The organism is Mesorhizobium sp. CNPSo 4684 (assembly GCF_057784315.1).
On sequence record NZ_JBWLUX010000039.1, the window covers coordinates 1 to 55,522 of the forward strand.

54 protein-coding genes and 1 tRNA gene (1 of these 55 cut by a window edge) are annotated in these 55,522 nt (G+C 63.0%); 20 read left to right on the plus strand and 35 right to left on the minus strand.

Going from position 1 to position 55,522, the window contains the following annotated elements:
- Positions 1-282: 282 nt before the first annotated feature.
- Positions 283-1,695, minus strand: a complete 1,413-nt coding sequence (locus AC04SG_RS27990; RefSeq protein ID WP_488553692.1) for an aminotransferase — start codon at positions 1,693-1,695, stop codon at positions 283-285.
- Positions 1,696-2,009: 314 nt separating this feature from the next.
- On the opposite strand from AC04SG_RS27990, the gene AC04SG_RS27995 reads away from it, so the two are divergent.
- From AC04SG_RS27995 to AC04SG_RS28005, 3 genes are read left to right on the plus strand one after another with little or no spacing between them, the layout of a single operon-like run.
- Positions 2,010-2,927, plus strand: a complete 918-nt coding sequence (locus AC04SG_RS27995; protein ID WP_488553693.1) for an ABC transporter permease — start codon at positions 2,010-2,012, stop codon at positions 2,925-2,927.
- Positions 2,924-3,748, plus strand: a complete 825-nt coding sequence (locus tag AC04SG_RS28000; protein WP_488553694.1) for an ABC transporter permease — start codon at positions 2,924-2,926, stop codon at positions 3,746-3,748. Before AC04SG_RS27995 ends, AC04SG_RS28000 begins: the two co-directional genes overlap by 4 nt.
- Positions 3,749-3,800: 52 nt before the next feature.
- The gene (locus AC04SG_RS28005; RefSeq protein WP_488553695.1) at positions 3,801-4,874 is read left to right on the plus strand and encodes an ABC transporter ATP-binding protein; all 1,074 of its coding nucleotides are present in this window, start codon (positions 3,801-3,803) and stop codon (positions 4,872-4,874) included.
- On the opposite strand, the gene AC04SG_RS28010 is transcribed toward AC04SG_RS28005, so the two are convergent.
- The 5 genes from AC04SG_RS28010 to AC04SG_RS28030 form a co-directional block, all read right to left on the minus strand.
- Positions 4,838-6,148, minus strand: coding sequence for a flavin monoamine oxidase family protein (locus tag AC04SG_RS28010; RefSeq protein WP_488553696.1), 1,311 nt, complete (start codon positions 6,146-6,148; stop codon positions 4,838-4,840). The genes AC04SG_RS28005 and AC04SG_RS28010 overlap by 37 nt on opposite strands.
- Complete coding sequence (locus AC04SG_RS28015) at positions 6,145-7,221, minus strand: extracellular solute-binding protein (protein ID WP_488553697.1); 1,077 nt, start codon at positions 7,219-7,221, stop codon at positions 6,145-6,147. Before AC04SG_RS28015 ends, AC04SG_RS28010 begins: the two co-directional genes overlap by 4 nt.
- A 330-nt stretch (positions 7,222-7,551) precedes the next feature.
- On the minus strand, positions 7,552-8,634 hold the full coding sequence (locus tag AC04SG_RS28020; RefSeq protein ID WP_488553698.1) for an ABC transporter substrate-binding protein: 1,083 nt from the start codon (positions 8,632-8,634) through the stop codon (positions 7,552-7,554).
- A gap of 55 nt (positions 8,635-8,689) precedes the next feature.
- Positions 8,690-9,355, minus strand: a complete 666-nt coding sequence (betI, locus tag AC04SG_RS28025) for a transcriptional regulator BetI (RefSeq protein WP_112559488.1) — start codon at positions 9,353-9,355, stop codon at positions 8,690-8,692.
- Between the two features lie 27 nt (positions 9,356-9,382).
- Entirely contained in the window at positions 9,383-10,183 is an 801-nt protein-coding gene (locus AC04SG_RS28030; protein WP_488553699.1) for a class I SAM-dependent methyltransferase, read from the minus strand.
- Between the two features lie 254 nt (positions 10,184-10,437).
- Here AC04SG_RS28030 and AC04SG_RS28035 point away from each other — a divergent pair, with 254 nt between their 5' ends.
- From AC04SG_RS28035 to AC04SG_RS28050, 4 genes are read left to right on the plus strand one after another with little or no spacing between them, the layout of a single operon-like run.
- On the plus strand, positions 10,438-12,057 hold the full coding sequence (locus AC04SG_RS28035) for a phytoene desaturase family protein (protein WP_488553700.1): 1,620 nt from the start codon (positions 10,438-10,440) through the stop codon (positions 12,055-12,057).
- Positions 12,044-13,609: a phytoene desaturase family protein gene (locus tag AC04SG_RS28040; RefSeq protein WP_488553701.1), complete on the plus strand. Its 1,566-nt coding sequence runs from the start codon at positions 12,044-12,046 to the stop codon at positions 13,607-13,609. Before AC04SG_RS28035 ends, AC04SG_RS28040 begins: the two co-directional genes overlap by 14 nt.
- Positions 13,610-13,661: 52 nt before the next feature.
- Complete coding sequence (locus AC04SG_RS28045) at positions 13,662-14,897, plus strand: aminomethyl transferase family protein (protein ID WP_488553702.1); 1,236 nt, start codon at positions 13,662-13,664, stop codon at positions 14,895-14,897.
- A gap of 2 nt (positions 14,898-14,899) precedes the next feature.
- Positions 14,900-15,148, plus strand: coding sequence for a hypothetical protein (locus tag AC04SG_RS28050; protein WP_488553703.1), 249 nt, complete (start codon positions 14,900-14,902; stop codon positions 15,146-15,148).
- Here the strand turns inward: AC04SG_RS28050 and AC04SG_RS28055 are convergent.
- From AC04SG_RS28055 to AC04SG_RS28070, 4 genes are all read right to left on the minus strand, one after another.
- Positions 15,145-16,203, minus strand: coding sequence for a dipeptidase (locus AC04SG_RS28055; protein ID WP_488553704.1), 1,059 nt, complete (start codon positions 16,201-16,203; stop codon positions 15,145-15,147). The genes AC04SG_RS28050 and AC04SG_RS28055 overlap by 4 nt on opposite strands.
- A 279-nt stretch (positions 16,204-16,482) precedes the next feature.
- Positions 16,483-16,782 carry a GNAT family N-acetyltransferase gene (locus AC04SG_RS28060; protein ID WP_192259367.1) on the minus strand — a complete coding sequence of 100 codons (300 nt, stop codon included), beginning with the start codon at positions 16,780-16,782 and terminating at the stop codon, positions 16,483-16,485.
- Positions 16,775-17,407, minus strand: a complete 633-nt coding sequence (locus AC04SG_RS28065) for an alpha/beta hydrolase (RefSeq protein WP_488553705.1) — start codon at positions 17,405-17,407, stop codon at positions 16,775-16,777. The genes AC04SG_RS28060 and AC04SG_RS28065 overlap by 8 nt, the downstream gene beginning before the upstream one ends.
- Before the next feature lie 4 nt (positions 17,408-17,411).
- Complete coding sequence (locus AC04SG_RS28070) at positions 17,412-18,344, minus strand: VOC family protein (protein ID WP_488553706.1); 933 nt, start codon at positions 18,342-18,344, stop codon at positions 17,412-17,414.
- Positions 18,345-18,564: 220 nt separating this feature from the next.
- Here AC04SG_RS28070 and AC04SG_RS28075 point away from each other — a divergent pair, with 220 nt between their 5' ends.
- Positions 18,565-20,118, plus strand: a complete 1,554-nt coding sequence (locus AC04SG_RS28075; RefSeq protein ID WP_488553707.1) for an alkaline phosphatase family protein — start codon at positions 18,565-18,567, stop codon at positions 20,116-20,118.
- Between the two features lie 116 nt (positions 20,119-20,234).
- Here the strand turns inward: AC04SG_RS28075 and AC04SG_RS28080 are convergent, their stop codons facing one another.
- The gene (locus AC04SG_RS28080) at positions 20,235-21,539 is read right to left on the minus strand and encodes a PRC-barrel domain-containing protein (RefSeq protein WP_488553708.1); all 1,305 of its coding nucleotides are present in this window, start codon (positions 21,537-21,539) and stop codon (positions 20,235-20,237) included.
- Positions 21,540-21,793: 254 nt separating this feature from the next.
- On the opposite strand from AC04SG_RS28080, the gene AC04SG_RS28085 reads away from it, so the two are divergent.
- Positions 21,794-22,714, plus strand: a complete 921-nt coding sequence (locus AC04SG_RS28085) for a diacylglycerol/lipid kinase family protein (RefSeq protein ID WP_488553709.1) — start codon at positions 21,794-21,796, stop codon at positions 22,712-22,714.
- Between the two features lie 26 nt (positions 22,715-22,740).
- Here the strand turns inward: AC04SG_RS28085 and AC04SG_RS28090 are convergent, their stop codons facing one another.
- Positions 22,741-22,935 carry a hypothetical protein gene (locus AC04SG_RS28090; RefSeq protein WP_192259361.1) on the minus strand — a complete coding sequence of 65 codons (195 nt, stop codon included), beginning with the start codon at positions 22,933-22,935 and terminating at the stop codon, positions 22,741-22,743.
- Positions 22,936-23,092: 157 nt separating this feature from the next.
- Here AC04SG_RS28090 and AC04SG_RS28095 point away from each other — a divergent pair, with 157 nt between their 5' ends.
- Entirely contained in the window at positions 23,093-24,619 is a 1,527-nt protein-coding gene (locus AC04SG_RS28095; RefSeq protein WP_488553710.1) for a sensor histidine kinase, read from the plus strand.
- A gap of 20 nt (positions 24,620-24,639) precedes the next feature.
- Here the strand turns inward: AC04SG_RS28095 and AC04SG_RS28100 are convergent, their stop codons facing one another.
- The 3 genes from AC04SG_RS28100 to AC04SG_RS28110 all read right to left on the minus strand — a co-directional run bounded on the left by AC04SG_RS28100 (position 24,640) and on the right by AC04SG_RS28110 (position 26,339).
- The gene (locus AC04SG_RS28100; RefSeq protein ID WP_488553711.1) at positions 24,640-25,101 is read right to left on the minus strand and encodes a hypothetical protein; all 462 of its coding nucleotides are present in this window, start codon (positions 25,099-25,101) and stop codon (positions 24,640-24,642) included.
- Positions 25,102-25,113: 12 nt separating this feature from the next.
- Positions 25,114-25,440, minus strand: coding sequence for an ElaB/YgaM/YqjD family protein (locus AC04SG_RS28105; RefSeq protein WP_488553712.1), 327 nt, complete (start codon positions 25,438-25,440; stop codon positions 25,114-25,116).
- A gap of 137 nt (positions 25,441-25,577) precedes the next feature.
- Positions 25,578-26,339 (minus strand): Crp/Fnr family transcriptional regulator, encoded by a 762-nt coding sequence (locus tag AC04SG_RS28110; protein WP_488553713.1) that lies wholly within the window; start codon positions 26,337-26,339, stop codon positions 25,578-25,580.
- Positions 26,340-26,610: 271 nt separating this feature from the next.
- On the opposite strand from AC04SG_RS28110, the gene AC04SG_RS28115 reads away from it, so the two are divergent.
- A complete protein-coding gene (locus AC04SG_RS28115) occupies positions 26,611-26,988 on the plus strand; it encodes a response regulator (protein ID WP_352557729.1) in 378 nt (125 codons plus the stop codon).
- Positions 26,989-27,040: 52 nt separating this feature from the next.
- Here AC04SG_RS28115 and AC04SG_RS28120 read toward each other — a convergent pair whose 3' ends face one another.
- Both AC04SG_RS28120 and AC04SG_RS28125 read right to left on the minus strand, forming a co-directional pair.
- Positions 27,041-27,592: a sigma-70 family RNA polymerase sigma factor gene (locus tag AC04SG_RS28120; protein ID WP_023670095.1), complete on the minus strand. Its 552-nt coding sequence runs from the start codon at positions 27,590-27,592 to the stop codon at positions 27,041-27,043.
- 3 nt (positions 27,593-27,595) lie between these two features.
- A complete protein-coding gene (locus AC04SG_RS28125; RefSeq protein WP_192259356.1) occupies positions 27,596-27,790 on the minus strand; it encodes a NepR family anti-sigma factor in 195 nt (64 codons plus the stop codon).
- A gap of 220 nt (positions 27,791-28,010) precedes the next feature.
- Between AC04SG_RS28125 and AC04SG_RS28130 the strand changes: the two genes are divergently transcribed.
- The 6 genes from AC04SG_RS28130 to AC04SG_RS28155 all read left to right on the plus strand — a co-directional run bounded on the left by AC04SG_RS28130 (position 28,011) and on the right by AC04SG_RS28155 (position 31,673).
- A complete protein-coding gene (locus AC04SG_RS28130; RefSeq protein ID WP_192259355.1) occupies positions 28,011-28,805 on the plus strand; it encodes a response regulator in 795 nt (264 codons plus the stop codon).
- 322 nt (positions 28,806-29,127) lie between these two features.
- Positions 29,128-29,295 carry a DUF1328 domain-containing protein gene (locus AC04SG_RS28135; protein ID WP_023670098.1) on the plus strand — a complete coding sequence of 56 codons (168 nt, stop codon included), beginning with the start codon at positions 29,128-29,130 and terminating at the stop codon, positions 29,293-29,295.
- Positions 29,296-29,461: 166 nt separating this feature from the next.
- Positions 29,462-30,502 carry a sensor histidine kinase gene (locus tag AC04SG_RS28140; protein WP_488553714.1) on the plus strand — a complete coding sequence of 347 codons (1,041 nt, stop codon included), beginning with the start codon at positions 29,462-29,464 and terminating at the stop codon, positions 30,500-30,502.
- Positions 30,503-30,684: 182 nt separating this feature from the next.
- Positions 30,685-30,867 (plus strand): hypothetical protein, encoded by a 183-nt coding sequence (locus tag AC04SG_RS28145; protein WP_488553715.1) that lies wholly within the window; start codon positions 30,685-30,687, stop codon positions 30,865-30,867.
- Between the two features lie 153 nt (positions 30,868-31,020).
- Positions 31,021-31,323, plus strand: coding sequence for a hypothetical protein (locus AC04SG_RS28150; RefSeq protein ID WP_488553716.1), 303 nt, complete (start codon positions 31,021-31,023; stop codon positions 31,321-31,323).
- Between the two features lie 107 nt (positions 31,324-31,430).
- Positions 31,431-31,673, plus strand: coding sequence for a YMGG-like glycine zipper-containing protein (locus AC04SG_RS28155; protein WP_112559509.1), 243 nt, complete (start codon positions 31,431-31,433; stop codon positions 31,671-31,673).
- A 38-nt stretch (positions 31,674-31,711) separates the two neighbouring features.
- Here AC04SG_RS28155 and AC04SG_RS28160 read toward each other — a convergent pair whose 3' ends face one another.
- The 4 genes from AC04SG_RS28160 to xylF form a co-directional block, all read right to left on the minus strand.
- Entirely contained in the window at positions 31,712-33,358 is a 1,647-nt protein-coding gene (locus AC04SG_RS28160) for a CHASE domain-containing protein (protein WP_488553717.1), read from the minus strand.
- Between the two features lie 166 nt (positions 33,359-33,524).
- Complete coding sequence (locus tag AC04SG_RS28165; protein WP_352557734.1) at positions 33,525-34,322, minus strand: ATP-binding cassette domain-containing protein; 798 nt, start codon at positions 34,320-34,322, stop codon at positions 33,525-33,527.
- A 13-nt stretch (positions 34,323-34,335) separates the two neighbouring features.
- Positions 34,336-35,667 (minus strand): sugar ABC transporter permease, encoded by a 1,332-nt coding sequence (locus AC04SG_RS28170; protein ID WP_488553718.1) that lies wholly within the window; start codon positions 35,665-35,667, stop codon positions 34,336-34,338.
- A gap of 148 nt (positions 35,668-35,815) precedes the next feature.
- A complete protein-coding gene (gene xylF, locus AC04SG_RS28175; protein ID WP_112559512.1) occupies positions 35,816-36,856 on the minus strand; it encodes a D-xylose ABC transporter substrate-binding protein in 1,041 nt (346 codons plus the stop codon).
- Between the two features lie 269 nt (positions 36,857-37,125).
- Between xylF and AC04SG_RS28180 the strand changes: the two genes are divergently transcribed.
- Positions 37,126-38,361 carry an ROK family protein gene (locus AC04SG_RS28180; RefSeq protein WP_488553719.1) on the plus strand — a complete coding sequence of 412 codons (1,236 nt, stop codon included), beginning with the start codon at positions 37,126-37,128 and terminating at the stop codon, positions 38,359-38,361.
- A 24-nt stretch (positions 38,362-38,385) separates the two neighbouring features.
- Here the strand turns inward: AC04SG_RS28180 and phoB are convergent, their stop codons facing one another.
- The 7 genes from phoB to AC04SG_RS28215 all read right to left on the minus strand — a co-directional run bounded on the left by phoB (position 38,386) and on the right by AC04SG_RS28215 (position 49,596).
- On the minus strand, positions 38,386-39,075 hold the full coding sequence (gene phoB / locus AC04SG_RS28185; RefSeq protein ID WP_010911896.1) for a phosphate regulon transcriptional regulator PhoB: 690 nt from the start codon (positions 39,073-39,075) through the stop codon (positions 38,386-38,388).
- A gap of 16 nt (positions 39,076-39,091) precedes the next feature.
- Entirely contained in the window at positions 39,092-39,796 is a 705-nt protein-coding gene (phoU, locus tag AC04SG_RS28190) for a phosphate signaling complex protein PhoU (RefSeq protein ID WP_192259346.1), read from the minus strand.
- A 41-nt stretch (positions 39,797-39,837) separates the two neighbouring features.
- Complete coding sequence (gene pstB, locus AC04SG_RS28195) at positions 39,838-40,662, minus strand: phosphate ABC transporter ATP-binding protein PstB (protein ID WP_488553720.1); 825 nt, start codon at positions 40,660-40,662, stop codon at positions 39,838-39,840.
- A gap of 17 nt (positions 40,663-40,679) precedes the next feature.
- Positions 40,680-41,996, minus strand: a complete 1,317-nt coding sequence (pstA, locus tag AC04SG_RS28200) for a phosphate ABC transporter permease PstA (protein WP_488553721.1) — start codon at positions 41,994-41,996, stop codon at positions 40,680-40,682.
- A complete protein-coding gene (pstC, locus tag AC04SG_RS28205; protein WP_488553722.1) occupies positions 41,993-43,453 on the minus strand; it encodes a phosphate ABC transporter permease subunit PstC in 1,461 nt (486 codons plus the stop codon). Before pstC ends, pstA begins: the two co-directional genes overlap by 4 nt.
- Before the next feature lie 95 nt (positions 43,454-43,548).
- Positions 43,549-44,577 carry a substrate-binding domain-containing protein gene (locus AC04SG_RS28210; protein ID WP_436261680.1) on the minus strand — a complete coding sequence of 343 codons (1,029 nt, stop codon included), beginning with the start codon at positions 44,575-44,577 and terminating at the stop codon, positions 43,549-43,551.
- 495 nt (positions 44,578-45,072) lie between these two features.
- Entirely contained in the window at positions 45,073-49,596 is a 4,524-nt protein-coding gene (locus AC04SG_RS28215; protein WP_488553731.1) for a PAS domain-containing hybrid sensor histidine kinase/response regulator, read from the minus strand.
- 417 nt (positions 49,597-50,013) lie between these two features.
- Here AC04SG_RS28215 and AC04SG_RS28220 point away from each other — a divergent pair, with 417 nt between their 5' ends.
- Positions 50,014-50,367: a hypothetical protein gene (locus tag AC04SG_RS28220; protein ID WP_488553723.1), complete on the plus strand. Its 354-nt coding sequence runs from the start codon at positions 50,014-50,016 to the stop codon at positions 50,365-50,367.
- Positions 50,368-50,448: 81 nt separating this feature from the next.
- Here AC04SG_RS28220 and AC04SG_RS28225 read toward each other — a convergent pair whose 3' ends face one another.
- Complete coding sequence (locus tag AC04SG_RS28225) at positions 50,449-51,354, minus strand: DUF2865 domain-containing protein (protein WP_488553724.1); 906 nt, start codon at positions 51,352-51,354, stop codon at positions 50,449-50,451.
- A gap of 293 nt (positions 51,355-51,647) precedes the next feature.
- On the opposite strand from AC04SG_RS28225, the gene AC04SG_RS28230 reads away from it, so the two are divergent.
- Positions 51,648-51,863: a hypothetical protein gene (locus AC04SG_RS28230; protein WP_112559520.1), complete on the plus strand. Its 216-nt coding sequence runs from the start codon at positions 51,648-51,650 to the stop codon at positions 51,861-51,863.
- A gap of 134 nt (positions 51,864-51,997) precedes the next feature.
- Here the strand turns inward: AC04SG_RS28230 and AC04SG_RS28235 are convergent, their stop codons facing one another.
- From AC04SG_RS28235 to AC04SG_RS28260, 6 genes are all read right to left on the minus strand, one after another.
- Positions 51,998-52,366 carry a hypothetical protein gene (locus AC04SG_RS28235; protein WP_488553725.1) on the minus strand — a complete coding sequence of 123 codons (369 nt, stop codon included), beginning with the start codon at positions 52,364-52,366 and terminating at the stop codon, positions 51,998-52,000.
- A gap of 233 nt (positions 52,367-52,599) precedes the next feature.
- On the minus strand, positions 52,600-53,484 hold the full coding sequence (locus AC04SG_RS28240; protein WP_488553726.1) for a glutathione S-transferase family protein: 885 nt from the start codon (positions 53,482-53,484) through the stop codon (positions 52,600-52,602).
- 25 nt (positions 53,485-53,509) lie between these two features.
- The gene (locus tag AC04SG_RS28245; RefSeq protein ID WP_488553727.1) at positions 53,510-54,091 is read right to left on the minus strand and encodes a VOC family protein; all 582 of its coding nucleotides are present in this window, start codon (positions 54,089-54,091) and stop codon (positions 53,510-53,512) included.
- A 670-nt stretch (positions 54,092-54,761) separates the two neighbouring features.
- Positions 54,762-54,836, minus strand: a tRNA-Glu gene (locus AC04SG_RS28250).
- Between the two features lie 92 nt (positions 54,837-54,928).
- Complete coding sequence (locus tag AC04SG_RS28255) at positions 54,929-55,336, minus strand: VOC family protein (RefSeq protein WP_488553728.1); 408 nt, start codon at positions 55,334-55,336, stop codon at positions 54,929-54,931.
- 10 nt (positions 55,337-55,346) lie between these two features.
- Positions 55,347-55,522, minus strand: the 3' portion of a protein-coding gene (locus AC04SG_RS28260) for a fimbrial protein (RefSeq protein ID WP_436261691.1). It continues 205 nt past the right edge of the window; 176 of the gene's 381 nt are visible here — the last part of the coding sequence; its start codon lies beyond the right edge, outside the window; the stop codon is at positions 55,347-55,349.

The following is a 55,522-nucleotide window of genomic DNA, read 5'->3' on the forward strand; positions in this document are numbered from 1 at the left end:
TGTCATCCGAAGGCTCGCGCAAAACATCTTGGCTGCCCATCCGCTCGACAAACCTATCGCCAGCAAGATGCGAAGGGCAAACTGGAGCAAAGACTTCTTCTATGACCTCTTTACTCATATGCGATAGCCCTGCCCTCGAGGGGGAGATGGCCGGCAGGCCAGAGGGGGTCGCCGCGCGTGGAGCGCTAACCTCCTTCTGCCGCAGCAGGCCGAGCCCGGTCGAACCGACCCCCTCTGTCGCCTTCGGCGACATCTCCCCCTCAAGGAGGGAGATTAGCTCCTTCACCCCTGCCAGACCCCTTCTTTCCTCAGATCATCCATGGTCCGCGAAATGCCTTCGCGCAGGATCGCCACCATGTCGTCGATCTGCGCGCGCGTAATGATCAGCGGCGGCGACATCACGCACATATTGATCAGCGGCCGCACCAAAAGGCCGAGTTCATGGCAGTGCGCGTCGATGCGTTTGCCGACATCCTTGTCGAGCTGCAGCGGGTCCTTGCTTTCGCGGTCGGCGACGCATTCGACGCAGCCCATCAGCCCCATGCCGCGGACTTCGCCGACCAGCGGCAGTTCCTCGAGCGTCTTCAGCCGCGCCTGGAAATAGGGCGCGACCTCGCGCGTGTGGGCAAGCACGCTGTCTTCGAGGATATCGAGGTTCTTCAGCGCCACCGCGCAGCCGATCGGATGGCTTGTGTAGGTCAGGCCATGGCCGAACAGCGCGTCGGGATGGTTGGAGCGGCGCATTTCCTGAAGCAGCCGCTCCGAGATGATGACGCCGCCGAGCGGGAAGTAGCCTGAGGTGACGCCCTTGGCGAAGGTGATCATGTCGGGGTCGATGCCGAACGCATCGCCGGAGGCAAAGACATGGCCAAGCCGGCCGAAGCCGGTCACCACCTCGTCGGAGATATAGAGGATGTCATTGTCCCCACAGATCTCGCGGATGCGCTTGAGATAGCCATCCGGCGGCACGACGACGCCACCCGATGCCTGGACCGGCTCGCCGACGAAAGCGCCGATCTTCTCAGGCCCGACGCGGGCGACCGTGTCGCGGAACTGATCGACCAGGAAGTCGGTGAAGGCGGCGATATCAATGCCTTTCGGCCGCCGGAACGGGTCGGGCGAGGACAGTTTGACCACCAGATCGTCGGCGCCGTCCATCCAGTCGCGGTCGCGCGGCCGGCCATTGAGCGAGGCCGACAGATAGGTCGAGCCGTGATAGGCGCCGCCGCGGCTGAGGATCAGCTTCTTTTCCGGCCGTCCGCGCACATTGTTGTAGAACTGCATGAAACGCAGCGCCGTCTCCACAGCCGACGAACCGCCGGTGGTGAAGAAGGTATGGCTGAGATCGCCCGGCGCATGATCGGCAATGCGCTTGGCGAGTTCGGCCGAGGGCGCATTCATCGTGTACCAGGGCGTGTTGTAGGACAGCATCATCGCCTGGTCGTACATCACCTTGGCCAGTTCCTCGCGGCGGTGGCCGACATTGATGCACCACATGCCGGCCGGTCCGTCGATCAGCCGCTTGCCTGTCACATCGGTGATGTAGATGCCGTCGCCTTCGCCGATCAGCGCACGTGCTTCATTGCCGACCGAGCCGGCATAAGGCCAGGGCTGGACAAGATGGCGCTTGGCGAGCTCTACCGCATCGTCGTCACCAGCCATCTCCATCGCTCTTAGGTCTCTTGCAGCCGCCATCATTGCCTCGCAGGTCTGGAGCGTAATTTTCGCCGGACACGAAACGAAGCGCCAAGCGTTGAAAAGTGGGCTTTCTTCACTTCATTTTGAATGTCCGTTCAATCAATATTGCAGAAATAGCGCTTGATTTCAATCCACGGATGCGCTCATGATGAAAGAAAGCCGGCAAGCTTGGAGCGCGGCCAGCAAAAGCGGTCATAGGCTTTGGTTCGATCGCGCTCCGCAAAAATTGGGGAACAGGCAGCCGGCCCGGTCAATGGGAGCATCATGGCGGGACACAAGCCGGCAACCGAGATCACGCCCGGAGCGCTGCAATGACAGCGGCTGCCGAGGGGTCGCCCGTATTCGGCATGACGCGGGCCAGGCGAAACGCCCTTCTGCAGTCCGAATCCGTCCAGGGCTTTGCCCTGATCAGCCCGACCTTCGTCTACGCTTTGATCCTGCTTGTGCTGCCGATCCTGGTGGTGCTCGCCCATTCGTTCTGGACGCAACACTACCTCACCATCGACCACACTTTCACGCTGGAAAACTACCGCATCGCGCTGACCGAGCCGATCTATCGCGATCTCCTCTGGCGCTCGCTCTACATCTCGCTGACGGTAAGCTTCTTCACCGTCATCCTCGCCTATCCCATCGCCTATTTCATCTCGTTCCATGGCGGCCGCCACAAGAGCCTGTGGCTGTTCCTGATCACCATCCCGTTCTGGACCAGCTATCTGCTGCGCGTGATGTCGTGGAAGGTGATCCTCGGCTATAATGGCGTGCTCAATTCCGGCCTGATGGGCCTCGGCATCATCGACGAGCCGTCGACAGCACTGCTCTACAATTCCAGCGCCGTCATCATCACGCTGACTCATGCCTGGGCGGCCTTCGCCATCCTGCCGATCTTCGTCTCGCTGGAGAAGGTCGACCGCACGCTGGTCGAGGCAGCCACCGATCTCGGCGACGACCCGCTGCGCTCCTTCCTGCGGGTGACGCTGCCGCTGTCGGCGCCGGGCGTCATTTCGGCGGCACTCATCGTCATGATCCCGACGGTCGGCGATTACGTCACGCCGAAGCTGGTCGGCGGCAAGGACGGCGTGATGATCGCCAATGCCATCCAGGCGCAGTTCGGCAAGGCCGCCAACTGGCCGCTCGGCGCGGCACTTTCGGTCACCACCATGCTGGTCGTGTCGATGATGGCGGGCGCCACGGTGCTCATCATCCGCGCCATTCAGAGGCTGGCGCGATGACGGCGATGCGGCGCCTCCTTGCCGGCGGCTGGCTGACCGCCTACGCCTTCCTCTACATCGTCTTTCTCTATCTGCCCGTGATCTTCCTCCCGATCTTCTCGATCAACACCGCGCCGACGCCGAAGTTTCCCCTCACCGGCTATACGCTGAAATGGTACGAAGACCTGCCCAAGACGCCGGCACTGCTTGATGCCGCCTGGAACAGCCTGATCGTCGGTGTCTCGGCATCGGTGCTGGCGACGCTGCTCGGTATCCTCGCCGCTCGTTCCATCACCCGCTACCGCTATCCCGGCCGCCGCACCATCAACGGCCTGATCATGGCGCCGCTGGTGCTGCCGGAAATCATCCTCGCCATCTCCATGCTGCTGGTCATGCTGCAACTGGGCCTCAGCCTGTCGCTGTTCACCGTCGTGCTCGGCCATGTCCTGATCTGTATTCCCTATTCGATGACGGTGCTGACCGCAGGCTTCGAGGGCTTCGACCGCAGCCTTGAAGAGGCCTCCGCCGATCTCGGCGAAAGCGCCTTCGGCACCTTCCGTCGGGTGACGCTGCCGATGGTGGCGCCGGCGATCATTTCCAGCCTGCTCGTCTGCTTCACCATCTCGCTCGACGAGTTCGTCATTGCCTTCTTCCTGACCGGAACCGAGACGACGCTGCCGATCTATATCTGGGGCCAGTTGCGCTTCGCCGCCAAGCTGCCGGGCGTTCTGGCGCTGGGCACGCTGCTCTTGGTTGCCTCCTTTGTCTTGATGACCGTTGCAGAAGTCCTGCGCCACCGTGCGGCCAGGCGCACCCAGAACGAGGGAGGCCTCTATGCCTGAGCCAATCCAGGCCGAACGGCCCCAAAAGGATCGAACAAAGTCCGAGCGTGCTATGATCGATATCCGCAGCGTCACCCGCAGCTACGGCGCCTTCAAGGCGCTCGACGACGCGACACTGACCATCCGGGAAGGCGAGTTCTTTTCGTTGCTCGGCCCCTCCGGCTGCGGCAAGACAACGCTGCTGCGCATGATTGCCGGTTTCGACAACCCGACCAGCGGTTCGATCTCGGTCGGCGGCCAGTCGATGGAAGGCATCCCGGCCAACCGCCGGCCGACCAACATGGTGTTCCAGAGCTATGCCATCTTCCCGCATCTCAATGTCGAGCAGAACGTCGCCTATGGGCTGAAACGGCTGAAGCTGGGTGCGGTTGAGGAAAAGCGCCGCGTGGAGGAGGCGCTGGCGCAGGTGTCGCTGACTGGACTCGGCAAGCGCCTCGCCACCGAGCTTTCCGGCGGCCAGCGTCAGCGCGTGGCGCTCGCCCGCGCGCTGGTGATGCGGCCCAAGGTGCTGCTGCTCGACGAGCCGCTGTCGGCGCTGGACAAGAAGCTGCGCGAGCAGATGCAGGTCGAGCTGCGCCGGCTGCAGCAGGCGGTCGGCATCACCTTCGTGCTCGTCACCCACGACCAGTATGAGGCGCTCGCAATGTCCGACCGCATCGCGGTGATGTTCGGGGGCAAGATCGCCCAGGTCGCCTCGCCCAAGGAAATCTACCAGCGGCCGGTCAACCGCCAGGTCGCCGACTTCCTCGGCGGGATGAATTTCGTCAAGGCTGAGATTGTCGAGGAGAACGCCGCCTCGCTGGTCGTCGACACGCTGGGCTTCGGTCGCGTCAGGACCGACAAGCCGAAGGCCTTCGTGCGCAATGGCGGCCGCGCCACGCTCGGCATCAGGCCGGAGCGCCTGCGTGTGCTGTGGGACAATGCGACCGCCAAATTCGAGGTCGCCGGCAAGGTGGTCGAGCGCCATTATTTTGGCGAGATCACCCATCTGATCGTCGAGATACCCGGATTGGAAAAGCCGCTGTCGGTGACCGAGACCAATGATTTCGGTGCCGATGATATCCCGGTCGGCACCTCAATCCGCCTTGCTTACGATCCCGAGGCTTTGGTGGCTATGGCGGACTGAAGCTCGGTTGCGATCTCTTTGGCAGCGATGCGCCCCATCACGATCGCACCTTCGACATAGCCCGGAAAGGACGGCGACAGTTCCGACGATGCGAAATGGACAGGAGCCGCGCCGGCAAGGATCGTGCGCTCGGCATCCCGTGCCGTCACATCGACAATGAGGTCGCTGTAGGCGCCGCCGCTCCAGCGGTCTTGGATCCAGTCGCGCTGGCTGAAATCGATAATGTCGGCCGCGTCCGGACCAAGGGCGCTCACCAGCCTTGCCGTTACTTCCGCGCGCATCGCAGCATCGTCGAGTGGGCGCCAGCGCAGTGCCAACGGGCCGCCGACGAAGACGACGAGCGCGGCGTGGTCGATATCCTTGCTGGCGTCACAGGCGAACAAGCCCGGCAAATCTCGCCACATCACCATGCCGCACAGATCGCGATCCCGCCAGAACGGCTTGGGATAGCGCACCAGGATCTTGATCACCGCGCCGCTTTCCCAGACGCCAAGCGCCTTCTCGATGACCGACGGCAAGGCCGGCGCGAAATCGAGCTTCGCGGCCGTTGCCGGCGGAAGCGCGACCAGCACTTTTCGCGCCTCCATGACGCTACCGGCCGAGACGACACGAACGCCATGCGGCGCGTGCTCGATGCGCGTGACCGGTTCGTTCAACCGCACCCGGCCACCGAGATCGCCGGCCAGATCCTCGGCCAGCGACTGCATGGTATCGAGCAGCGAATATTGCAATTCCGGCACCTCGTTGGTGATGCGGCGGTCATTGTCGATCAGGTGCCACAGCGGCACTCTGTCCATCGCCAGGCACCACAGGCCTTCGATCATCGACCGGAAAGCCGTCTTGGCGTCAGTGGGATCAGGCTGATGTTCAAGCCAGGTGGCAACGCTCATGCCGGCGATCGCAGGGTCGTCCGGCTCGATCGCATTCATGCGCTCGCGGATCGCCATCGCGCCGTAATAGGTCCGCTCGGCCTGTTCGACCGACAGTGACGGATGAGTGATGAAATCGCCATCCACATAGGTCTCGACGAAGGCCTTGCCGCGGGCCGCCGCCAGCGCCGTCACCTCCGGCATGTCTTCGCAGAAAAACTGACCGCCGCTGTCGATCCGTTCGCCAAGCCCGTTGCGAACCGCTTCGACCCTGCCGCCGACACGGTCGCGCGCTTCGAGCAGCACGACATCGATGCCGGCTTGCTTCAGCACAAGCGCGGCCGACAGCCCGGTGAAACCGGCGCCGACGATGACGACGTCGGTTCTTTCGGTCTTGTCGCTCAATAGCCGGCCTTGATCTTCTCGAATTCCGTGACCATGCGCTGCTTGAGCTCGGGCGGCACCGGTTGCTGGAACAGCGTCTTGTCGAGGAACTTGTCGAGATTGTCGAAGCCGCGGTCGGTCAGCACCTGATGGTCGATCGCCGCCATGCCAGCGCTGTTGCCGTGACCGTAACCGAAGGTCTTGACCAGATAGTCGGACACGGCATGCGCGTTGACCGCGCTCAGGAAATCATAGGCCTGGTCGAGCTTGCCCGGCGCATCCTTCATCAGCACATAGCCGCACACCCAGGTCGAGATGCCTTCCTTGGTGTCGCGGTTCATGGCGATCGGCATGCCTTGGCCCTTGAGCGTCACGAAGGTCTCGTTCCAGCCCCAGACGAGGTCGACCTCGTTGCCCGTAAAGGCCTGGTTGAGATCGGTATCGTCGGTCCAGTAGAAGCGGACATTCTTGTGCACGTCGCGCAGGAAGGCGGACGCCTCCTGGAACTGCGCGTCGGTCATCTTGGTCCAGTCCTTGAGGCCGACGACCAGGCTCGCCAGCGCATAGGCATCGTCGACATTGTCGCCGATGGTGACGCGGCCCTTGAATTTAGGATCGGCAAAAATCCTCAGTGATTGCGCCTCCTCAGCCGTCACCTTGTCGGTGCGATAGAGCAGCGAGGTGTTGCCCCAGTCGAACGGCATGAACCAGGCCTTGCCGTCGGCGGTGACGGCAAGATCCTTCATCGCCATGATGCCGGGATTGAGGTCCTTCCAGCCGGTGATCCTGGAGGTGTCGAGCGGCTGTAGAATGCCGGCCGCGCTCCATTTGGCCACGCTTTGCGAGCAGGGGTGGGCGATGTCGGCCTTGAAGCCGGCCCGCATCTTCTCGAAGGCTTCGTCCTCGTCGCCGAAGAAAGCGAAGGTCGGCTCGGCGCCGTATTTGGCGGTGTAGTCGGGATGCAGCAGCGGATCCTCATAGCCCGACCAGTCGAACACGACGAGGTCGCCACCACCCTCGGCATAAGCCAGCACGGTGCCGGCGCCCACTGTTAGGACAGCGGCAAGGGCAAGGCGGCGAAGCATGGAATTCATGGTGCGAAACTCCCCCGTCGCAAGGATCTCAGGCGAGGTTAGGAGAATTCCCCGGTTTTGGCGAGCCTGCAAAAGCCGGCGCCGCCCCTCATTGTCCTGCCGGACATTTCTCCCCGTATAGCGACGGGGAGAAAGGGCTGGCCGCATCCTCGGCACTATTTCTTGCAACGCTGGAGATTGGCGAAATCATCGATGACAGCACCCCTCTCCCCGTCACTATACGGGGAGAGGATGCCGGCAGGCAGGTGAGGGGCAGCACAAACGCTCGGAAAAGAAAACGAGCATTCAATATCTGGCCTAACGCACCTGCATCAAACGCACCAGCCCAGCTCAATACCCCGCTTTGATCTTCTCGAATTCGGCGATCATCTTGAGCTTGAGGTCGGACGGCAGGGGCGACTGGAACAGCGTCTTGTCGACGAATTTCTGCACGTCGTCATAGCCCTTTTCCTTCAGGATCGCCTGGTCGACACCGGCCATGCCCTTGGCGTTGGCCTGGCCATAGCCCCAGTCCTTGACCAGCACCTTGGCCGTCTCCGGATCGTTGACGGCGTTCAGATAGTCATAGGCTTTGTCGATGTTGTCGGGCGCGTCCTTGAACAGCACATAGCCACAGACCCAGGTCGAAATGCCTTCATCCGTGTCCTTGCTGGACTTGATCGGCACGCCGGCCGCCACGGACTGGACCGTCGCGTCGTTCCACGCCCAGGCCAGGTCAACCTCGCCGCCGGAGAGGAGCTGCACGATATCGGTGGTGTCGGCCCAATAGGAACGGACATTCTTGTGCACCTGCCGCAGGAAGTCGGAAGCCTGCTTGAACTGGTCATCCGTCATCTTGGTCCAGTCTTTCAGCCCGATGGCAAGGCTGGCCAGCGCATAGGCGTCGTCGACATTGTCGCCGATCGAGACCCGGCCCTTGAACTTGGGATCGGCGAAGGCCTTTAGCGATTGCACATCCTTCGCGTCGATCTTGTCGGAGTTGTAGGTGAGCTGGGTGTTACCCCAGTCCCAGGGCATGAACCAAGCCTTGCCATCCGATGTGGTGGCCAGATTCTTCATCGCCATGATGCCGGGATTGAGGTCCTTCCAGCCGGCAATCTTCGACGTGTCGAGCGGCTGCAACAGGCCTGCCTCACGCCACTTTGTCACGCTCTGCGAACAGGGATGGCCAAGATCGGCCTTGAAGCCGGAGCGCACCTTCTCGAAAGCTTCGTCCTCATCGCCGAAAAAAGCGAAGGTCGGCGAGTCGCCGTTCTTCTCGACATATTTCGGGTGGAAGCTCGGATCCTCATAGCCGGACCAGTCGAACACGATCAGGTCCTTGTCGGCGGCAACCGCGAGCGCTGCGGCCGAAGCCGCAAGCGTTGCCGTCAGCGCCAATGTCAGCGTCAGACGTCTGGTTAGTCTTTTCATTGCTGTTCCATCCTCTCTTGTCGTTGCGTCGCCGGCTCGACTGGCCGGCTTCTGGTTATCCGTAGTGCTTGGGGAAGGCCGCCGCGAGGAACGCGTTCGCGGCTTGCAGCGCAGTCTCGCGCGTGGTGTCTTCGGTTCCCATCATCAGCCGCAGCCACAAGCCTTCCAGCATGGCCGACAGCGCCAGCGCCATCACCTGCGGCTCATAGCCATAGCCGCCGCTCTCTTTGAGCGTCGCACAGAGATCGATGAAGACCTGCTGGTAATACGCGTCGCGGGAACTGCTCAGCGCCTGATAGACCGGCCGCGACTTGGCCTCGCCCCAGAAGGCGAGCCAGGCGGCGAGCTTGCGCTTGTTGCAGATCGAGCGGTCGAAGTCGGCCCAAACCAGCACCTGCAATTGGCGGGCGGGATCATCACCGGCTTTCTGCAGGGCAGCACGCCAATGTGCCGAATACTCGTCATACATATACTGCAGCGTGGCGATCAGCAGCTTTTCCTTGCTCTCGAAATGAAAGTTGACGATGCCGCGCGACAGGCCGGCGCCATCGGCGACATCGGCCATTGTTGTCTCCGCATAGCCGCGCTTGGCCAGCGAATCGATGGTCGCCTCGATTAGTTGCTGCTGCCTGACCTCCTTCGACGCCTTGCGGCCGCGTTTTTCCGGTTCGGTTTTTCCAGACGTGTCGGAGGATCGCTCTTCGCGCGCTGCAGCTTTCATCGGTGCCGTCATGCTCCACATTGCCGGCTATCCCACCATAGCCGGCTTCCACCCGCGAAGATGAGTGGGACGGTGCTCGCCACTGTCAAGCACCTTCTGCATGGCTTCCCAGGTCCGTATGTTCTTGTCGACATAGGCGGCCCCAACCGCGGCCGCCACGATCACGTAGAGCGGGCCTTTCAGCCTTTCCAGCTCGCCTTGCGCGACCTCGCGATACCAGGGATTGCGGTCCTTAACGACCACATCGGCAAAGCCGGCGCGCTGCATCGCCTGCGCATAGCGCGCCGGCGACGCCATGGCGAAGGACAGGCCCTCAGCCGCGACATAGGCCTTCATGTCAGGTGACGGTTCGCCGTCATGGCCGATCAACCAGTCGGAGGCGGCAAAGACGCCGCCCTGTTTCAGGACGCGGAAAATCTCGGCAAACAGCGCGTCCTTGTCGGGCACATGCAACAGCGCATCCTTGGAGAAGACGACATCGAACGAAGCGTCGGCAAAAGGCAGCGGCCCCGGCGGCGCCTGAATGAAGCTTGCGCGGTCTGAGAGCTCGCGCGCCGCGGCGCGCTTCCTGGCCGCCTCGATCACCGGGCGCTCGATGTCGAAGCCGGTGGCATGGGCAGCGCCGTGGCGCTCGACCAGATGCAACGCGATGCCGCCTGAGCCGCAGCCAATATCGAGGATGGTCTTGCCGCTCAGCGACAGCCCCTCGACGACTCGGTCGACCTCATCAGGTCCGCCCGGCGACAGATAACCCTCGCCCCACAGCGCCTCGAGGAAGCGGATGGCGGTATCGTCATATTCCGGCTCGGCATCTGCCGCTTCGATCATCGAACCTCGGTCCCGTCAGCCGAATTCAACACGTTCGATTGCCGGCAAAACGTAGCGCATACCAGAGAAAACGCAAGACCATTTGTTGAACATTCATTCAGTATGGCTGGACAAAATACCGGCTGCCATGCCAAATTCCGCGCATTCGGGAACAGACCACGCAAAAATGAACAGCGGATCGCCTACGCAATTCCAAGAAAAGTGTGAGCGGTTTTCCGTCCGGAATTGCGAAAAAGAGAGAAGACTGAGGCAGAATGAAAGCTTGGGATGCGATCATCATCGGCGGCGGACACAATGGCCTGGTCAACGCCTGCTACCTGCAGCGCGCTGGGCTCGACGTGCTGGTGGTGGAGAAGAACGACTGGGTCGGCGGCGCCGCCACCAGCCGCGAGCTGACGCCGGGTTTCCTCTACTCCAACTGCTCCTATGTCTGCTCGCTGTTTCGTCCCGAGATCATGCGCGACCTCGAACTGCCGCGCTTCGGCCTGCAGGTCATCTCCTACGAAGGCGGCGCCGTATTCACCCGCGACGGCGACTACCTCGCCAACTACCGCGACCATGATGCCCACCGGCGCGAATTCGCCCGCTTCTCCAAGCGCGACGCCGAAGCCTACGATCGCTATTCGCGCGACGTGACGCGGCAGTGCCGCTTCATCCAGCCGCTGCTGATGCGCACCGCCCCTGACCCGACCAGTTTTCGGCCACGCGACCTCGGCGAACTTCTCTATCTCGGCAAGAAATTCGCCGGCCTGTCGGCCGAGGAAATGGCGCTGACGCTGCGCTTCTGGACCATGTCGATCTCGGAATTCCTCGATGAATATTTCGAGACCGACGTCATCAAGGCGAACTTCGCTCTGTCCGGCATCATCGGCACCGCGCTCGGGCCGATGTCACCCGGCACGGCCTATGTGCTGCTGCACCACTATATGGGCGAGGTCGACGGTTCGGTCGGCGCCTGGGGCTATGCACGCGGCGGCATGGGCGCCGTCACCAAGGCGCTCGCCGCCTCGTTCAAGGCGAGCGGCGGCACCATCCGCACCGGCGCCGAGGTCGACCATGTGCTGGTCGGCAGGGGCAAGGCGAAGGGCGTGGTGCTGGCTGGCGGCGAGGAGATTTACGGCAAGCTCGTCGTCTCCAACGCCGACGTCAAACGCACCTTCCTGAAACTGGTCGAGGAAAAGGAACTGCCCGACATCTTCCTGCGCCGGGTCAGGAATTTCAAGATCCGCGGCTCGTCCGGCAAGGTCAACATTGCGCTGGATTCGCTGCCCGAATTCCCGGCGCTGCCGAAGGATTCGCCGGTCTATCGCGGCGACATGCATTTCACCGATTCGATGGAACGCATGGAACGCGCCTATGACGACTGGAAGGCCGGGCGCTGGTCGGCCGACCCGTTCCTCGACATGGTCATCCCGACGACGCTCGACCCGACGATGGCGCCGCCTGGCAAGCACTTCATGAGTTGCTTCGTGCAATATGCGCCGCCCAAGGTGAACGGTCGTGACTGGACCGATGCCGACCGCGACGGTTTCGCTGAAAGCGTGATTGCGCAGATCGCCGAATACTCGCCGGGTTTCCGCGACCGCATCGTCCACATGGAGGTGCGCACGCCGCGCGAGATCGAGGCCGAGGTCGGCCTCACCGAAGGCAACATCTTTCAGGGCGAACTGACCTTCGACCAGTTGCTGTTCAACCGTCCGGTGCCGGGCTACGCACAATACCGCTCGCCGGTCGGCGGGCTCTATATGTGCGGCTCCTCGACCCATCCCGGCGGCGGCGTCATGGGCGCACCCGGCCGCAATGCGGCAGCCGAGATCCTTCGCGACCTCGCCAAATCGACCTCGCATATGAGCCCGGCCCATGACGTCATTTGATGCAATCGTCATTGGCGGCGGCCATAACGGCCTTGTCGCTGCCGCCACGCTGGCGAAGGCCGGCCGCAAGGTATTAGTGCTGGAAGCCGCCGTCGATGTCGGCGGCGCGGCACGCACCGAAGACTTCGCGCCGGGCTTCCGCGTCTCCTCGATCGCCCATGTGCTCAACCGCCTGCACCCCGATGTGGTGAAGACACTGGAGTTGGAAAAGCACGGGCTGCAAATCGCGCGCGGCGACTTCATGCCGTCCGTTGCCTTGTCGAAGGATCGCCCACCGCTGGTCTTGCATGGCGCCTATGGCGAAGTGCTGAGCGGCTCCACTCCGTCCGAGCAATCCGCCTGGAAGGAATTGCGCGCGCAGTTGCTCCGCTATGCCGGCATATTGAAACCATTCCTCTCCCGCCGCCCGCCCGATCTCGCCGGCATGTCGCTCAAGGAGACCGCGGCGCTCGGCCAGACCGCTCTGGCGTTGAAAAAACTCGGCAAGGAAGACATGCGCGACTTCCTGCGTGTTCTCCTGATGAACGTCGCCGACCTGCTCGATGAGCAGCTTGCCGACACCAGGCTGAAGGGCCTGCTTGCCTTCGACGCCACGCTGGGCAGCCATCTCGGCCCGCGATCGCCGACCTCGCTGCTCGGCCTCTACTATAGGCTGGCCGGCGAGACCGGCGGTGCGGCCGGCGCGCAGATGTTGCCAAAAGGCGGCATGGGCACGGTCGTCACCGCCATAAGGTCTGCGGCGGAGAAAGCCGGCGTCACCATCCGCACGGCGGCACCCGTGGCCAGGATCATCGTCGAGAAAGGTCGCGCCGTCGGCGTCGCGCTGGACAGCGGCGAGATGCTGCACGCCAGAACCATCGTCTCCGCCATCAATCCCGCCACCACCATGCTCGACCTCGTCGGGCCGCGCGAGATCGACACCGGCTTCGTGCGCAAGGTAAAAAACATCCGCATGAAGGGCGATGCGGCGAAGCTCCATCTGGCGCTCGACCGGCCGCCGCAGTTTTCAGGCGTCGACGCCGCTGGCCACAAGGGCCGGCTGGTCATCGCGCCTTCGCCCGACCATGTCGAACGCGCCTTCAACCCGTCGAAATACGGCGAATCCTCTGCCGAACCGGTGATGGAAATCACTTTGCCCTCGCTCTCCGATCCATCGCTCGCACCTGCCGGCGCCTGCGTGCTCTCGGCGGTGGTGCAATACGCGCCTTACGCGCTGAAAGAGGGCTGGGACGCCGGTAAGCCGAAATTCCTGAAGGCGATCATGACGCAGCTTGAGACCTACGCGCCAGGCATCGGCAAATCTGTGCTGCACGCCGAGCTTTTGACACCGGCCGATATCGAAGCCCATTGCCGCATGCCGGGCGGCCATTGGCACCACGGCGAATTGCAGGCCGATCAGATGCTGATGTCGCGACCGGTCTCCGGCTGGTCGGGCTACGACACGCCGGTCGAAGGGCTGTTCTTGGCCGGCGCCGGCTCGCATCCGGGTGGCGGTGTTTCAGGTGCGCCGGGCTTGAACGCCGCGAAGCGCATCATCGCGATGAAGGGGTGAGCATGATTTTGCAAATCACAAACGGCGCGCTCTACGGCGAAGGATCGCCGTCATGAACCATCAACCCACCATCAAACCGTCAAAAGCCCGCACCGCCGCGCAGGGTCATTTCCGGACCCTGCGTCTCGGCACGCCGTTCCAGCCACGCATCGATGCACTGGCCAGGACACAGGACTGGTACAACTGGGCCGGCTACCGCGCCCCGCATTCGCTGTGGGACGAAGAGCTCGAATATTTCGCCATTCGCAGCCAGGCAGCTTTGTTCGACATTTCGCCGATGACGAAATACCGCGTCGAGGGCCCGGATGCCGAAGCCTTTCTCGATCGCGTCACGCTGCGCGATGTGACGATGCTGAAGCCCGGCCGCGTCCACTACACCGCCTGGTGCGATGACGAGGGTTTCGTGCTCGACGACGGCACGCTGTTCAGGCTGTCGCCCACGCGTTTCCGCCTGTGCTCGCAGGAGCGGCATTTGCCCTGGCTGCTCGACAGCGCCATTGGCTTCGATGTGGCGGTCAAGGAAGAGACCGAAAGCGTTGCCGGTCTCGCCCTGCAAGGACCAACCGCCTTCGCCGTGCTGCGCGATGCCGGCTTTGCCGGCGTCGAAAAGCTTAAGATATTCGACCTCGCCGAGTTCCCGTATGATGGCGGCGCGGTAACGATCTCGCGTACCGGCTTCACCGGCGATCTCGGCTACGAACTGTTCGTACCGGCTGAAAATGCGCTGAGTCTGTGGGACCGGCTGATGACCGCAGGCGAACTGCGAGGCATCCGCGCCATCGGCTATACCGCGCTCAACCGCGCCCGCCTCGAGGCAGGGCTGATCGTCGCCAATGCCGATTTCACCACCGCCGAACATGCCATTCGCGCCGACCGTTTGCGCATGCCGGATGAGATCGGCCTCGGCTTCATGGTCGATCTGGAAAAGGGTCATTTCAACGGCCGCCGCGCCATCCTCGAAGCCCGCGCCAGACGCAAGCTGCGCCATGTGCTGGTCGGGCTGGAGATCGAAGGCAACATCCCGGCCGAACACGCCATCGTCTATCACAAGAAAAGCCAGGAGGTAGGCCTGGTCAGCGCCGCCATGTGGTCGCCGATGGCCAAGCGCAACATCGCCATCGCTTCGCTTACGCGGCCCTACGGTGATACGATGGTGGAAGACCTCTGGGTCGAGATCTACGCCATGCGCGAACTGCAGTACCAGAAGCTGATGAAGCGGGCCAAGGTGGTGGCGCGTCCCTTCATAAAACTCGACCGCCGCACCGCCAATCCGCCGGCGGATTTCTGACCATGGTCGACGAACCTGATGATGAGGCGGAAGCCGCCGAACAGTGGCAACTGGTCAACACGCCGCTCGGCGAAAAATGGTCGGGCCGCACGCGCTACGCCGCCGCCATGTACTTCTACAAGCGCGGCGAAATGAGCGCCGAGACGCTCGAGGTCTACCGCATCTGCGCGCGGCTGGATTCGGAGAACCCGCTGCCCATCATCAGGGATCGCGGCACCGGCCAGGACTGGCTGAAGCGCATGGGCGCCTAGCCGATCGTCCTTTCCAGCACGCTCAACCAATTGCGATAGGCAATCTTCTCGATCAGCGTCCGGCCGAAACCGCGCGCGGCCAGCGCATCGATCAGCTTCGGCAAGCCGGCGACGTCGCCGATGACCGCCGGGATCATGGCGCCATCAAAATCCGAGCCGAGACCGACGCCGTCCTCGCCCAGCGCCTGCAGCAGCGAATCGACATGGCGCACCATGATGTCGAGGCTGGTGTCCGAGTTCATCCGGCCGTCTTCGCGCAGGAAGCCGGTGGCGAAGTTGAGCCCGACCATGCCGCCGGTCTCGCGGATGGCGCCGAGCTGCCAGTCGGTCAAATTGCGCGAATGGGTGCAGAGCGCATGCACATTCGAATGGGTGGCGACCAGCGGCGCGTCGCTGAGCGCGGCGACATCGCGAAAGCCTTTTTCGTTGAGATGCGACAGGTCGATCATGATCTTCAGCTGATTGCAGGCCTTGACCAGCGCCTTGCCGGCATCGGTCAGTCCCGGTCCGGTGTCGGGCGATGAGGGAAAGCGGAACGGCACGCCATGGCCGAAGGCGTTGGGACGGCTCCAGACGATGCCGAGCGAGCGCAGGCCGGCTTCATAGAGCACGTCGAGCAGCGTGAGCTCGGGGTCTATCGCCTCGACGCCTTCGATGTGGAACACCGCCGCGATCGAATCTTTCGCCATCGCCGCGCTAATGTCACTGGCGCTGCGGCAGACGGTCAGCGCTCCCGCCCGCTCCAGCCGAAACAGGATCGAAGCCATGCCAATGGTGGACGTCAGCGCGTCAGCGCGCGGCAATTCCGGCGGCAGCGGCTCGTTGTCGCTCGGCGCCGGCGGCACCGCAGAGCGTTTGCTTTTCTCAACCGGTGGCGGGAAGATCGCGAACATGCCGCCTGCAAAGCCGCCCTTCCTGGCGCGCGGCAAGTCGATGTGACCGCCCTGCGTTCCCTCGACGAACAGCTTTTCGACGTCGGTGTCCTTCGACTGGTAAAGTCTCAGCAGCGTGTCGTTGTGGCCGTCGAAGACGGGGACGAGATCGGATTCGGTCATCAGGAAGCCATTCGGTCAGTTGGCAGGAGCGGACGAACCGCAGCGAACTGTGTACTTAGGCAAGAAGGCCGACCTGCGCAAATGCCAGAGACGTGTTCGCTCTTGTGGCTGAGCGGCTGGGTTACCCTTCTCCCCTGTGGGAGAAGGTGGCCGAGCGAAGCTCGGTCGGATGAGGGGTGCTCCAGCTTGGCATTGACGGCGATCCGTCCAACACCCCTCAACCGTCTCGGCGCTGCGCGCCGATCCACCTTCTCCCACAGGGGGAGAAGGGGAAGAGGTCTATTGCTTCAGCACATCGGCCCATTCCGGATGGCGGCGGAACTGGGCATTGGCGAAGGGGCAAAGCGGGATGATTTTCTTGCCCGCTGCGCGCGCATCCTCGACGGCGCGGGTGACGAGCCGAAGCCCGGCGCCCTGGCCGCGAAACACGTCCGGCACTTCGGTGTGGTCGATGATGATCTGGTGCTCGCCGACCTTGGTGAAGGTCATCTCCGCCTCGGCGCCGCCCGGCCCACGCAGGACATAACGGCCCTTCGAGCCGCGGTCCTCCAGTTCGATTTCAGGCAATTGGTCAGGCATTGCTTGCTCCTTCAACCGGCGCGCCAGCGAAAAGCCGCCTTGCCGCTTCGATCTCGTTCGGCTGCACCTCGTGGCCGCCATCGTGCCATTCCACTGTGACATCGGCGCCATCGGCGCGCAAATAGGCTTCCAGCCGCGACGTCAGATTGGGCGGGCAGATCGGGTCGCGCTTGCCGGCGGTCACCAGAATACGACGGCCGGCAAGGCTGCCTTTCACCTCAGGTTCGAACGGAATCAGCGGATGCATCAGCACTGCCGCATCGAACAGATCCGGCGCAGCGAACATCACGGAAGCCAGTATGTTGGCGCCGTTGGAATAGCCGAGGCCGAGCACGGAAGACGGCTTTGCCGCTTCCACCTGCGCCTTGATGAAGCCGGCCATCTTTGCGGTCGCCCGGCCAAGGTCGTCCATGTCGTAGACACCCTCGCCGGTGCGGCGGAAGAAGCGGGCAGCACCATATTCAGCGACATCGCCGCGCGGCGACACGATGGTCGCCTGGGGCGCAAGGTCGCGCCCCAGCGACAGCAGCTGATTCTCGTCGGCTCCGGTGCCGTGGAAGACGAAGAGCAGCGGACCGCCGGGCGAACCCGGCAGCGCCTTATGAATGTAAGCGTCCTTGCTCATTGTCTCAGCCTTCCAGCTTCTGCAGATGTTCTTCGAGATAGGGCCTGAGATGCTGGTGCTGCGTCGGCAATTTCAGCGCCTCGCCGAGATGGGCGGTGTCCTCGTCGCGGTCGAAACCCGGCTCATTGGTGGCCACTTCGAACAACACACCGCCCGGCGTGCGGAAGTAGATCGCCCAGAAATAGTCGCGGTCGATCACCGGCGTCACGCCATAGCCCGTATCGATCAGCGCCTTGCGCACTTCGAGCTGCTTGGCGCGGTTCTCCACGGCGAAGGCGACATGATGGACAGAGCCGGCGCCGAGATTGGCGAAGCCAGCCGTCGGCAGCGATTCGATGTCGACGACATCGGCCCCGTTGCCGTTCTTGATGGCGAGACGGCTGACATTGCCTGATTTGTCGACCTCCTCGTAACCCATGAACTTCAACAGCTCCTCCGTGGCGCCGCCATCCTTGAGGCGCAGCGACACCGAATGAAAGCCGCGGATCGCTTCGTCGGCGGGAACACCGCCCTTCAACCACGGCGCGCGGCTGTCGGCCTTGTCTTCAACCAGCGCGAAGCCATCGCCATCGGGACCGGCGAAGGCAAGCCGCTTCTCGCCGAATGTCTCCTCGCGTGAGACACCCGTAACGCCTTCATCGGCAAAGCGCTTTTCCCAATAGCCTAGCGTGCCCGCCGGCACGGAGTAGGCTGTGGTGCCGACCTCCCCGACGCCGTGGCGGCCCCTCGAAATGTCTGGAAACGGAAAATAGGTCATCACCGAGCCCGGCGTGCCGCGCTCGTCGCCATAATAGAGGTGATAGACATCGGGCGCGTCGAAGTTGACGGTTTTCTTGACCCGGCGCAGGCCGAGCTTGTGAGTGAAGAAATCATTGTTCTGACGCGCATCGCCGGCCATTGCCGTAACGTGATGCAAGCCCTTGATCTGGTCGAGCATTGTCTTGCTCCTTCCCTTGGTGTTTGTGCGGTCCTCGCCGCTGTCCACGCCTATATGAGGGGCCGCCCGGCGCAGGCAAAGGCGGCAAACTCAGAATGGACTGTATCCCAATCGTGAACAGTAGAAAAATTTCGTTCACCATTCCGTAAAGCCGACGGTCTTGCGCCGCCGCCAGAATCCGGTTCATTGAGCGTCTTCCCGACGTGACAGGATACAGCTATTGGCCGCGAAAAGCAGACGTCCGAACATCCTCCTGATCTCCTGCGACCAGTGGCGCGGCGATTGCCTGTCGGCTCCCGGCCATCCCACGGTGAAGACACCGAACGCCGACGCGCTGGCCGCCGAGGGTGTCCTTTTCAAGCGACATTACGGCGGTGCGGCGCCCTGCTCGCCGGCCCGCGCTTGCCTCTACACCGGCCTCTACCAGATGAACAACCGCGTCTGCCGCAACGGCACGCCGCTCGACGCCCGCCACGGCAACATCGCGCTTTCGGCCCGCGCCCTCGGTTACGATCCGACGCTGTTCGGCTACACCGACGTCTCGTCCGATCCGCGCACGTTGGCGCCGGACGATCCCCGGCTGAAAACCTACGAGGGCGTGCTGCCCGGCTTCAGCGTGCGCCAGTTCCTGCCCGAGCATCAGAAACCGTGGTTGTCATGGCTGACGGCGCGCGGGCTCGACACCAGCGCCGGCTCTCCCGGCATCCATCGCCCCCTCGGCGAGGAAGCAAGCGACGGTGTGACCAACGCGCTGCCGGTCTATTCCAGGGACGAGACACCGACGGCTTTCCTCGCCGGCGAATTCATCCGCTGGCTGGGCGAACAGGATGTGCCCTGGTTCGCGCATGTGTCCTTCATCAGCCCGCATCCGCCCTTCATCGTGCCCGAACCTTACAACACGCTGTATGATCCCACGGACGGCCCGGCCTTCCCTCGTGGCGAAAGCTGGCAGGCGGAGGCGGAAAGCCATCCCTATCTGGCCTACGATCTCGGCCGGCAAAAGCGTAAGAACTTCCGCCCCGGCACTGACGGCAAGGTGCGCGACTGGGGGGACGACAACATCCGTGCCATCCGCGCGATCTATTATGGCATGATCTCGGAGGTCGACGCGCAGCTTGGCCGCATCTGGCAGGCGATCAAGACGGCGGGAGCCTGGGACGACACGATCATCATCCTGACATCGGACCACGCAGAGATGATGGGCGACCATTTCATGCTCGGCAAAGGCGGTTTCTTTGACGGCAGCTATCACATCCCGCTGATCGTCCGCGACCCGCGCTGCGGCGAGGCGGCGGGCTCGACCGTCGATCGCTTCACCGAGGCCGTCGACATCTTCCCGACCTTGCTCGATCTGCTGGATGCCGACGCCCAGCCGCATCTCGACGGCCGCTCGCTGAAACCGTTCCTGGAAGGTAAACCGCCCAAGGATTGGCGCGACGCCGCGCATTGGGAGTTCGATTTCCGCTCCATTGCCGAGGGGGAAGCCGAGCGGCACTTCGGCATCGCCTCGCGTCAGTGCAACCTCGCCGTCATCCGCACGGAAGACTTCAAATACGTGCACTTCGGCGGCGGCCTGCCGCCGTTGCTGTTCGACCTGAAAAAGGATCCGGGCGAGTTGGCCAATGTTGCCGCCGACCCCACCTACCTCGCCGCGCGGCTCGAATTTGCCGAGCGTCTGCTTGCCTGGCGCGCCGAACATCTCGACCAGTCGCTGGCGCTGGCAGAGCTGACCGAGGATGGGGTGGTTGGGTATGTAGGAGGCAGTAGGGCTTAGGCAGTAGGGAATAGAACGGCCTCGACCGACTAGCCTACTGCCTACTGCCTACTGCCTACTGCCTACTGCCTACTGCCTACCGCTACTGCCTACTGCCTACTGCCTACTGCCTACCGCTACTGCATCATCAACCGCTGCTCATCCCGCTTCTCGGCGTAGCTGCCCTTGTCGTAGGCAGCCTGCGCCTGAAGCTGCTCCTTGGTGAAGTTGGTGTAGAGATACTTCTTGCCGTCCTTGTCGGTCATGAATTTGAGCTTGTCCATGCCGATCGCGACCTCCTTTGCGCCAATGCCGAGGAAGCCGCCGACATCGACGATCACCGCATCCGGCTTGCTGTCGGGTGCCAGCACAACGTCGCCGATCTCGCCGACCTTGACGTCGTTTGCGCCATAGACGGTCGTGCCTTTCAGATCGTCGCCCCTGATCTCGCCGACTGGCATTTCGGTCAGCGTCGATTTGTCGATGGCTGCGGTCTGCGTCGGGTCGGTGGCTTTTGTACCAGCGGGAGCCTCGGCGGTCTTGTCCGCTGGCTGAGCATTGTCAGCCGGTGCGACGACCGTCGGGGTAGCGGGAGCGGTCGGCGACGTTGCGTCGGACGTTGTCGTCACCGGCGCCGGATCATAGGGCTTGCGGTCGAAATCAGGCTGTGCCTGCAGTTCCTCCTTCGTGGTGTGCGCCACCAGCCAGCGATCGCCGTTTTTCTCCGCCCACTCGGCCTTGGCGAAATCATAGGTGACATTCTTTTCACCCAGGCCGAGGAAGCCACCGACGCCAATCACCAGTGATTGCGCCTTGCCCTCCTTGGTCAGCACGATGTCGTTGACGTCGCCGATATTCTGGGCGTCGTCGCCAGTGCCATTGTAGACGTTCTCGCCGATGATGTTGGTAGCGAGATTGCCGTCGGCGCGTTTCACCGCCGGTTCCGACGGCGCGGCGTTGAGATCAACCGGCTTTTGCGGGTCGCTCTGCGCCGTGGAAGCAGGCGCCGGGGCCGGATCGTAAGGCTTACGGTCGAAGTCGGGCAGCGCCGTCAGCGCTTCTTTCGTCGTCTCGGCGACGAGCCAGCGGTCACCATTCCTCTCGACCCATTGCAACTTGCCGTAGTCGAAGGCGACGTTCTTGCTGCCTATTCCGAGGAAGCCGCCGACGCCGATAACGGCGGATTTCGCCTGGCCGTTTTCATCGAAGACGACGTCGCTGACATCGCCGATCTTCTGCGCGTCATCAGCGGTGCCGTTATAGACGGATTCGCCGATGATATTGGTCATCAAGGCGCCAGCGGCCTGCTGCGGCGCCGGAGCAATGGTGGCGGGGGCTTCAGCCGGCGCCGGGCTTGTCGCCGGGGCCGTCGTTGACTGCGCAAACGCGCCGGTGGCAATCAGCGTTGCAAGCGCGGTCGTCGCGAAAAGAGTGCGGATCATGATAAGTCTCCTCTTGCCTGATCGTGCGCGCCGCAACCGGCAAACCGTTGCCGGGAGACCGAAAGCGGCGCCTCCAATGCGTTCACAACGTCGTGACAAGGCGCTTGTTCCGAAAAAACGGGGGCATCGGGATACCTCGGGCAAGTCCGTGGAATCGCCCGACATTTCCGGCGGCCGATGGAACCTTTGTGAGGCTTCGCCGTTTCAGCCTGCGGCTGGGCATTCCCAGCCGCCAAAATGAATACGGAGCGGGCATGCGATTTGCGGCGGTGCTGAACCGGGACGGCGGCACCTTGCGGACGATCGATCTTTCCGTGTTTTCGGACCGGATGCGCCAGACGCTTGAGGCGGCTGGTCACACGGTCGACATCGACATCGTTGAAGGCAAGGACATTGTCTCAGCGCTCGACAAGGTCGCCTCGCGGCGCGGCATCGAGGTGGTGCTGGCCGGTGGTGGCGACGGCACCATTTCGGCCGCCGCGGCGCGGCTGATGAACAGCAAGAAAGCCTTGGCTGTCCTGCCGGCCGGGACCATGAACCTGTTCGCCCGCGGCCTGGGCATTCCGCAGACCCTCGACGGGGCCCTGACTTCCTTTGCCGACGGCGAGGTCGTCGCGGTCGACATCGCCAGCGCCAATGGCCGGCCCTTCGTGCATCAGTTCTCCATCGGCCTGCACGCCAGGATGGTGAGGCTGCGCGACACAATGGAGTTTACTTCGCGCCTGGGAAAGATCCGTGCTTCGGCAAAGGCCGCCTGGACGACGATCAACAATCCGCCCGCCATGAAGGTGACGTTGACGGTCGGCGACGCCGAGATCGTGACCCGCATCAGCGGCATCGGCATCTCCAACAACCTGTTCGGCGAGGGTCACCTGCCCTATGCCGACAATCCTGCCGGCGGCGTGCTCGGCATCTATGTCACCGTGGCACGGCGGCGCGGCGAACTGGCCAGGGCCCTCTTCGACATGGCGCGCGGCAGATGGCGCGACAGCGATCATGTCGAGATCCATCAGGCCGACAAGGCCGTTGTGAAAATCCACACGGGAAGCAAGAAGTTCGGCGCCGTCATCGACGGCGAACTGGTCAAGCTGGAGCGCGAAACAGCTGTGCAGATTCACCCCGGCGCGTTGAATGTTCTGGTGCCGGCGCGCGCTGCGCAGGCAAAGGCCGCCTAATGCGAGCGCCGAAGACGGCGAGCGCTTTAGCCGCCAGCCGGCTGGCTCTGACTGGCGGGCGCGCTCTGGTTGGCGGGCGCGCTGTTGTCGATCTTTTCGCCATAGATCTCGGCGATGCCCCAGGCGATGAAGGCCAAGAGCAGCGCTGCGATCAGGATGCGCAGCCCATGCCAACCCCAGCGCCCCTGGCGGGCCTTGTTCTCAGGGATGATCTTGGTCATTGGCGCCGTTCCCTTCATGCGACTGCAGACGTGGCGGATAAAACCACGGCTGGCGAAACATGGTCGGGTAACGATTGCTTGCTACAAAAGTTCCGGGTCCCGACGGCAGCGCACAACGCGCGGCACTGCGGATGGGACCTGCAAGCGAGGGGACTTGGTGGATAAGAAGGTGGAGAAGGGTCTGCCGGCCGACGTTCGCCGCGCCGTGGCGGCGCCGGAGCGGCTTGCCGTGTTGCACGGGCTCGACGCGATCGACACGGCCTCCGATCCCGACTTCGATCACATCACCGGTCTTGCCGCCGCCGTGATGCAGGCGCCAATCGCCTTGGTCACGTTGCTCGATACCGAACGACAATGGTTCAAGTCCTGTGTCGGACTGGACGAGACCGAGACCGCCACCGACATCTCGTTTTGCGCACACGCCATTGCCGTCGGCGACGAGCCTATGGTGGTGACCAATGCCAGCATCGATCCCCGCTTCGCCGCCAATCCGCTCGTGACCGGTAAGCATCATCTGCGGTTCTATGTCGGCGCGCCCATGGTGGTGGCCGGTGCGCGCATTGGCACCGTATGCGTATTCGACCGGGAACCGCATGACTTTCCGTCCCCTGCCGCACTCGATCAACTGAAGGCGTTGGCCAGTCTCGCCGCCAGCCTGTTTACGCTCAAAAACGCCACCCGCAGCGGCGCCATCGCCGCCGCAGCTTTGGCGCAGGAGGAAAAGCGCCGCGCCATCGCGCTCGATGCCGCCTCGCTTGCCAGCTGGGCCTGGGATATCCGCACCGACATGATCGAATGCGATGTGCGCCTGTCGGAACTGTTCAATCTGCCGCGCTCGAACCGGCTGCGGGCGCGCGACATATTGGGCGCCATCGACCCGCGCGACGTATACCAGACCGAGACGCGCTTTCGCGACGCCCTGACCGGCAGCGACGATTATTTCGGCGAATACCGGGTCAAGGGCTTCGATCCGCCGCGCTGGATAGCCACCCGCGGCCGCATCATCGAGCGCGACGGCGAAGGCAAACCGACGCTGATCTTCGGTGTCAACTACGACATATCGGAACGCAAGCTCGGTGAGGAGCGGCAAAGGCTGTTGTTGCGCGAGCTCAACCACCGGGTCAAGAACACGTTGGCGACGGTGCAGGCACTGGCGACGCAGACCGTTCGCCACGCCCGCCGCCCAAGCGAATTCCTCGAAGCCTTCGGCGCCAGGCTGCAGGCGCTGGGGGCTGCCCATAACCTCTTGTCCGATCGCGAATGGCGCGGCATCGGCATCCGCGAACTGATGCAGATCGAGGTTAAGCCGTTCGATTCGACCGAACAGCCGCGCATCGCGATTTCCGGCCCGGATCTGCTGCTTTCGCCCGACCAGGCGGTGGGGCTCGGCCTGATCATGCACGAACTGGCCAGCAACGCGCTGCAATACGGATCGCTGTCGGTGGGCTCGGGAAAGGTCGACGTCGACTGGAAGGCGCTGGGCAAGAAAGGCGCACGCCGCCTTGTGCTGACCTGGCGCGAAAGCGGTGGGCCGCAGGTCCAGCCGCCGGAACGCCAGGGATTCGGCACGATCCTGATCCGCCGCAGCCTGGCCAAGGTTTTGTCCAGCGAGGTTGTGCACGAGTTCCGTCGAGAAGGCGTGTTCGCGGAAATATCGATGCCGCTTGAGGATTTTCCGAGCTGAAGCGTCGGGGGAGTTCGGGCCTACTCGGCATCGCCGTCCGGATCGCCCGGCCGCGGTTTGACGTTTTCCTTGTAGATGGCATAGGCCACCAGCGCGATGATCGGTCCAAGGACAAGTTCCTTGCCGCCTTTCCCCTTGAGCAGCGACGGCAATACGGCAAGGGCCGCCGTGATGCCGAGTGCCTTGAGCTCGGCATTGCGCCTTCGCGCACGTCTACGGGCGCGCGTGCCGGCCGCCAGTTGATGGATGAGCAGGATGAGCCCGGCAAGCACCAGGAAGCCGGCCGCGAAGCCCAGGCAGGTCGCTATCGACCCATAGCGGTCGGCGGCCCAGATATATGCCGCCCCGAGGAGAAATCCGAGCCCGCACAGAGCCGCAACCGCGGCGAGCCCATAGACGATCGCCGCCGTGCGCGCGCGGCGCATGGCGGCAATGGCTTCACCCGAGGCCAAAGCCGAAATCAACGATGCCAGCGTCCCCATCTCTAGCGGAAACTAGCGCCGGGCGAGAAGCGCGAACAGAAAACCGACGCCGGCTGCGATGGCCAGCGACGTCACCGGCTTTTCGCGCACATTGGCGGTGATCTGGGCTTCGATGTCCTTGGCGTTGCCGCGCAGGCTGTCGAAGGCAGCCTCACCCTGGGCGCGCAACTGCTCGACGCCTTCGGCGGCGGCGCGCCGCGCCGTTCCGTAGCCATGCTCGCCGGTCTTGGCCAGTTGCTTGGTCAGCTTTTCGAGGTCGGCCTTCAACTGCCGGATATCGGCTTCGAGGTCGGCGTTCGTCTGGGTTTCGCCAGCGGTTTTTCCTGTGGCAGTTGCCATTCTATGACTCCTTGCGTTTGCTTGGTTTCAAACGCCCCACACACGTCAAGGTTCCGAAATCGGAGACCATATCCATGAAAGGGTGTTTGCCTGTGCGAGTCCAGCCCGGCGGGACTCGTTTCCCTCTCGGATCAGCCTCAGATCAGCGGCCGGCGGCCCTCGCTCAAGCCCTCCCAGCGTGCGAGGTCCTTCAGCGCCTCCCGGTCGACCACTTCGCAACCGCCGTCGCGCCAGACGATCAGCTTGCGGTCGATCAGCTTGCGGATCGTCTTGTTGGTGTGGACCAGAGACAGGCCGAGCGTATCGGCGACGTGTTGCTGCGTGATCGGGATTTGCACTGGCGCCTTGCCGTTGAGCCCGACTATCGCCGCGCGGCTGGCGATGAAAGCGATGAGATAGGCGGTGCGCTCCAGCGCCGTGCGCCTACCGATGCTGAGCAAATTCTCGTCCAGCATGCGCTCCTCGCGCGATGCCAGCCAGGTGATGTCGTAGGCAAGGTCCGGATGGTTGCGGTAGAGCTCGTGCAGGTTTTCGCGCTCGAAGACGCACAACAGCATCGGCGACAGCGCCTCGATCGAGTGCTGCATTTCACCCATCACGCTGCCTTGCAGGCCGATGAGATCGCCGGGCATCGAATAGTTGAGAATCTGGCGCCTGCCGTCCGACAGCAATTTGTAACGGAAGGCCCAGCCCGAAAGCACCGTATAGAGATGAGCGCTGTGGCTGCCTTCGACCAGCACCGTGGCGCCCTTGTCGACGGCCAGTTCGCCCTTCTTGAACTTGCTGACATAGGCAAGCTCCTGCTTCTCGAACTCCCGGAACACCTGCAATGGCCGAAGCGGGCAATTCTCGCAGGGGTACTGACGGCTGGAAAAAGAACGACCATTCTGGCCAGACATTTCGATCCCTCTTTCGAAAGCCTTTGTGGCAGACTGACTGCAACGGCTTGCAGGGGCTGTGGTTCCGGCGTCGGCGATTGGGCATGTCTTTTTTAAATGACAGGGTGTCGAATACCGATCATGACTTGCCCCGCTCCAGTGAGACGAATCCAGTTCGTCTGACGTTGGAGCAGCCCCGGCAAGCGAATTCAGGGTGCAAGGCCACCGGTGGATTGTTGAGATCCAATGTGGTGTTGTTTGAAGTGCTGCCGGAACGAGGAGAATTTGCCAGGTGCCGCCATTGCTCGAGGGATTGCGAATTCTTGTCCTGGAGGATGAATTCCTGATCGCCATGGATGTCGAGCAGCTTTGCCGCGACCATGGCGCCGGCGATGTGGTGATTGCCCGCGACCTGGCAGAGATCGACGAGCAGACGGTTGCCGACAAGTTCGACGGCGTTATCGTCGACCTGATGCTGGGAGAGACGTCGACGCTCGACTTCGCCGCGCAACTGCGCCAGGCGGGCATGCCCTTCGTCTTTGCCTCCGGCTATTCGGACGCGGACGAGATCAGGGCGTCTTTCCCCGGCGTGCGACTGGTAACCAAGCCATATTCGGGAGACGATCTCGTCGGGGCGCTGGCGGTGGCCTGCGGCCGCGCGCCAGCCTGAAATGCCTTCGATCCGGATTGAAGTATCGGAGCCCACAAAACGGGCTCCGCTGTCAGGCGGCGTTTGAGCCGGTAACCTGCGACGAGATGGCGTCGGGGCCGTATTCGTCTTCGCCGGAGATTTTCAGGATCTCTTGCAGCCGTGTGCGGGCCCGACTGACCCGGCTCTTGATCGTTCCGACCGCGCAGCCGCAAATCTCGGCCGCCTCCTCATAGGAAAAGCCGGAAGCGCCGATGAGGATGATGGCTTCGCGCTGGTCCTCGGGCAATTGCTCGAGCGCGCCGCGAAAATCCTTGAGGTCGAGCTGGCCGTGCTGGGCCGGATGAACGGCGAGCCTGGCGGTCATGATGCCGTCGCTGTCCTGCACCTCGCGGCCGCGCTTGCGCATCTGCGAATAGAACTCGTTGCGCAGGATGGTGAACAGCCATGCCTTGAGATTGGTACCCGGCTGGAAGCTCTCATGCTTGTCCCAGGCCTTGACCAGCGTCTCCTGCACCAGATCGTCGGCCTTGTCGGCATTCTGCGTCAGCGACACGGCAAAGGCCCGCAGGCTCGGGATCGAGCCGAGCAGATCGGTCTTGAACCCTTGTGAGACAGCTGCCATGCCTCAGTCTTTCTTCTGTGCGGGTTCGGCCTGTTCCAGTTGCCTAAGCAACTGGGCGAAGCGATCCGGCACATTGTCGGAGACCAGCTCGTCATAATATTGTTTGAGTTTGCGGCCGATTTCCGAATTCGCCCCAAGCGGGTCACCGGAATTGGCCCGGCGCCTGTTAGCGGCGCCAGCCAGTGTTTCTTTATTCATGTCCTCATTTCGCCCTTAAATTCCAGCGCCTTAGCCGCCCTGTTACACAACGCAAAAGCGGCCCCCTCGTCTGGTTGCCCATCGCACCACAAACGTCGTCCTTGGAGATTCGTTCCACAACCCTCGGAACTTTTTCACAAAACCCGCGTTGTTTGCCGGGGCTTGCAATCAGCTTGACCTGGAATCTATGCAATTACGTCATCTGAGGGAGACGTCTATCATGAGCCTTTCCGCAACCATTGCTCCGCACCTGCCGTTCCTGCGCCGCTTCTCGCGCGCCGTTTCGGGATCCCAGGAGAGTGGCGATGCGCTGGTCGCCGCGATGCTCGAAGCCATCATCGCCGACGTCGACATCTTCCCCGAAGCGTCGAACGACCGCATCGCGATCTACAAGGTTTTCGCAAAATTGTTCACCTCCATTGCCATCCGCGTTCCGCAGGAGCATGCGCAATCGGCATGGGAGCAGCGCGCCGCCGCCAACCTGAACGCCATTGCGCCACGGCCCCGCCAAGCCTTCCTGCTGGTCGCCGTCGAAGGCTTTAGCGAGGACGAGGCGGCTGAAATTCTCGATGTCGACGCCAGGGAATTCTCCGAACTGCTGGCCCAGGCGAGCAACGAGATCTCCCGCCAGGTGGCGACCGACGTGCTGATCATCGAGGACGAGCCGCTGATCGCCATGGACATCGAGGAAATGGTCGAGAGCCTCGGCCACCGTGTCGTCGGCACCGCCCGCACCCATGCCGAGGCGGTGGCGATGTTCGGCAAGACAAGGCCGAAGATGGTGCTGGCCGACATCCAGCTTGCCGATGGCAGCTCGGGCATCGATGCGGTCAACGAAATCCTGTCGTCGACCTCGGTGCCGGTGATCTTCATCACCGCCTTCCCCGAGCGTCTGCTGACCGGCGAGCGGCCCGAACCCGCTTTCCTCGTCACCAAGCCGTTCAATCCAGACATGGTCAAGGCGCTGATCAGCCAGGCGCTGTTCTTCGACCGTCAGGCCAAGGCCGCCGCTTAAGGCAATTTCAGGACAAGTGTGAAGCGGTTTTCCGTCCGGAATTGCGAAAACAAAGAGATAGAGCGGGTCGCCGTTTCCGTGAACGGTGAACTGCTCTAGCACAATCTCCAACGTCGCCGCGTCCCGGCGTTGCCAAGCTCTGGCGATCGTCCACCCGGTGATCGCCAGTTGTCGGTCGCTCAATCCGCGCTTTGCGTGGTCGCGCTCGCGTGCCCCGAATCAATTCGCGTCCGGGCCCTTCCAAAGCCTGTCTTTTTCGGCAAATGGTGGAACAAACACCAACCACCCACGTTTTTATCTCAGCATCGGAAGGAGACGGATCATGCTTTACTGGGCGCTCGTATTTCTTGTCGTGGCGATCATCGCCGGCGCGCTTGGTTTCGGCGGTATCGCCGGCACCTCCGCCGGCATCGCGCAAATCTTGTTCTTCATCTTTCTCGCCTTCCTCGTCATCTCGCTTCTGGCCGGCCTGTTCAGGCGGGCGTCTTAAGACCGGCAGCGAGCCAACACTGGAAGCCGCACCCCTCAAACGGTTTCCAGTCACCGCCGGGCGGTGTCCTTCAACGGGACGCCGCCCGGCGGACCTGTTTTGGGCTTATTTTCAGGAACTGATTTCAGCGTGAATCGTTCAGCTTGAGTGGGCGGACAGGTGATTGATGCGTTCCAGAGGCGGAGAGACAGGCGAAAGCGGGCGCAATGACGAAGTCATCGCCCTGCACCCCGCTGAAAGCGGCAAGCAGCTCGGCCGCGCCTTGCTCCATGCTCTGCACAATGCCGGCATTTCCGTTCTGTACCAGGACCGCGAAATGAAGACCGTGTGGGCGCGCAACATGCGTGAGCCATGGGCTTCCGATACTGCGGACAGCAACGGCATCCTGCCGCCGGCGCAGGCCGAGCACATCGATACCACCAAACGCCATGTCATCGCTTCCGGCAATCCTGAACGCCTCGAGCTCAGCGTTCCCACTGCTGAAGGCATCCGCTGGTTTCAAGTCTGGGTCGATGCCGATCGCGGCGACGGCGGCGATGTCCAAGGCGTTGTCACCACAATGGTGGAGACAACCGAGCAGAAGCGCCGAGAGCAAACGTTGAAGACGCTGCTGCGCGAGGTCAGTCACCGCTCCAAGAACCTGTTGGCCATCATCCAGAGCATTGCCACACAGACCGGCCGTTATTCCGAGACATCGGACGATTTCCTGACGCGCTTTCGCGGTCGGCTGCAGTCACTGGCCTCCTCGCAGGATCTGGTGACGTCGTCGAATTGGCGGGGTGCCGCACTACGCGAACTAGTCCGTGGCCAGGTCGTGCGCTATGGCGCCGATCCCGCGCAGAGCCTGCGGTTCAATGGCGTCAATCCCTACCTCAATCCCAACGCCGCTCTTCATATCGGCCTGGCCATGCACGAGCTCGCAGTCAATTCATTCAGTTACGGCGCCTTGGCGCGGCCGGATGGCTTCGTCGAGGTAACCGCCAATCTGTCGAGCATCACGGAGACCGCTGATAAGCCGGCTTTGTCGCTGACCTGGGTCGAGGCCATTGTCGCCAATGACAACAGGCGCACCGGGAAACGATTCGGCAGCGTTGCTCTCGAACGCGTTGTGCCGATATCGCTGAACGGCACGGCGACGCTGGAAATCACCGGCGACCGCCTCGAATATCGGCTTGTCGTTCCGCACGGCAATTTCGAAACCGAGTGAGAGGCCGGATTTGCCTCAGAGCAATTCCGTCCCGAATCGCGTCAAACAGAGAGCCCGGAGCGCCGGATTCCTTAACCGGTTGTTCACCATGAAGTTCGATGCTGAGGCTCCCAGAGATTGCCGGGTCTTGACCGATTCAACCGACGCTTCGGCCGTGGCCTGCAACCCGACTATGGGAGGAAATGATCTTGACGGTTGCCGACATGAACAGGCTGGAGCAGGCCGCCCGCGTCTCGATGAGCGGCTTTCAGGATCCTGATGCTTCCGCCTCGCCTGCGCCGCATGCCTGGCATCCCTTGCTTCGTTTCGCCGCTGTCGCGCTCGTCGCCACCATCGTGCTGATTGTGGCGTCGCAGCTGGGCTGAGCCAGGATCGCTCGGGTCCACATTTGCTCCCAAATCAGGCTGAGCTCAGAGGCTGGTCTGGCTCCTGGCCAGCCAATTACCAACGTCCCCACCTTCTCATCACAGGAACTTTGACGGCTGTCGACCGTTCTTAAGGCGAGAGGATCTTTCGCCGTGGAACACATCGCCGCTTTGCTTCTGGTTATCGGTTGTTCAAGCAGCATGACCGAATGCCGCGAACTGCAGGTGCCAGTCAGCGTATTCGAGACCGCGGAGGCATGCACCGCCGAGCGGCCTTTTGCCATGGGCGACGTGCAGGGTCAGGCCCAGCATGTCGTTGCCAAATGTCTTGAAGTCGATCCCGCCTTGGAGGACGACTATGACCGGATCGTCTGGAACGTGCGTCCGGATGGTTCGCTCGATGCATCCTTGCAGATTTCAAACGTCGTGGTTGCATCGAATGTGACACGCCCCTAGAAAGACTATCTTCAACAACAATAAGATCGAGCGGGCACAAGCCGGCATTTCATGCTAAATGGCGGCTGGAGCTTACTAAAGTGAGGACGAAAGTGAGGAGAGACTCAATGCGGAAATTGATTATTGCCATGGTTGCGGTGGTCGCCGTCAGCGGCTGCAGCACGACCGAACAGGACGTGGGTGTCGGCACGTTGGTAGGCGCCGGCGTCGGCGGCCTGGTTGGCGGCGGCAAGGGTGCGCTCATCGGCGCAGCCGTTGGTGCTGGTTCCGGTCTGCTGGTGCGCAACCTGCGCAATGGCTATTGCCAGTATCGCGACAATCGCGGCCGGCTCTACACCGCTCGCTGCTGATCCGCTTCAAAGCGTCAAACAATAGAGACGGAGACCGGTTAGCCGGTCTCCGTTTTTTTGCGTGTATCGGGCGGCGGAATCCTGATTTCCACTGTAAGCCCGTCGGCACGAAAATCTCTGGCGATCGTGCCGCGCAATTCGCGCGTGACATTGAGATCGATCAGCTTGGTACCGAAGCCGGTCTTGGCCGGCGCTTCGAGTTGCTTCTGCCCGGCCTCGCGCCAGTTCAGAACCAGCATCCTGTCGGATCCGCGTCCCTCGAACGACCAGTCCACTTTAAGCGCGCCGACCGAATTGCCAGCTTCGCCATATTTCAGCGCATTGGTCGCCAGTTCGTGAAAGGTCAGGCCAAGCGCCTGCGTCGTCGTCTCGTCGAGCAGCACCTGAGGGCCTGACAATATCCCGTCCGGGAGCTCCTTGCCGAACACCTGGCCAAGCTCGATGCGCAGCAAATCGCCAAGGTCGGCCTTCTGCCAGCGCGATCGCGTCAGCATGTCCTGGGAAGCCGCCATTGCCTGCAGGCGAGCCGAGAAGGAAGAGGAGAACTCCTTTACGTCGGTGGCGTGCGCTGCCGTCTGACGCGCGATCGCCAGCACCCGCGTGATCGAATTCTTGATCCGATGCTTCATCTCCTGCAGCATCAGATCCTTTTCGAGCAGGCTCTTTTCCGTCGTCTCGTGCAACAGCGACTTGGCGTCATAGGCGCGCTCCTGATAGCGCGCCACCAGAGCGATCGCGCCGGCCAACAGCAACCCGAACAAGCCGAGCATCACCGGAATGGCGCGCGAAGACGGCTGCGAGAAAGCGCTTGTCGGCCGAAACAGCACCGTCCACGGGCGGCCGGCGACGATGATCTTGCGCGTCACCAACAGCCTGTCGCCGAAGCTCGCAACCGGCGGCGTTTCCGACTGGAACAGAAGATTGTCGGCATCGACCTTGCCGTCGTAGACCTCGGTGTTGACCGGCAGCAGCGGCGTACGGCTGAGCGCGGTCTGGAACAGGTCGCGGGCGCGGAAAGCGGCGTAGAGAAAGCCTGATGTCGACGACCTGGAGGCGTTAATGCCATCCGGCGCGGTTTCGACATTGAGCCTGACGAAGACCAGGAAGCCGGTAAAGGTCTGTGCCGCGCCCGCGCCCTGGCCGAGTTGGACCAGGCCGCTTGCATGCTGTACGTCATCGGCCATCGCCTTTTCGATCGCTTCGCGCCGCGCCGGTTCGGTGAACATGTCGTAGCCGATGGTCGACTCGTTGCCAGGATCGAGCGGCTCGAACAGCACGACGGGCGTGCGCCAGGACTGTGACGTGTCCGGATAGACAGCGTGGGGCACGCCACGGTCGCGCAACATGTCGCGCTCGACCGCCGCTTCGTCGCCGGTTTTGACCAGCCTGAGATAACCGATGCCGCGCAGGCCGGCGAAATTGCTGTCGACGTCGAGCGCGCTGAAGAAGGCCTTGAATTCGCTACGCGAAATCTCGCCATTACGGGCGTCGAACAGCGCCTGCGTCGAGCGCAGCAGCGACAGATGCAGGTCGATGCGACTTTCGATGCGGTTGAGCGCATCGTCGGCCGTCGCCTCGAATTTGATCCGTGCCGCCTCCTGGGTGGCGAAGTAGGCGAAGCCTGCCATCGTCATGCTGATCAGCGCGACGGCAATGAAGGCGACGATCGGGAAAAACTTCTTCAAAGGATGCTGCGGTCCATGTATCTGGGACCTTTATGGCATGTCACCGCGCCAACACAATGGCGAGGCCAAACCATCGTGACAGCTGGCACATTACGTTTCCAGATATTAGCCGGCTTATCGATCGCGCATCGGAGAAGATGACCGTCAGCCGATGATGGCGCTCGTCTCAGGCGGCGATCTTCAGCGCGCCCGGTCCGGGAATGGCGCCGGGTGGGCATTTGCCGAGGATGATCATGCCAAGCACCTCGTCCTGGGTGACATCGGTGGTGCGCGCGGTGCCGACGACCTGGCCGTTCTTCATCACGCAGACGCGGTCGGCGAGTTCGAACACGTCGTGGATGTCGTGGCTGATCAGGAAGATACCGATGCCGTCGGCCTTGAGTTGCTTGACCAGTTCACCGACCTGCGCCGTTTCCTGCGGACCAAGGGCGGCCGTCGGTTCGTCCATGATCAGGATGCGGGCGTTGAACAGGATGGCGCGCGCGATCGCCACCGACTGGCGCTGGCCGCCCGACAGCTTGATCACCGGCTCCTTGAAGCGCTGGAAACGCGGATTGAGCCGGCCCATGACCTTGCGCGCCTCGGCTTCCATGGCGACATCGTCAAGCGTGCCCCAGCCGGTCATCAGCTCACGGCCGAGGAAGAGGTTGGCGGCGGCGTCGACATTGTCGGCCAGCGCCAGCGTCTGGTAGATCGTCTCGATGCCGTATTTCTTGGCGTCGCGCGGGTTGGAGATCGAAGCCTCCTGGCCGTTGACGAAGATCTGCCCCGCGTCGCGCTTGTAGGCGCCCGACAGGATCTTGATCAGCGTCGACTTGCCGGCGCCGTTATGGCCGAGCAGCGCCACGACCTCGCCCGGGAAAAGATCGATGGACGCATCGTCGACGGCGCGGATGCCGCCGAAGGCGATCGAGATGTTGCGCATGTCGATCAGCGCTGTGCCCGTGGGAGCAGTTTTTTCCATGATCGTTCCTCCCCTAGACCCGCTTGCGGTAGACGGTGTCGAGCCACACTGCAATGACCAGCACGGCGCCAACGACGATGCTCTGCAGCGGCGAGTCGATGCCGAGCAGCACCATGCCGGATTGCAGCGACTGCATCAGAAGCGCGCCGAGCATGGCGCCCATCACCGTTCCGGCGCCGCCGGCCAGCGACGTGCCACCGATGACGGCAGCGGCGATGACCAGCAGCTCGTCCAGCGTGCCCAGTGCGTTGGTCGACGCGTTGAGGCGGGCCGACGAGATCGCCGCGCTGATCGCCGCCAGCACGCCCATGATCATGAACACCTTCATGGTCACCCAGCGCGTGTTGATGCCGGCAAGTTCTGCTGCTTCCGGATTGCCACCGATGGCGAAGACATAGCGGCCGAAACGCGTGCGCTTGGTGATGAAGGTCATGATGATGCCCGTGGCCACCGCCATCAGCACCGGTATGGCGATGCCATGCGCGATAAACAGCCCGCCTTCGGGAAGGGTGATGCCGTTCTGCATTGCATACTGGCGCACGATGCCGATCGGCCATGGATAGGAATTGGCGATCCAGACGGCGCCGAGGATGGCCGCGCAAGCGACCACGCCAAGCAAGGCCTCAGCCCACACGGGGCGCAGGGGAAAGCTGAACCGCTTGCGCTGCGAGCGGCCGTTGAGCAGCGCGAAGGCAACCGCCGCACAGGCGACGATGCCGACGATCCAGCTGGCGGTAGCGCCGATCGAGCCGCGTGGTCCGCCACCCATCAGCTGGAAGGTGGCGTCGAGCGGCGCGACCGTGCGCCCGCTGGTGATCAGCCATGCCATACCGCGCCACACCAGTAGGCCGCCCAGCGTCACGATGAAAGCCGGAACCTCCATATAGGCGATGATGAAGCCCTGGAACGCGCCGATCAGCAGACCAAGCACCACGCCGGCGGCCAGCGCGATGATCCAGAGCCAGGGATTTCCGAGCTGGAAGCCGATGACGCGAATGAGGAATTCGGCCTGCGCCACACCCATGATCATACCGATCACGCCTTCGACGGAGCCAACCGAAAGGTCGATGTTGCGCATGACGATGACCAGCACCATGCCGGTCGCCATGATCGCGACCGAGGAGGTCTGCACCGACAGGTTCCACAGATTGCGCGGCGTCAGGAAAAGCCCGCCCGACAGGATGTGTATGCCGACCCAGATGACCAGCAGGGCGCCAACCATGCCGAGCATGCGCGTGTCGAGTTCGGTAGCCTTGAGGAACCGCCCGATGGCGCTGAGCTCGGATGCGCGCGCCCGGTCCGCAGCAGTGCTGGCGACCGGCTGATTAGAGGTCGTGTCGGTCATGCTATCCTCCCACCGGTTTGCCGTCTGGCGCGGGTGCCGGAACATGGATGCTATTTGCTTTCCGTGGTCATTTGAAGCGGAAGCCCTTGGAGAAACGCCGCGGCTTTTGGGCCGCGGCGCCGAGATTTCGAACCGATAGGGTCCGGTTTTAGTTGCAGGCTGCAACGCTGCCGGCAGTGACGCCGGCGCAGACTTCGTCCTTCTTGATCCAGCCGGCGTCGATGACGACGTTGAGGTTGTCCTTGGTGATGGCAACCGGGGTCAGGAACAGCGACTTGACGGTGTTGCCGCCGGGCGTGGTGAAGTCCTTGGCGCCGGCAATGTCGCCCGTCTTCTTGCCGTCGGCCAGCTGCGAAGCGATCTCGGCGGCATTCTTGCCGAGTTCGCGCGCGTCCTTCCACACCGACACGGTCTGCGTGCCGAGAGCGATACGGTTCAGCGCGGCATGGTCGCCGTCCTGGCCCGAGACCGGAACGGTTCCGGCCAGACCCTGCGCCGTCAGCGCCGCGACGACGCCGCCGGCGGTGCCGTCATTGGCCGCAACCACCGCATCGACCTTGTTGTCGTTGGCGGTCAGGAACTGTTCCATGTTCTTCTGGGCGTTGGCGGGCAGCCAGCCATCCGTGTAAGCCTCGCCGACATTCTTGATCTTGCCCGAGTCGATGGCTTCCTTGAGCACTTCCATCGAGCCGGCGAACAGGAAATCGGCATTCGGATCGGCACCCGAGCCCTTGATGAAGACATAGTTGCCTTCGGGCTTCGCCTTGAACACTTCGCGGGCCTGCATGCGGCCGACTTCCTTGTTGTCGAAGGTCAGATAGAAGACGTCCTTGTTCTCGATCAAGCGGTCATAGCCGACGACTGGAATGCCTTCGTCCAGCGCCTTCTGCACGGCCGGGCCGATGGCCGAGGCGTCCTGCGCCAGGATGATCAGCGAGTTGGCGCCCTGCGAGATCAGGCTTTCGACGTCGGTCAACTGCTTGCCGGGATTGGACTGCGCGTCGGCGGAGATGTACTTGTCGCCGGCCGCCTCGATCGCTGCCTTCATTGCCGCTTCGTCGGTCTTCCAGCGCTCTTCCTGGAAGTTCGACCACGACACGCCGATGACCTTGTCCTTCGCCTGCGCGACCGACACCAGCGTCAGCGACATGGCGACACCCGCCAGCATGGCGGCTGCAAATCTGTTCATGATAATCCTCCCTGCGCCGCGCACGGCGCGACAAAAACTGGCCCGAAGGCCGGCACACAGAGGCTCCATTTTTTCGAGCCTCGAAAAAATACTGGTCCAACGGCGGGGCGCTGTCAACATCGATTCTGATGGATTCTGATGGCTTCGCCGAATTTTTTCGAGACCCGCAATAAACAATGACAGCGCCGCCGGCTTCTGCCAATATTTGCGTGGCGTCCCTGACCGCCTCCACTATCATGAGGCGCGAGGGGGACCGGGAGGAAAACAAAATGTCGGTTGGAATCCGTCACGACGATCTGCGCCGTCGCAACCGTGCGATGGTGATTTCGGCCGTGCGCCGGGCCGGCCAGCCGTCGCGCACCGAGATTGCCGCGACCACAGGCCTCAGCCATTCGACCATATCGGCGATCTCGTCTGATCTGATTCAAGAAGGCATCCTGGCCGAGAGCAAACCCGGCGAGACGGGTGCGCTGAAGCGCGGCCGGCCGCAGGTCGGCCTGGGCCTCAACCCGGAAGCCGCCGCGGTGATGACCGTGGTGCTGTCGCTGAATTTCCTCTCCGTCACCGTCATCGACTATGCTGGCCATGTGGTCGCCGAGGAGCAGCGTCGGCTGGACACGCTGACCATGCCGCGCGACGAGCTGATCGGCGAATGCGTAGCGATTGTCCGGCGCCGGCTCGAGGACCCCGACCTCGATGTCCAGAGCGTCGCCCGCATTGCCATGGGCATCCAGGGCATCACCGATTCGCAGGCCCGCGCCATGCTGTGGTCGCCGATCACGCCGCTGACTGACATTGCCTTCGCCGACATACTGGAAGCGGAATTCGGCATTCCGGCCACCATGGAAAACGACTGCAACATGATGGCGGTGGCGCTGCAATGGCGCCAGCCTGAGCGCTACCGCGACAATTTCATCGCTATCCTGCTCTCGCACGGCATCGGAATGGGGCTGGTGCTGAAGGGCGAATTGTTCACCGGCACCCATTCGTCGGGCGGCGAGTTCGGCCACATGATCCACCGGCCCGGCGGCGCGCTGTGCCGTTGCGGGCGGCGCGGCTGCGTGGAGGCCTATGCCGGCAACTACGCCATCTGGCGCAGCGCCAAAATGATGAGCGAGGATGCCGAACCGGTCGATGTCGGCGACGCCGACATGCGGGCGCTCGCCGCACGTGCCCGCGAGACCGATGGCCCCGAGCGCGAAGCCTACCGCAAGGCCGGCGAGGCGCTCGGCTTCGGCCTCGGCAGCCTGTTCGCGCTGATCGATCCGGCACCTGTCGCCATGGTCGGAGTCAGCGCCGCCGCGTTCGATCTGATCGAACCGGCATTGCGCGAAGCGATTGCTCAGACCGCCGGCGGCCAGCACTCGAAATCGATCTCCTTCGACACCGAGCCCAACGAACTGCCGCTGATCCGCGAAGGCTGCGCCATGCGCGCGCTCGGCTTCGTCGACCAGGAGATTTTCGCACCAGGGATTCAGGCGAAAGCGGGCAAGCATGTCGCCTGAGGGGCCGGCAACAGCGCGGCGCGCCTAATCTTCCCGGATGGCGTAGCCGGCGCCGCGGATGGTGCGGATGACGTCGGGCATGCGGCCATTGTTGACCGCCTTGCGCAGCCGGCCGACATGCACGTCGACCGTGCGCTCGTCGATATAGATCGTCTCGCCCCAGACATTGTCGAGCAGCTGGCTGCGCGAGAACACGCGGCCGGGATGGCGCATCATGAATTCGAGCAGACGGAACTCGGTCGGTCCGAGCCTGATTTCGCTCTTCTTGCGGTAGACGCGGTGCGATTCACGGTCGAGCACGATGTCGCCGACCTTGAGCACGCTGGACAGCACTTCCGGCTTGGCGCGGCGCAGCAACGCTTTCACGCGCGCCATGAATTCCGGTGTCGAGAACGGCTTGACCAGATAGTCGTCGGCGCCGGTGGACAGGCCACGCACGCGGTCGCTCTCCTCGCCACGCGCGGTCAGCATGATGATCGGCAGCCGTTCGGTCTCGGGCCGCATGCGCAGCCGCCGGCAGAGCTCGATGCCGGACACCGCCGGCACCATCCAGTCGAGCACCAGAAGGTCTGGCACGTTTTCCTGCAGCCGGATTTCGGCCTCGTCGCCGCGCGTCACCACCTCGACCTGGTAGCCTTCGGATTCGAGGTTGTAGCGGAGAAGAACGCCCAGCGGCTCCTCGTCCTCCACGACCATGATGCGTGGCGCGATCATCAGCAGTTCACCCTTGTCAGGCCGAAGTGGCCATCGCCGTCTCGTCCTGCTTCGGGCGATTGGCGGGCAATTGCTGGCCGGTCAGCACATAATACGCATTTTCAGCGATGTTGGTGACATGATCACCGATGCGCTCCAGATTCTTGGCGCAGAACAGGAGATGCGTGCAGGCGGTGATGTTGCGCGGGTCTTCCATCATGTAGGTCAAGAGTTCACGAAACACCGACGTGTATTTGACGTCGATACGTTCGTCCTCATTCCTGAGTTTCGCCAGGGCTGCGGCATCCGCGGCGGCATACTCCTCGACCACCCCTTGCACCTGGATCAGCACCAGCTGCGCCATCGCGTCGATGGAGTGCGAGAGGTCGCGCGGCGTGACGCTGAGGCCCACTGTGCCGACACGCTTGGCGATGTTCTTGGCGAGATCGCCGATGCGCTCGAGGTCGCCGGCCATGCGGATCGAGCCGACCACGGCACGCAGATCGTTGGCCATCGGCTGGCGCTTGGCGATGAGCGTAATGGCGCGATCGTCGAGTTCCCGCTGGCGCGCGTCCATGATGGCGTCGTCGGAAACGACGCGCTGCGCCAGCGCATTGTCGGAATTGAGCAGCGCTTTTGTCGAGCCGCTGACCATCGACCCGGCCAGATCGCCCATGTCGCGGATCAGCTTGCTGATCTGGCCCAACTCTTCATCGAAGGAGGCGACGGTATGTTCACCCATGATCCTGATCCTCGTGCCTGAAAATTCAACCGCTGGACGGCTCAGCCGAAGCGGCCGGTAATGTAGTCCTGGGTGCGCTTGTCGTCGGGGTTGGTGAACATCTTGTCGGTGGCGCCCTCCTCGACCAGGTAGCCGAGGTGGAACATCGCCGTGCGCTGCGACACGCGCGCCGCCTGCTGCATCGAGTGGGTGACGATGACGATCGTGTAATTCTGGCGCAGCTCGTCGATCAGCTCCTCAACGCGTGCGGTGGCAATCGGGTCGAGTGCCGAGCAGGGTTCGTCCATCAGGATTACTTCCGGCGACACCGCGATGGCGCGCGCGATGCACAGGCGCTGCTGCTGGCCGCCGGACAAGCCGGTGCCGGGCTCCTGCAGGCGGTCCTTGACCTCGTTCCAGATCGCCGCCTTCTTCAAGCTCGACTCGACGATCTGGTCCATGTCGGACTTGCGCTTGGCCAGCCCATGGATGCGCGGGCCGTAGGCAACGTTCTCGTAGATCGACTTCGGGAACGGATTGGGCTTCTGGAACACCATGCCGACGCGAGCCCTGAGTTCGACGACGTCGATGTTCTTGTCATAGATGTCGTCGTCGTCGAGCGTGATCTTGCCGGTCACCCGCGCCGAATCGATGGTGTCGTTCATGCGGTTGAGGCAGCGCAGGAAGGTCGACTTGCCGCAGCCGGACGGGCCGATCAGCGCCGTCACCTGGTTCTGGCGGACGTCGAGGTTGACGTCGAACAGCGCCTGCTTCTCGCCGTAGAACACGCCGACCTTGTCGCCGCGCATCTTGATGACTTCGTTCGTCTTGGCGTTCATTTTGTCGCCCACTGCGTTTTCAAGGGACTGTTCGGTCATGATGTTCATACCAAATTGCCTTTTTTCTACCAGCGCCGCTCAAACCGGCGCCGAAGCACGATCGCGGTGATGTTCATGGCCATGAGGAAGACGAGCAGGATGATGATGGCGCCGGACATGCGCTCGACAAAAGCGCGTTCGGCCTCGTTTGCCCACATGTAGATCTGCACCGGCAGCGCCGTCGCCGGATCGAAAGGCGTCTTCGGATAGTCGGCGACGAAGGCGACCATGCCGATCAGAAGCAGCGGTGCTGTCTCACCCAGCGCACGCGCCAGGCCGATAATCGTGCCGGTCAGGATGCCGGGAGCGGCAAGCGGCAGTATGTGCTGGAACACCATCTGCATCTTCGAGGCGCCAAGCCCAAGCGCTGCCGAGCGGATCGACGGCGGCACCGCGGCAAGGGCCGCGCGCGTCGCGATGATGATGGTCGGCAGCGTCATCAATGTCAGCACCAGGCCACCGACAAAGGCGGCCGAGCGCGGCATGCCGAGGAAGTTGATGAACACGGCAAGGCCGAGCAGACCGAAGACGATCGACGGCACCGCCGCAAGATTGTTGATGTTGACCTCGATCAGGTCGGTGAAGCGGTTCTTCTTGGCGAATTCCTCGAGATAGATCGAGGCCGCGACCCCGATCGGCAGCGCCAAAAGCAGCACGATCACCATCATGTAGAACGAGCCGATGATCGCCACGCCCATGCCTGACGTCTCAGGCCGGCTGGAGGCGCCATAGGTGAACAGACCGGTGTTGAAATGCTCGGCCATTACGCCGTCGGCCTTGAGTTTGTTCATCCAGTCGATCTGCTGGTTGGACACCTTGCGGCGCGCTTCATCGACGCTGAGGTCGATCTGGCCCTTGAAGGCGGAGTCGAGATTGGCCGCGGCCAGGATGTTGACGTCGCGCGTCGTGCCGATCACCGACGGATCGGCGGCGACGATGTCGCGCAGCTGGACGCGGGCGCCTTCCGACAGGAAGCCCTTGAGCTTCATGACCATCGGCTTGTTGCTTGGGTCGATGCCAAGCTTGGCCATCAGCGCGGTGTCGGCGAGCTTGGGATAGTTCGCCTTGATCAGCACGCTCGGATCGGTGGCGCGCTTGCCGGAGGGATCGATGACTTTCTCGTCGAAGCTGATCGGCAGCGTCACCGTCGTCTGCCAAAAGGCGGTATAGCCTTTCGAGACGATGGCGATCAGCATGATGGCCAGGAAGGCCAGGCCGACCGAGATCGCAATCACACCGTAGATGCGGAAACGGCGTTCAGCGGCGTAACGCGCCTTCAGCCCTATGTCGCGGCGCGGACGCGCAACGGCGCCCGCCATCGTGTCCAGGGGAATGTCGGTCATTCGTACTGCTCCCGGTACTTGCGCACGATGTAGAGGGCGACGATGTTCATCACCAGTGTCAGCGCGAACAGCGTCAGGCCGAGCGCGAAGGCGACCAGCGTCTGCGGCGAGTTGAACTCGAGGTCGCCGGTCAGCTGGTTGACGATCTTGACGGTGATGGTCGTCATCGCCTCGAATGGATTGGCGGTGAGATTGGCGGCAACGCCGGCCGCCAGCACGACGATCATCGTCTCGCCGATGGCGCGCGACGCCGTCAGCAGGATGGCGCCGACAATGCCGGGAAGTGCGGCCGGCAGGATCACCCGCTTGATCGTCTCGGAGCGCGTCGCGCCCAGACCAAGCGAGCCGTCACGCATAGCGCGCGGCACCGCGGTGATGATGTCGTCGGAAAGCGACGACACGACCGGGATCAGCATGACGCCCATCACCAGGCCGGCGGTGAAGATGCTCTGGCCCTGGATGAAGGGCGAACCGCCGGTGAGTGCCGCCGACAGGTCGCGCAGGAATGGCCCGAGCGTGACCACGGCGAAGATGCCGTAGACGATGGTCGGGATGCCGGCCAGCAGTTCCAGCGCCGGCTTGACCACCGCGCGAACCTTGGGCGAAGCATATTCGGCCATGTAGACCGCCGACATCAAGCCGACCGGCACCGCCACCAGAAGAGCGACGGCGGCGATATAAAGCGTGCCGGCGAGAAGCGGGGTCAGGCCGAACTGGCCCTGGCTGCCGCCGGAGCCGGCAGCGGCGAAACGCGGATCCCACACGGTGCCGAAGAAGAAGCTCATCGGCGACACGCTTTCGAAGAAGGTGATGGTCTGGAACAGCATCGACAGCACGATGCCGACCGTGGTCAGGATGGCGATGGTCGACGCCGCAAGCAGCCCCCACAGCATCAGCCTCTCGACATTGTTGCGCGCCCTGGCGCGCGGCGCGATTTGCCGCAGCGCATAGAAGGCGCCGGCGATCGACAGCGCAAGCGTCAGCACCGCGCCAAACAGGCCGAGCCTATCCTGGACCGTGTTCGCCTCGACGGCGATCGGGATCATGTAATCCTGCGTGTCGCTGGCCAGCGCCACGCCCTTGGCGATGAGCAGCGGCTGCAATTCAGCGAACGTCGCGGGAAGCGGCGTTCCGGCATCGAGCCGGCGCAGGCCCTTGGCGAGGCTCTTCACCAGGCTGGCGTCGAGCGCTTCGCTGGCGACCTTGGAGTCGACAGTGCGCTCGGGCAGGGCGGCGTGGATGTGCCGGTCAAGATAGAAGGACGATCCGATATCCCAGACGGCGAGCAGCAGGACGGCAGGCAGGACTGCGAGCAGAAAGGCCCACCAACCGTGATAGTGGGCGCGCGAATGCGGCTTGACCTTGCCGGTATCGTGCGCCGCGGCGCGCTGGCGGCCGATCACGAAGGCGACCACGCCGATGGCAATGACTATGGCGAGTACGAGCAAGGACGACATCACCCACCCCAGGGAAAATTCAGATCGCGGCCGCCGTTGCGGCATGCAGCGAAATCAGGGCGCGGATTTGGTCCGCGCCCTGATCCAGTCGTTGATTACATGCTCTTCCCGGCAGCGAACGCGTCGCGCTGCGCCTGACGTTCGGCATCCGGAGCCGAAACCAGGCCGTACTGGGCGAGCGGGCTTTCCGGGCCGATCATCTGGTCGTCAAGGAAGAACTCGACATATTCCTTGAGACCGGGAACGACGCCGAGATGCGCCTTCTTGACGTAGAAGAACAGCGGGCGAGAAACCGGATACTTGCCGGTTGCGATCGTCTCGGTCGAAGGCACGATGCCTTCCACGGTGGCGACCTTCAGCTTGTCGGCATTGTTCTCGTAGAAGGCGAGGCCGAACACGCCGACGCCGGTCTTGTTGGAGTCGATGCGGGCGAGCGTCTCGGTGTAGTCGCCGTCGATGTCGACAGCCTTGCCGTCCTTGCGGATGGCGATGCAGGTCTTGCCGATTTCCTTGTCGTCGGCAATGCCGGCGGCCTTCAGGGCGGCCTTGTCGCAGCCGGCGTCGAGAAGCTTGGTCTCGAACACTTCGCGGGTGCCGTGCTTTTCACCGGGGATGTAGGCGGCGATATCCCAGTCGGGCAGCTTCGGGTTGACCTGGTTCCACTTGGTGTTCGGATTGTCGACGAGCTTGCCGTCGACGACCAGCTTGGCGGCGAGCGCCTTGTAGATGTCGGCGGGAACCAGCGCCCAATCCGGGCCCTTGATGTCGGTAGCGAAGACGATGCCGTCATAGCCGATGCGGACTTCCTGGACTTCCTTCACGCCGGCGTCGGCGCAGGACTTCAGCTCGTCCTTCTTGATCGGGCGCGAGGAGTTGGCGATGTCGATGGTGTCTTCGCCGACGCCCTTGCAGAATTCCTTGATGCCGGCGCCGCTGCCGCCGGACTCGACCACCGGGGTCTTGAAGTTGGTGAAGGTTTCGCCGAACTGCTCGGCGACGATCTTGGCGTAAGGTAGCACGGTCGACGAACCGGCGACCTGGATCTGGTCGCGCGCGGCGGCGACACCCGACGATGCGGCGAACGCTACCGCCACGGCCGATGCCGTAACGAGGAATTTCTTCATGTGGCCTGCTCCTGTTCGGAAGATGGTCTCTCGGCGCCCTCTTCAGCCGGCGCCCGCTGAGGCCAATAGCCTTCGATTATTACAGTCGCATGACAGTTTCGTGTCAGCCCGGTAACGTCGGATGGACGCACTGAAAACCGCAGCCGTCCGGCCTCTCCGCGAGAGCCGCAGTTTGCCGCTGGAATCATAAGCTTGCGGGATTTTGCGCCGGCATTTGTCCAGGCGGATCGCAGGCCGCGATGCCGAGAAAGAAAAACCGGACGGGAGCGCGTTGCCCGTGGCCAGAGCGTATCTTGGCCGAGCCATCGCCAAAAACAGGTCCGTTGGGGTAGATTTCGACGCTGTTTCTTTGTCGGCGGTCGCTTGCTCCCGCCCGTAACTGAATGAGCGGTTGAGTTGCCGCCATTTTCCCGACTGGGCGTAAGCTTTGATATGGTGCGATCGCACCATATCCCTGGACGTCGCGGCACCGCCGAATCCCGGCGCTGATATCAGCTAGCCGGCGTCTCGCTGGGCTTCGCTCGCGATGCCGGCCCAGCGCTCGACCTTTTCGAGCAACGCCTTGGGACTGATCGGCTTGGGCAGATAATCGTCCATGCCGGCTTCCAGGCAGCGCTCGCGATCGCCCTTCAAGGCATGGGCGGTGACGCCGACGATCGGGATATGCGTGCCGCTCTCTTGCTCCAGCCGGCGAATCGCGGCCGTGGCTTCGAGCCCGTTCATCTCCGGCATCGAGACATCCATCAGGATCATGCGCGGATTGAGCCGGCCGAAAGCGTCGAGCGCCTTGCGGCCGTTGCCGACGATCTCGAAACTGTAGCCGGTTTCACCGAGGATCTGAGTGAACACCATCTGGTTCACCTCATTGTCCTCGGCAACGAGGATGTCGAGCCCGCGTTCGTTGCCGCCGGCCCGGGCGCGGGCGCGCACTGGCGGCGGATGCAACTGCGCCCGCTCGGACGCGGCGCGTGCCGGCGGCGCCGACACCCGCTGTACCATCGCTTCGCCGGAACCGCCACTTGCGGCTTCCGGCGCCTGACCTGTCGTGCCGTGGCGATGGCGCTGGATGGTCGCGACCAGCGTCTCCAGCAACACCGAGGAGCGCGCCGGCTTGATCAGCTGCGCGTCGATGCCGAGGTCGCGGTAGCTGGTGTTGGCGAGCGACTGGTCGACCGAGGTCAGCATGATGATTGGTGTGTCGGCCAGCCCTGCGGTGTTGCGCACGATGCGCGCCATTTCGGCGCCGCTCATCCCCGGCATCTGGTAGTCGAGCACGACGCAGTCGACCGGCACGCCATAGGCAGCCGCGGCGACCAGCACCTTCAGTCCTTCGGCACCGCTTTCGGCGGCGCAGGAATCGAACGTCCACGACACCATCTGCTCGGTCAGGATCGAGCGGTTGACGGCATTATCGTCGACGATCAGCACCCGCGCGCCGGTGACGTCGACGGGCATGATGCGCTGCACCGTCTGCTGGCCGGCCCTCGGCAGCGTGACGGTGAACCAGAAGGTCGAGCCCTTGCCCTCGGCGCTCTCGACGCCGATCTCGCCGCCCATCAGCTCAACCAGCCGCGAGGTGATGGCAAGGCCGAGCCCGGTGCCTTCGTGGCGCCTGGTCGACGAGGTATCGACCTGATTGAACTTTTCGAAGACGGCCTTCAGCTTGTCCTCCGGAATGCCGATGCCGGTATCGGTGACCGAGATGGTGAGCCTGGTTCCGGCCACAACCCTCTCGCCGGTGACATCGACCAGCACATGGCCTTCGTCGGTGAACTTCACCGCATTGCCGAGCAGATTGGTGACGATCTGCCTTATGCGGCCGACATCGCCGATGAACAGGCTTTCCAGGCCCGGCTCGACGCGCACGATCAGTTCGAGATCCTTCTCCTTGGCGCGTGTCGACACCAATGTCGCCACATCCTCGATCGCCTCGGGCAGGTTGAACGGCGCCGGGTCGAGCACGAGCTGGCCGGCATCGATCTTGGAGAAGTCGAGGATGTCGTTGATGATGGTCAAAAGCGCGTTGCCCGACTTGACGATGATGTCGGTGAACGTCTTCTGCTTGGGGTCGAGGTCGGATTTGGCGAGCAGCTCGGCCATGCCGAGCACGCCGTTCATCGGCGTGCGGATCTCGTGGCTCATATTGGCCAGGAATTCCGACTTGGCGCGGTCGGCAAGCACGGCGCGCTGGCGCGCCTCGCGCAACTCGGCCTCGCGCATCTTCAACTCTGTGATGTCGGTGGTCGATCCGATGAGATAGAGCGAACCGTCGGAGGCGATCATTGCGCCCTTGCGCGCGAACTGGTGGCGCACATTGCCGTCGGCAAGCGTCACCGTCTCCTCGATCTCCTGCGTCTCGCCGGTGCGCAGCACGGCCATATCACTGACGACGAAGGCCTCACCGTCCGCGCCGAAGATCTCGACATCGGTCTTGCCGATCGCCTCCTCCTTGCTCAGGCCGGTCAGGTCGCACCAGCCCTTGTTGACGTAGAACTGGCGCAGGTCCGAGCGCTTGGCGTAGATCGACACCGGCACGTTGTCGATGAGATTGCGGAACACCTCGTTCTCGCGCATGCTCTCTTCCAGCGCCTGCTCGCGCGCCTTGACCTCGGTAATGTCGGTGCTGGAGCCGACCAGACGCACCGACCCGTCGAGCGCCACCAGGCGGCTCTTGCGCGTCATCAATTGCCGCACCGTGCCGTCGCGATGGGTGACGGGCTCCTCGACCTCGCGGCCACGGCCGGTGACGACGACCTCGGTGTCGTCATGGGTGTAGGTTTCGGCATCGTCGATGCCGAAAAGCTGGAGATCTGTACGGCCGATGGCCTCCTCCTTGGGGATGCCGGTCAGCGCGCACCAGGACTTGTTGACGAATTCCATGCTCAGGTCCTGCGCCTTGATGAAGGCGGCGACCGGCAATTCGTCCATGACGTGGCGGAACAGGTCGATCTGGCGCATCGAATCCTGCAGCGCCTTTTCGCGGCTCTTGATTTCGGAAATGTCGACGCGCACGCCGATGAAGGTGCCGTCCTCGGTCCGCATATCGTAGACCTGGTACCAGCGGCCGTCTGGATTGAGGCGCTCGTAGGAGGTGTTCGGCAAGTGGTAGCGGGCAAGGATGGCATTGAGCCAGACCTCGCGGTCGCCGTCATAGAGTCTGTCGATCTCGGGATCGCCGCTCGATCGGAAATAGCCGACCGAATGTCCCAGTTCCAGCGCGTCGCGGAAGCTGCTGCCGGGCTGCCATGCCGGCACCAGCGCCGGCAGCGTGTCCTGCAGCTTGCGGTTGGCGAAGACGAACTTGTCGTCGCGGTCGTAGATGATGACGGCCGCGGGGAGCGATTCCAGCACCGTGGCAAGGTTCTTGCGGGCGTCCTCGGCTTCCGTCTCGCGGCGCTTCATGTCGGAGATGTCGAACAGGAAGCCGGCGACATAGTTGCGGCCGCTTGGCATGCCGACGCGGTTCTTGCGCACGATGCGCGAACGCCTGGTGCCCTCGACCTCGAAATTCTCCTCGATCTCGTAAGGCGTGCCGGTCGCCAGCACGGCGCGTTCGCTGTCTTCGAACAGCGCGGCATCCTTCCCCGGCATGAAGTCGCCGCCAGGCCTGCCCAGCATCGCTTGCGGCGTCTGTCCGAACAGCGCCGAAAACGCCTCGTTGACGAAGACGAAGCGCAGATTGTCGTCCTTGACGAAGATCGGGTCCTCGACGGCGTTGATCACCGCCTCGGCCAGCCGTGATTTTTCCAGCGCCTCGGCGAGCTCGGCCTCGCGGTCCTTCATGTCGGTGACGTCGACATAGGAGATCAGCCTTTTGCCGCCGGCGAGCGGCGCCAGCGATGCAATCAGCGTACGGCCGTCATTGCGCGGCAATTGCCTAGAGCCCACCACGCCGGCCGAGATTTCTGCTTCGCGCTCGGCGATGTGGCGCTGCCATTCGGCGTCGTCGGCGCCGTAGGGGTCCATATCGCGGCTGGCTTGCATCAGCTCGCGGAAGCCGCAGCCGATCCCGGCGCGTCGGGGATCGATTTCCCAGAAATCATAGAAGGCGCGGTTGATCACCTCCGTGCGCATGTCCGCATCGAGGACAAGCACGCCGATCGGCATGTGATCGACCATCGTGCGCAGATTGGCGAAGGTCTCGGCAACCCTGGCGTTGGCGCTTTCGATCGCGGCGTCGCGAAGCGTCAGCTCGGTGATGTCGTAATAGCTCAGGAGCCGCTTGCCGCCGGACAGCGCCGTTACCGAGAACATCATGGTGCGGCCATTGGCATGGGTGAACTCGCGTGGTGCAACCGAGCCGGCGCGGATTTCCTCGATACGGGTGGCGAGGTAATGCTGCCACTGCTGTTCGTCGAGATCGCCATAGATGCCGTTGCGGCGGTTGAGCTCCATCAGGAGGCTGAACGGTGCGCCGACGGTGATGGCGCCGTCCGGAATCCTGGAGAGGTCGCGATAGGCCTTGTTGACGATCAGCGTGTCGAGTTTGGCGTCGAGCAGCACGACGCCCATATGCATGGCATCCATCGTCCGCTCGAGATCGGCAAGATGCTGCGTGCTCTCGTCTGCGGCTGGCGGCACCTGCCGAAGGTCGTCCAGCGCACCGGCCAGCGCCGTGACGTTGCGGCCAATGCCGCGATAGCCGGTAAACTCGCCCTCGCTGTCGAAACGGGGCGAGCCGGTGATCGAAACCCAGCGGCAGCCGGGGCGGCCGCCCTTCAATTCATAAACGAAGTCGCGAAATGGCCGATGCGCCTGCAGATCCTCCAGATGTGCGGCGGCGTGTCGATTGCCGTGCATCATCTGCTTGAGGAAATCGAAGCGGAAGCGACCAAGAATGCTGGCGGGATCGATGCCGGTGGCGGCCTGGTAATTTTCTGAAAGCCAGGAAAAGCGCAGTTCCGCGTCGGTCTCCCAGACCCAGTCAGCACCGGCCTCGACCAGTTCGCGCAGCGCTTCGGGTGAAGCCCCGGCGGACGCGTTCTCGCCACACAAAGCAATCTCGACCAGCCGGCGCAGCGCTTCGGGCGAATCCTCGCCAGGAGTGTCCTCGCCACGCAAAGCGGCCTCGAACAGCTCGCGCAACGCTTCGGGCGAAGCCCCGGCGGAATCGTCCTCGCCATGCAAACCGGCCTCGACCGGCTCATGCGGCGCTTCGGGTGCCCCCCCGACGGACGTATCCTCGCTGTCCACAGCCCCCTCTCGGGAACCGCGTCCGCCGCGTGTTCCAACAGTCCCGTCAGCCATTCCGTACCCACCCCGAGAGCCAAGGCCGAACCTCCGCAGCGGTTCGCCGGCGAAATGTGCCCGAGAAGCATTAATGATCCGCTAACCATAACGCATCCAAACTCCAACCAGAGCCCACATTGCCCTGCGGTATTCCGCCGGTTGTCGGCGGAACCCCGACCGGGCTATAAGTTGGCGGGGGTATTGCGGATGACTGGTTGGATCGTGCCTTGTTTCCTGGGCGTGGCGCTGCTTGCGAGCAGCGGCTGCGCGCGCAGCTATGACGGCACAGTTGTGATCCCGAGGCCGCTCGATATCAGGCGGGTCTGGGATCGCGATCCGTCGCTGACCGAGGCCAGCAAGATGCAGGCGGCAGCCGGCGTGTTTCCGACGCCGCCGCCGCAGGAGCCGTACCGGCCGGCGGCGCGCCGACAGACGACATCGGCTCCGCCGAGACGGCACGTCAGGTCCAGCCCGCCCGCGACGACTTCCGAACCGGCCAACCCGCTCACCTGCAAGAATGTCAGCCAACCCGGCAAACGCTACAAGATGGTCTGCGAATAGCCTGATGCATGTCGCCCTACAGCGGCCCGCGGTTTTGGGATCAAAACATGGATAAAACAGGGCATTTCGGCGCCGCGCGGGTCAGTCCGTCGGGAAGAAAGCCGGCCCGACCATCCTGACCGGCCGCGAGCCGGCCAAAGCTTCGACCGACTGCTGCTGGGCAGCGCCCGTGGCCTCTGGGGTAGAGCCGTCGGTCCGGGGGATTTGCGCAACTGTCACGAGATCCGGTTTTGCCGACGGCAGGGGAATGATGGCGTTGCTGATATTGGCTGGCGTAACCGTGCGCGCTCTCAACTCGGCGACACGCCTGGAGTAGCGCTTGACGTCACAGGCTTTGAAAGTCGCGTCGTCGCGGTATTTGAAAGCCGCCGGCAGATCCTTGTAGGATTTGCGCGTATCGAGCGCGACCATCTCTTCGGTTTCAAGGCTTGGGTCGCCCAGTGTGTACAGGTCGACGCCGGCATCGTCGCAGATGTAGCGGCACTGATCGACCATCTCCTTGACACCGTCGCCTTGCACGAATTGCGATTTCGGCGCCGGGAAGAAATAGCCGTCGGACAGGCGAACGCAAAACAGCATCGAATTGCTGCCGATCATGGCGCCCGCCGGACGCTGTTTCTGTTGCCTGGCGGCCGGCGCGCAGCCGAGCGCGACGAGCCTGGCCTGCAACCCGGACGTATCCCGGCCCGAAATCGCGGCGCCGGCGATCTGGCGTTGCACCTGGGTGCGGCTTTTGGCGAGGTCGGCGCAAGCGTTGAAGAAGCCGCCCATCGCACTTTGCGCCGCGCAGCGGCGTTGCCTCTCCAGGCCCAGGATCGCCGCAAGCTGGCGGCGCAGTTGCGCAAGCTCGGGGCTGATCCCGCCGCCGCGGCCGGACGACGCCATCTGGCCCCTGAGTGCGGCGCAAGCATCGGCAAGGGAGGCCGAGCTTCCGAGGACGGTCGCCGTCATCACCAGTGCAAGGATTCCGACTGGCCACAAACGCATCATCGGCGCCCCTGGTCCTTGTGCCCTATGGAGCCGATAGCCGCTCCAGCCGATTGAGTCTCAATATATAAGGCAAGTCTAATTCAGAGAAAGTCCAGAAACAGCCAGGTATTTACACCAAGTGTATTATGCCGTCTCCTGTAAATTCACTATTATACTTTTGTTTCAAGATTGAGACGAAGCGAGGCATCGACGCGCCTGGGCCGCCACCGCCATCAATCCCGCGTTATCGGCCCTTGCGGTTGAAACCTTTCTCCGCTGTCTCGCGTTGTATCGGGCAAAGGAGACCGAAGATGTCTATTCACTTCACCGTCTCTGGCCTGACCAGGAACCTGTTCCATTCGCTGGGGCTGGACCATGAATGGGCGCCGAGACCGCTCGATCCCGAACAGAGCCTGCTGTTGGAATGCTACCTGGCGGGGCAGATTCCCGAATCCGCCTGGGCCGACTACGTCTTCGAGACACCCGACCTGCAACGGCATGTCGACATAAGGCGCCGGCACAACTGATCAGAGCAATTCCACGAAAAGTGTGAGCGGTTTTTCCGGGAAAAGCGCGTTGCGCTTTCCCTTGGGAATTGCGTCAAAACAACGAGAGGAGCGGGTCGCCGTTTCTGTGAAACGGTAAAACGCTCTACCCCTCGCTATTGCTTGGGCGAGGCGAACTGCATGGTGAAGACATTGCCAGCGACGCCTTGTGCAAGCTTGGGCGAGAAGCTCAGGGGAAGACATTTCTGCAGAGCCGTGGTCGCGGCGTCGACAAACGCTTTCTTGGCATTGGCGTCACCATCGACCTTGATCGCCGTCGGTCGCGGCGGACCGATCAGCGTGCCATCGCGCTTGAAGCTGAAGCTCAAGGTGACGGTGGCATTTCCAGCATCGGCCGGCGGCGTCCAGCATGCCTGGATCGCATCGCCGACTTCGCTCATGGTGTCGAGCGACGCGGCATTGGACGGGTAGCCTCCGGCCAACACAACACCGGCAATCGCAAACAATCTCGCCACGCCCTTCATCGCAAAGCTCCTCGTACCTCGGGCCGCCAAGGATGATGGTAGGGTCGACGCCAGAAATGGCAATATGCCTGATATCAGACTTTATGGCGGAGCGCGGAGGCGCGCCTGACAGTGCATCGGCGAAAAGCAAAAAGGCCGGCATTGCGCCGACCTTTCCTTCCACTTCGGCGCCAGTACATCCGTGGTCGCGGGGTGGATTGCCCTCAATAGACAGGGCTTTGGTTAACGAATCCTTAGCTTTGCGCGCCGGCCTGCGATTTCACATAGGCGATATAGCCTCTGACATCGCCGGCCGGCTCGGCATAGGCCTTGCCGAGTTTCTTCTCGATCGCCGCCATGTACTCCTTCGCCCATTTGGGCAGCGGATAGTCGATGACGGCCAGGAATTCGAGCGTCGATGCCAGGCGGATGTCGGCGATCGACGGATGCTTGCCGCCGATGAACGGCTTGCCGTCCCTGAAGAAGGAGTGGAACACGTCCAGCGGCTCGGCAATCGCCGCCATGGCTGCCTTCTGCGCTTCGGATTTCTTGTCCGGATGCGCATCGCTATGGCCAACCTCGCCGGCATAGTGCGGGAAACCCAGCGCCGGATAGGTGGCGCGCGCGACATAGGGATAGAGCGTGCCGATCAGGTAGAACATGGCGCTGTCGACCATCGCCCGCTTGGCCGGCGCCTTGGGATAGAACTTCTCCAGCCCGTGCTTGTTGGCGAGATACTGCATGATGGCGCAGCTTTCCCACAGCACGCCTCTGGGAAGGCCTTTGTCCTCGATCATCGGTGTCAGATGCGCCGGATTGCGCGCCATATATTCGGGCGAACGCGTGTGGCCCCAGGCATCGGTCTCGGCGGGATCGAACCCGGCCGCGCGCGCAAACACCCGAACGGTCATGTTGTTGACGCTCGGCTTCAGCATGCTGATCTTCAAGGCCGGCTTCTTCGCAGCCTTGGCCGGCTTCGCCGCGGACTTCTTGGCGGCCGGCTTCGCCGCGGCCTTCGCAGCCGGCTTTGCGGAGGCCTTCGCCGCAGGCTTGGCAGCCGCTTTTGCTGCCGGCTTGGCGGCGGTTTTCGGCGCGGCCTTGGCCGCAGATTTCCCAGCGCTCTTTGCAGTCTTTGCCATCGTGGTTCTCCCCTTTTGTTGGCCGTCAGTATGGATTCTTCGGCGTCCGGTCGTCCGACAAGGTCGTGCGCGACCACTCGACCAACGTCTGGATCGCGTCGGCGAGATGCACTTCGGCGATGTTGTAATCGCCGCGCGCGACGCGCAGCTTGTGTGCCTGCATCAAGACGTCGGCATGGGTGAAGCCCGTCGGCGGCTCGAAGCGGTAGGACGCCAGCTCGATCAAAAGGCCGAGCGGATCCTCGAAATAGATCGAATCCATGAAGCCGCGATCCTTGACGCCGCTGTGCTTGATGGCGCGCTCGTCGAGCCGGGCGACCGCCTGCAGGAAGGTGACGCGCGACACGGCAAAGGCGATATGGTGGACGCAGCCCGGCTCTGTCGGCGTGCGCCGCTGGACCGGCGTGCGGCTCTCGTCGGTGAAGACGGTGATCAGCCTTCCGTCGCCGGGATCGAAATAGAGATGGCTTTCGCTGGCCTTGTCGAGATTCGGCTGCTCGAAGATGAACGGCATGCCGAGCACGCCCTCCCAGAAATCGATCGACGTCTGGCGGCCAGCGCCGACCAGCGTGATGTGATGGACGCCCTGCGATTGCAGTTTCTGCATCGGTCTCCTCCCCGCCGACCCCTCGCCTTCTTGGGCGAGCTTGGATCTTGCCAAATCATACCATCGCCGCACGCCATGCGCGCGGCGGATGTGCATGCCTGGCGGCTTTTTCCCGATCCGTTCCCCGGCGTTCTGCGCGCCGTAACGGCGTCGTGCAATGATGCTAGTGCAATTGGCAGCGACGCGCCAGAAGCGACGCCGCTGCGTGGCAGTGAAAAAGAGCCAGAGGTTAAGGTTGCAAAACCTCGGCTAAGCGACGGCTCTGAACTCGGCCTCCGCCAGCGTGCCGTGACCCGCGCATTCGGCGCACGCCATCGTATGTCCCGGGCAACCGGCTCGATGCGTCCCTTGCGGGCAGCAGTGCCCCTTTGACGCGCGCCATCTGGAACAATCGAAAACCTTCCCGCTGCCGAGGCAGTGCGGGCATGTCATTTTCACCGAACTCATACCTGCTTTACCCGACCCAAATCCGCGCTGCCGCAGATGCTGCCCCGCACCGCAAGTAACAGAGATTGCTACGCTTTCAAGCGTCGCGGCCTGACTTAAATTGGGTGTATCCGTGTGCACCGACTGCCTGGGTTTCGCTGATGCCGCCGACTCTCGCGGTCAAACGCGATCCGCGTTCGAGCTTGTCTGAAGTAGTGGGGGAAGAAACGGCCCAGCCGTTATTTGGTACGCCCAAGGGGAATCGAACCCCTGTTCCCGCCGTGAGAGGGCGGTGTCCTGACCGCTAGACGATGGGCGCGTTCAAGAACCGGCGATATAGGCTGACGGTTTGGAAAAAGCAACTAGGCTTCGAGCGGCCGGACCGCTTCTATGGAATGTAGGTTTGCGGACCTAGCCTTTCGGCTCGATCAGGTCCCACAGGTTGCCATAGAGATCGGCGAAAACCGCCACCGTGCCGTAAGGCTCGAAGCGCGGCGCTTCGCGAAAGTCGACGCCCTTGTCCAGCATCGCTCTGTGGTCGCGGGCAAAGTCGTCGGTTTCGAGGAACAGGAAGACCCGGCCGCCGGTCTGGTTGCCGATGCTCTTCTCTTGCGCCTCGCCGTCTGCTTCAGCCAGAAGCAGCCTGGCGCCCTGTCCGTTGGCCGGCGCCACCGTCACCCAGCGTTTGCCGCCGCCGAGATCGACGTCTTCGGTCAGCAGAAAGCCCAGCCGTTCGACATACCAGGCGATCGCCTCATCGTAACTGCCGACGACGAGCGTGACGGTCGCGACCCGGCGGTGTTCGGCAAATCCGGTCATGCCTGCAGGCTCATTTGTTGCGGATTGCAAAGCGGCCGATGATGCGGCGCTCGGCGATATCGTAGACGAAGATGGTGCGGCTGCCGTCGGCAAGCTCGGCGTCGATCGAGATGCGATTGCCCGACAGCGCCTGGCTGATCACCTTGGCTCCCACCGGCAGCACGATGTCCGCCGCGAGCGGCTCGC

Excerpts from the sequence above, each read along its gene's own strand:
- AC04SG_RS27990 (WP_488553692.1), bottom strand. The coding sequence starts at position 1,695 with ATGGCGGCTGCAAGAGACCTAAGAGCGATGGAGATGGCTGGTGACGAC.
- AC04SG_RS27995 (WP_488553693.1), top strand. The coding sequence starts at position 2,010 with ATGACAGCGGCTGCCGAGGGGTCGCCCGTATTCGGCATGACGCGGGCC.
- AC04SG_RS28000 (WP_488553694.1), top strand. The coding sequence starts at position 2,924 with ATGACGGCGATGCGGCGCCTCCTTGCCGGCGGCTGGCTGACCGCCTAC.
- AC04SG_RS28005 (WP_488553695.1), top strand. The coding sequence starts at position 3,801 with ATGATCGATATCCGCAGCGTCACCCGCAGCTACGGCGCCTTCAAGGCG.
- AC04SG_RS28015 (WP_488553697.1), bottom strand. The coding sequence starts at position 7,221 with ATGAATTCCATGCTTCGCCGCCTTGCCCTTGCCGCTGTCCTAACAGTG.
- AC04SG_RS28020 (WP_488553698.1), bottom strand. The coding sequence starts at position 8,634 with ATGAAAAGACTAACCAGACGTCTGACGCTGACATTGGCGCTGACGGCA.
- betI (WP_112559488.1), bottom strand. The coding sequence starts at position 9,355 with ATGAAAGCTGCAGCGCGCGAAGAGCGATCCTCCGACACGTCTGGAAAA.
- AC04SG_RS28030 (WP_488553699.1), bottom strand. The coding sequence starts at position 10,183 with ATGATCGAAGCGGCAGATGCCGAGCCGGAATATGACGATACCGCCATC.
- AC04SG_RS28035 (WP_488553700.1), top strand. The coding sequence starts at position 10,438 with ATGAAAGCTTGGGATGCGATCATCATCGGCGGCGGACACAATGGCCTG.
- AC04SG_RS28040 (WP_488553701.1), top strand. The coding sequence starts at position 12,044 with ATGACGTCATTTGATGCAATCGTCATTGGCGGCGGCCATAACGGCCTT.
- AC04SG_RS28045 (WP_488553702.1), top strand. The coding sequence starts at position 13,662 with ATGAACCATCAACCCACCATCAAACCGTCAAAAGCCCGCACCGCCGCG.
- AC04SG_RS28050 (WP_488553703.1), top strand. The coding sequence starts at position 14,900 with ATGGTCGACGAACCTGATGATGAGGCGGAAGCCGCCGAACAGTGGCAA.
- AC04SG_RS28055 (WP_488553704.1), bottom strand. The coding sequence starts at position 16,203 with ATGACCGAATCCGATCTCGTCCCCGTCTTCGACGGCCACAACGACACG.
- AC04SG_RS28060 (WP_192259367.1), bottom strand. The coding sequence starts at position 16,782 with ATGCCTGACCAATTGCCTGAAATCGAACTGGAGGACCGCGGCTCGAAG.
- AC04SG_RS28065 (WP_488553705.1), bottom strand. The coding sequence starts at position 17,407 with ATGAGCAAGGACGCTTACATTCATAAGGCGCTGCCGGGTTCGCCCGGC.
- AC04SG_RS28070 (WP_488553706.1), bottom strand. The coding sequence starts at position 18,344 with ATGCTCGACCAGATCAAGGGCTTGCATCACGTTACGGCAATGGCCGGC.
- AC04SG_RS28080 (WP_488553708.1), bottom strand. The coding sequence starts at position 21,539 with ATGATCCGCACTCTTTTCGCGACGACCGCGCTTGCAACGCTGATTGCC.
- AC04SG_RS28085 (WP_488553709.1), top strand. The coding sequence starts at position 21,794 with ATGCGATTTGCGGCGGTGCTGAACCGGGACGGCGGCACCTTGCGGACG.
- AC04SG_RS28090 (WP_192259361.1), bottom strand. The coding sequence starts at position 22,935 with ATGACCAAGATCATCCCTGAGAACAAGGCCCGCCAGGGGCGCTGGGGT.
- AC04SG_RS28100 (WP_488553711.1), bottom strand. The coding sequence starts at position 25,101 with ATGGGGACGCTGGCATCGTTGATTTCGGCTTTGGCCTCGGGTGAAGCC.
- AC04SG_RS28105 (WP_488553712.1), bottom strand. The coding sequence starts at position 25,440 with ATGGCAACTGCCACAGGAAAAACCGCTGGCGAAACCCAGACGAACGCC.
- AC04SG_RS28110 (WP_488553713.1), bottom strand. The coding sequence starts at position 26,339 with ATGTCTGGCCAGAATGGTCGTTCTTTTTCCAGCCGTCAGTACCCCTGC.
- AC04SG_RS28120 (WP_023670095.1), bottom strand. The coding sequence starts at position 27,592 with ATGGCAGCTGTCTCACAAGGGTTCAAGACCGATCTGCTCGGCTCGATC.
- AC04SG_RS28125 (WP_192259356.1), bottom strand. The coding sequence starts at position 27,790 with ATGAATAAAGAAACACTGGCTGGCGCCGCTAACAGGCGCCGGGCCAAT.
- AC04SG_RS28130 (WP_192259355.1), top strand. The coding sequence starts at position 28,011 with ATGAGCCTTTCCGCAACCATTGCTCCGCACCTGCCGTTCCTGCGCCGC.
- AC04SG_RS28135 (WP_023670098.1), top strand. The coding sequence starts at position 29,128 with ATGCTTTACTGGGCGCTCGTATTTCTTGTCGTGGCGATCATCGCCGGC.
- AC04SG_RS28140 (WP_488553714.1), top strand. The coding sequence starts at position 29,462 with ATGCGTTCCAGAGGCGGAGAGACAGGCGAAAGCGGGCGCAATGACGAA.
- AC04SG_RS28145 (WP_488553715.1), top strand. The coding sequence starts at position 30,685 with ATGATCTTGACGGTTGCCGACATGAACAGGCTGGAGCAGGCCGCCCGC.
- AC04SG_RS28155 (WP_112559509.1), top strand. The coding sequence starts at position 31,431 with ATGCGGAAATTGATTATTGCCATGGTTGCGGTGGTCGCCGTCAGCGGC.
- AC04SG_RS28165 (WP_352557734.1), bottom strand. The coding sequence starts at position 34,322 with ATGGAAAAAACTGCTCCCACGGGCACAGCGCTGATCGACATGCGCAAC.
- AC04SG_RS28170 (WP_488553718.1), bottom strand. The coding sequence starts at position 35,667 with ATGACCGACACGACCTCTAATCAGCCGGTCGCCAGCACTGCTGCGGAC.
- xylF (WP_112559512.1), bottom strand. The coding sequence starts at position 36,856 with ATGAACAGATTTGCAGCCGCCATGCTGGCGGGTGTCGCCATGTCGCTG.
- AC04SG_RS28180 (WP_488553719.1), top strand. The coding sequence starts at position 37,126 with ATGTCGGTTGGAATCCGTCACGACGATCTGCGCCGTCGCAACCGTGCG.
- phoB (WP_010911896.1), bottom strand. The coding sequence starts at position 39,075 with ATGATCGCGCCACGCATCATGGTCGTGGAGGACGAGGAGCCGCTGGGC.
- phoU (WP_192259346.1), bottom strand. The coding sequence starts at position 39,796 with ATGGGTGAACATACCGTCGCCTCCTTCGATGAAGAGTTGGGCCAGATC.
- pstB (WP_488553720.1), bottom strand. The coding sequence starts at position 40,662 with ATGAACATCATGACCGAACAGTCCCTTGAAAACGCAGTGGGCGACAAA.
- pstA (WP_488553721.1), bottom strand. The coding sequence starts at position 41,996 with ATGACCGACATTCCCCTGGACACGATGGCGGGCGCCGTTGCGCGTCCG.
- pstC (WP_488553722.1), bottom strand. The coding sequence starts at position 43,453 with ATGTCGTCCTTGCTCGTACTCGCCATAGTCATTGCCATCGGCGTGGTC.
- AC04SG_RS28210 (WP_436261680.1), bottom strand. The coding sequence starts at position 44,577 with ATGAAGAAATTCCTCGTTACGGCATCGGCCGTGGCGGTAGCGTTCGCC.
- AC04SG_RS28220 (WP_488553723.1), top strand. The coding sequence starts at position 50,014 with ATGACTGGTTGGATCGTGCCTTGTTTCCTGGGCGTGGCGCTGCTTGCG.
- AC04SG_RS28225 (WP_488553724.1), bottom strand. The coding sequence starts at position 51,354 with ATGCGTTTGTGGCCAGTCGGAATCCTTGCACTGGTGATGACGGCGACC.
- AC04SG_RS28230 (WP_112559520.1), top strand. The coding sequence starts at position 51,648 with ATGTCTATTCACTTCACCGTCTCTGGCCTGACCAGGAACCTGTTCCAT.
- AC04SG_RS28235 (WP_488553725.1), bottom strand. The coding sequence starts at position 52,366 with ATGAAGGGCGTGGCGAGATTGTTTGCGATTGCCGGTGTTGTGTTGGCC.
- AC04SG_RS28240 (WP_488553726.1), bottom strand. The coding sequence starts at position 53,484 with ATGGCAAAGACTGCAAAGAGCGCTGGGAAATCTGCGGCCAAGGCCGCG.
- AC04SG_RS28245 (WP_488553727.1), bottom strand. The coding sequence starts at position 54,091 with ATGCAGAAACTGCAATCGCAGGGCGTCCATCACATCACGCTGGTCGGC.
- AC04SG_RS28255 (WP_488553728.1), bottom strand. The coding sequence starts at position 55,336 with ATGACCGGATTTGCCGAACACCGCCGGGTCGCGACCGTCACGCTCGTC.